This window comes from Flavobacterium tyrosinilyticum, from assembly GCF_023656565.1.
Taxonomy (GTDB): Bacteria; Bacteroidota; Bacteroidia; order Flavobacteriales; family Flavobacteriaceae; genus Flavobacterium; species Flavobacterium tyrosinilyticum.
The window spans coordinates 683,451-741,121 of the sequence record NZ_JAMOKG010000002.1 but is presented as its reverse complement, the minus strand read 5'-3'; the positions used below and the strand labels follow the sequence as shown (position 1 = coordinate 741,121).

At 33.3% G+C, this 57,671-nt stretch carries 50 protein-coding genes (2 of these 50 cut by a window edge); 34 read left to right on the top strand and 16 right to left on the bottom strand.

The features are described 5' to 3' along the window. Nucleotides 1-316, bottom strand: partial view of a hypothetical protein gene (locus tag NCC77_RS11030; protein WP_250835608.1) — the 5' end (the start) only. The gene continues 473 nt to the left of window position 1, outside the view; the window shows 316 of its 789 coding nt (coding positions 1-316); it begins with the start codon at nucleotides 314-316; its stop codon lies off the left edge, out of view. An 809-nt stretch (nucleotides 317-1,125) separates the two neighbouring features. Here NCC77_RS11030 and NCC77_RS11025 point away from each other — a divergent pair. From NCC77_RS11025 to NCC77_RS11015, 3 genes are all read left to right on the top strand, one after another. Beyond that, nucleotides 1,126-1,356, top strand: a complete 231-nt coding sequence (locus NCC77_RS11025) for a DUF4287 domain-containing protein (protein ID WP_250835607.1) — start codon at nucleotides 1,126-1,128, stop codon at nucleotides 1,354-1,356. Between the two features lie 55 nt (nucleotides 1,357-1,411). Continuing rightward, nucleotides 1,412-2,152, top strand: a complete 741-nt coding sequence (locus NCC77_RS11020) for a DUF6882 domain-containing protein (RefSeq protein WP_250835606.1) — start codon at nucleotides 1,412-1,414, stop codon at nucleotides 2,150-2,152. Nucleotides 2,153-2,386: 234 nt separating this feature from the next. Continuing rightward, entirely contained in the window at nucleotides 2,387-2,788 is a 402-nt protein-coding gene (locus tag NCC77_RS11015; RefSeq protein WP_095930839.1) for a hypothetical protein, read from the top strand. Between the two features lie 95 nt (nucleotides 2,789-2,883). On the opposite strand, the gene NCC77_RS11010 is transcribed toward NCC77_RS11015, so the two are convergent. Then, nucleotides 2,884-3,522, bottom strand: coding sequence for an NUDIX hydrolase (locus NCC77_RS11010; protein WP_095930840.1), 639 nt, complete (start codon nucleotides 3,520-3,522; stop codon nucleotides 2,884-2,886). Between the two features lie 7 nt (nucleotides 3,523-3,529). On the opposite strand from NCC77_RS11010, the gene pyrE reads away from it, so the two are divergent. Both pyrE and NCC77_RS11000 read left to right on the top strand, forming a co-directional pair. Then, complete coding sequence (gene pyrE, locus NCC77_RS11005; RefSeq protein WP_095930841.1) at nucleotides 3,530-4,174, top strand: orotate phosphoribosyltransferase; 645 nt, start codon at nucleotides 3,530-3,532, stop codon at nucleotides 4,172-4,174. Between the two features lie 190 nt (nucleotides 4,175-4,364). Next, the gene (locus tag NCC77_RS11000) at nucleotides 4,365-4,757 is read left to right on the top strand and encodes an SRPBCC family protein (RefSeq protein WP_250835605.1); all 393 of its coding nucleotides are present in this window, start codon (nucleotides 4,365-4,367) and stop codon (nucleotides 4,755-4,757) included. Nucleotides 4,758-5,142: 385 nt separating this feature from the next. Here the strand turns inward: NCC77_RS11000 and NCC77_RS10995 are convergent, their stop codons facing one another. After that, nucleotides 5,143-5,871 carry a biotin--[acetyl-CoA-carboxylase] ligase gene (locus tag NCC77_RS10995; protein ID WP_250835604.1) on the bottom strand — a complete coding sequence of 243 codons (729 nt, stop codon included), beginning with the start codon at nucleotides 5,869-5,871 and terminating at the stop codon, nucleotides 5,143-5,145. Between the two features lie 92 nt (nucleotides 5,872-5,963). Here NCC77_RS10995 and rsfS point away from each other — a divergent pair, with 92 nt between their 5' ends. The 8 genes from rsfS to NCC77_RS10955 all read left to right on the top strand — a co-directional run bounded on the left by rsfS (nucleotide 5,964) and on the right by NCC77_RS10955 (nucleotide 12,713). Continuing rightward, entirely contained in the window at nucleotides 5,964-6,335 is a 372-nt protein-coding gene (gene rsfS, locus NCC77_RS10990) for a ribosome silencing factor (protein WP_095930844.1), read from the top strand. Between the two features lie 15 nt (nucleotides 6,336-6,350). Then, nucleotides 6,351-8,276, top strand: coding sequence for an ATP-dependent zinc metalloprotease FtsH (ftsH, locus tag NCC77_RS10985; protein WP_250835603.1), 1,926 nt, complete (start codon nucleotides 6,351-6,353; stop codon nucleotides 8,274-8,276). Nucleotides 8,277-8,392: 116 nt separating this feature from the next. Further along, entirely contained in the window at nucleotides 8,393-8,998 is a 606-nt protein-coding gene (locus tag NCC77_RS10980) for a lactate utilization protein B/C (protein ID WP_095930846.1), read from the top strand. Between the two features lies 1 nt (nucleotide 8,999). Beyond that, entirely contained in the window at nucleotides 9,000-9,890 is an 891-nt protein-coding gene (locus NCC77_RS10975; protein ID WP_250835602.1) for a phosphatidate cytidylyltransferase, read from the top strand. Further along, nucleotides 9,880-10,533 (top strand): phosphatidylserine decarboxylase family protein, encoded by a 654-nt coding sequence (locus NCC77_RS10970; protein WP_250835601.1) that lies wholly within the window; start codon nucleotides 9,880-9,882, stop codon nucleotides 10,531-10,533. Before NCC77_RS10975 ends, NCC77_RS10970 begins: the two co-directional genes overlap by 11 nt. Beyond that, nucleotides 10,534-10,803, top strand: a complete 270-nt coding sequence (locus tag NCC77_RS10965; RefSeq protein WP_248726295.1) for an acyl-CoA-binding protein — start codon at nucleotides 10,534-10,536, stop codon at nucleotides 10,801-10,803. Between the two features lie 6 nt (nucleotides 10,804-10,809). Further along, nucleotides 10,810-11,589, top strand: a complete 780-nt coding sequence (locus NCC77_RS10960; protein WP_250835600.1) for a superoxide dismutase — start codon at nucleotides 10,810-10,812, stop codon at nucleotides 11,587-11,589. Between the two features lie 65 nt (nucleotides 11,590-11,654). Next, nucleotides 11,655-12,713, top strand: coding sequence for a glycoside hydrolase family 130 protein (locus tag NCC77_RS10955; RefSeq protein WP_250835599.1), 1,059 nt, complete (start codon nucleotides 11,655-11,657; stop codon nucleotides 12,711-12,713). Nucleotides 12,714-12,886: 173 nt separating this feature from the next. On the opposite strand, the gene NCC77_RS10950 is transcribed toward NCC77_RS10955, so the two are convergent. Next, nucleotides 12,887-14,758, bottom strand: a complete 1,872-nt coding sequence (locus tag NCC77_RS10950) for an alpha-amylase family protein (RefSeq protein WP_250835598.1) — start codon at nucleotides 14,756-14,758, stop codon at nucleotides 12,887-12,889. A gap of 286 nt (nucleotides 14,759-15,044) precedes the next feature. Between NCC77_RS10950 and NCC77_RS10945 the strand changes: the two genes are divergently transcribed. From NCC77_RS10945 to NCC77_RS10915, 7 genes are all read left to right on the top strand, one after another. Continuing rightward, nucleotides 15,045-16,724: an OstA-like protein gene (locus tag NCC77_RS10945; RefSeq protein WP_432442321.1), complete on the top strand. Its 1,680-nt coding sequence runs from the start codon at nucleotides 15,045-15,047 to the stop codon at nucleotides 16,722-16,724. 174 nt (nucleotides 16,725-16,898) lie between these two features. Then, nucleotides 16,899-18,092: an aspartate aminotransferase family protein gene (locus tag NCC77_RS10940; RefSeq protein ID WP_250835597.1), complete on the top strand. Its 1,194-nt coding sequence runs from the start codon at nucleotides 16,899-16,901 to the stop codon at nucleotides 18,090-18,092. 264 nt (nucleotides 18,093-18,356) lie between these two features. Next, nucleotides 18,357-19,751, top strand: coding sequence for a tetratricopeptide repeat protein (locus tag NCC77_RS10935; RefSeq protein ID WP_250835596.1), 1,395 nt, complete (start codon nucleotides 18,357-18,359; stop codon nucleotides 19,749-19,751). Between the two features lie 2 nt (nucleotides 19,752-19,753). Beyond that, entirely contained in the window at nucleotides 19,754-20,506 is a 753-nt protein-coding gene (locus NCC77_RS10930; RefSeq protein WP_250835595.1) for a shikimate dehydrogenase family protein, read from the top strand. Between the two features lie 68 nt (nucleotides 20,507-20,574). Then, entirely contained in the window at nucleotides 20,575-21,321 is a 747-nt protein-coding gene (locus tag NCC77_RS10925) for a lipid A phosphoethanolamine transferase (protein ID WP_250835594.1), read from the top strand. 249 nt (nucleotides 21,322-21,570) lie between these two features. After that, a complete protein-coding gene (locus tag NCC77_RS10920) occupies nucleotides 21,571-23,550 on the top strand; it encodes a DUF349 domain-containing protein (RefSeq protein WP_250835593.1) in 1,980 nt (659 codons plus the stop codon). 369 nt (nucleotides 23,551-23,919) lie between these two features. Further along, complete coding sequence (locus tag NCC77_RS10915) at nucleotides 23,920-24,339, top strand: OsmC family protein (RefSeq protein ID WP_250835592.1); 420 nt, start codon at nucleotides 23,920-23,922, stop codon at nucleotides 24,337-24,339. A gap of 61 nt (nucleotides 24,340-24,400) precedes the next feature. Here the strand turns inward: NCC77_RS10915 and NCC77_RS10910 are convergent, their stop codons facing one another. Together NCC77_RS10910 and gyrA are read right to left on the bottom strand one after the other, a co-directional pair. Further along, nucleotides 24,401-25,669, bottom strand: a complete 1,269-nt coding sequence (locus NCC77_RS10910; protein ID WP_250835591.1) for a tetratricopeptide repeat protein — start codon at nucleotides 25,667-25,669, stop codon at nucleotides 24,401-24,403. Between the two features lie 39 nt (nucleotides 25,670-25,708). Then, nucleotides 25,709-28,348, bottom strand: a complete 2,640-nt coding sequence (gene gyrA / locus NCC77_RS10905) for a DNA gyrase subunit A (RefSeq protein ID WP_250835590.1) — start codon at nucleotides 28,346-28,348, stop codon at nucleotides 25,709-25,711. Between the two features lie 257 nt (nucleotides 28,349-28,605). Here gyrA and NCC77_RS10900 point away from each other — a divergent pair, with 257 nt between their 5' ends. The 3 genes from NCC77_RS10900 (at nucleotide 28,606) to NCC77_RS10890 (ending at nucleotide 33,279) form a co-directional block, all read left to right on the top strand. Continuing rightward, nucleotides 28,606-31,152 carry an ATP-dependent Clp protease ATP-binding subunit gene (locus NCC77_RS10900; RefSeq protein WP_095930861.1) on the top strand — a complete coding sequence of 849 codons (2,547 nt, stop codon included), beginning with the start codon at nucleotides 28,606-28,608 and terminating at the stop codon, nucleotides 31,150-31,152. Nucleotides 31,153-31,292: 140 nt separating this feature from the next. Beyond that, nucleotides 31,293-32,660, top strand: coding sequence for a 30S ribosomal protein S6--L-glutamate ligase (gene rimK, locus NCC77_RS10895; RefSeq protein ID WP_095930862.1), 1,368 nt, complete (start codon nucleotides 31,293-31,295; stop codon nucleotides 32,658-32,660). Nucleotides 32,661-32,760: 100 nt separating this feature from the next. Beyond that, on the top strand, nucleotides 32,761-33,279 hold the full coding sequence (locus tag NCC77_RS10890) for a DUF421 domain-containing protein (RefSeq protein ID WP_250835589.1): 519 nt from the start codon (nucleotides 32,761-32,763) through the stop codon (nucleotides 33,277-33,279). A 12-nt stretch (nucleotides 33,280-33,291) separates the two neighbouring features. On the opposite strand, the gene NCC77_RS10885 is transcribed toward NCC77_RS10890, so the two are convergent. The 7 genes from NCC77_RS10885 to hutH all read right to left on the bottom strand — a co-directional run bounded on the left by NCC77_RS10885 (nucleotide 33,292) and on the right by hutH (nucleotide 43,138). After that, entirely contained in the window at nucleotides 33,292-35,019 is a 1,728-nt protein-coding gene (locus NCC77_RS10885; RefSeq protein ID WP_250835588.1) for a WG repeat-containing protein, read from the bottom strand. A 199-nt stretch (nucleotides 35,020-35,218) separates the two neighbouring features. Beyond that, complete coding sequence (locus NCC77_RS10880) at nucleotides 35,219-35,845, bottom strand: hypothetical protein (protein ID WP_250835587.1); 627 nt, start codon at nucleotides 35,843-35,845, stop codon at nucleotides 35,219-35,221. Between the two features lie 195 nt (nucleotides 35,846-36,040). After that, complete coding sequence (locus tag NCC77_RS10875; protein ID WP_250835586.1) at nucleotides 36,041-38,926, bottom strand: ankyrin repeat domain-containing protein; 2,886 nt, start codon at nucleotides 38,924-38,926, stop codon at nucleotides 36,041-36,043. Nucleotides 38,927-39,115: 189 nt separating this feature from the next. Beyond that, nucleotides 39,116-39,367, bottom strand: coding sequence for a hypothetical protein (locus tag NCC77_RS10870; RefSeq protein ID WP_250835585.1), 252 nt, complete (start codon nucleotides 39,365-39,367; stop codon nucleotides 39,116-39,118). A 191-nt stretch (nucleotides 39,368-39,558) separates the two neighbouring features. Continuing rightward, nucleotides 39,559-40,899: an inorganic phosphate transporter gene (locus NCC77_RS10865; protein ID WP_250835584.1), complete on the bottom strand. Its 1,341-nt coding sequence runs from the start codon at nucleotides 40,897-40,899 to the stop codon at nucleotides 39,559-39,561. A gap of 30 nt (nucleotides 40,900-40,929) precedes the next feature. Next, nucleotides 40,930-41,574, bottom strand: a complete 645-nt coding sequence (locus tag NCC77_RS10860; RefSeq protein ID WP_008462731.1) for a DUF47 domain-containing protein — start codon at nucleotides 41,572-41,574, stop codon at nucleotides 40,930-40,932. A 49-nt stretch (nucleotides 41,575-41,623) separates the two neighbouring features. After that, nucleotides 41,624-43,138 carry a histidine ammonia-lyase gene (gene hutH, locus NCC77_RS10855; RefSeq protein ID WP_250835583.1) on the bottom strand — a complete coding sequence of 505 codons (1,515 nt, stop codon included), beginning with the start codon at nucleotides 43,136-43,138 and terminating at the stop codon, nucleotides 41,624-41,626. A gap of 644 nt (nucleotides 43,139-43,782) precedes the next feature. On the opposite strand from hutH, the gene thrA reads away from it, so the two are divergent. The 7 genes from thrA to NCC77_RS10820 all read left to right on the top strand — a co-directional run bounded on the left by thrA (nucleotide 43,783) and on the right by NCC77_RS10820 (nucleotide 51,936). After that, entirely contained in the window at nucleotides 43,783-46,230 is a 2,448-nt protein-coding gene (gene thrA / locus NCC77_RS10850; protein WP_250835582.1) for a bifunctional aspartate kinase/homoserine dehydrogenase I, read from the top strand. Between the two features lie 126 nt (nucleotides 46,231-46,356). Next, complete coding sequence (locus tag NCC77_RS10845; RefSeq protein WP_250835581.1) at nucleotides 46,357-47,280, top strand: homoserine kinase; 924 nt, start codon at nucleotides 46,357-46,359, stop codon at nucleotides 47,278-47,280. Between the two features lie 400 nt (nucleotides 47,281-47,680). Next, the gene (thrC, locus tag NCC77_RS10840; protein WP_250835580.1) at nucleotides 47,681-48,970 is read left to right on the top strand and encodes a threonine synthase; all 1,290 of its coding nucleotides are present in this window, start codon (nucleotides 47,681-47,683) and stop codon (nucleotides 48,968-48,970) included. A 237-nt stretch (nucleotides 48,971-49,207) separates the two neighbouring features. After that, on the top strand, nucleotides 49,208-49,879 hold the full coding sequence (locus NCC77_RS10835) for an HNH endonuclease signature motif containing protein (RefSeq protein ID WP_250835579.1): 672 nt from the start codon (nucleotides 49,208-49,210) through the stop codon (nucleotides 49,877-49,879). A 334-nt stretch (nucleotides 49,880-50,213) separates the two neighbouring features. Further along, nucleotides 50,214-50,972: a hypothetical protein gene (locus NCC77_RS10830; protein ID WP_250835578.1), complete on the top strand. Its 759-nt coding sequence runs from the start codon at nucleotides 50,214-50,216 to the stop codon at nucleotides 50,970-50,972. 57 nt (nucleotides 50,973-51,029) lie between these two features. Further along, nucleotides 51,030-51,425 (top strand): hypothetical protein, encoded by a 396-nt coding sequence (locus NCC77_RS10825; RefSeq protein WP_250835577.1) that lies wholly within the window; start codon nucleotides 51,030-51,032, stop codon nucleotides 51,423-51,425. A 79-nt stretch (nucleotides 51,426-51,504) separates the two neighbouring features. After that, nucleotides 51,505-51,936, top strand: a complete 432-nt coding sequence (locus NCC77_RS10820) for a hypothetical protein (protein WP_250835576.1) — start codon at nucleotides 51,505-51,507, stop codon at nucleotides 51,934-51,936. A gap of 92 nt (nucleotides 51,937-52,028) precedes the next feature. On the opposite strand, the gene NCC77_RS10815 is transcribed toward NCC77_RS10820, so the two are convergent. Further along, entirely contained in the window at nucleotides 52,029-52,421 is a 393-nt protein-coding gene (locus NCC77_RS10815; RefSeq protein ID WP_250835575.1) for a helix-turn-helix domain-containing protein, read from the bottom strand. A 213-nt stretch (nucleotides 52,422-52,634) separates the two neighbouring features. On the opposite strand from NCC77_RS10815, the gene NCC77_RS10810 reads away from it, so the two are divergent. The 3 genes from NCC77_RS10810 to NCC77_RS10800 all read left to right on the top strand — a co-directional run bounded on the left by NCC77_RS10810 (nucleotide 52,635) and on the right by NCC77_RS10800 (nucleotide 54,795). Then, nucleotides 52,635-53,411 (top strand): hypothetical protein, encoded by a 777-nt coding sequence (locus tag NCC77_RS10810; protein ID WP_250835574.1) that lies wholly within the window; start codon nucleotides 52,635-52,637, stop codon nucleotides 53,409-53,411. A 72-nt stretch (nucleotides 53,412-53,483) separates the two neighbouring features. Next, entirely contained in the window at nucleotides 53,484-53,990 is a 507-nt protein-coding gene (locus NCC77_RS10805) for a GNAT family N-acetyltransferase (protein ID WP_250835573.1), read from the top strand. Between the two features lie 256 nt (nucleotides 53,991-54,246). Next, entirely contained in the window at nucleotides 54,247-54,795 is a 549-nt protein-coding gene (locus tag NCC77_RS10800) for a HutD family protein (protein WP_250835572.1), read from the top strand. A 263-nt stretch (nucleotides 54,796-55,058) separates the two neighbouring features. On the opposite strand, the gene NCC77_RS10795 is transcribed toward NCC77_RS10800, so the two are convergent. Next, nucleotides 55,059-55,631, bottom strand: a complete 573-nt coding sequence (locus tag NCC77_RS10795) for a Crp/Fnr family transcriptional regulator (protein ID WP_250835571.1) — start codon at nucleotides 55,629-55,631, stop codon at nucleotides 55,059-55,061. 237 nt (nucleotides 55,632-55,868) lie between these two features. On the opposite strand from NCC77_RS10795, the gene NCC77_RS10790 reads away from it, so the two are divergent. Next, nucleotides 55,869-56,984: a pectate lyase family protein gene (locus NCC77_RS10790; RefSeq protein ID WP_250835570.1), complete on the top strand. Its 1,116-nt coding sequence runs from the start codon at nucleotides 55,869-55,871 to the stop codon at nucleotides 56,982-56,984. A gap of 351 nt (nucleotides 56,985-57,335) precedes the next feature. On the opposite strand, the gene NCC77_RS10785 is transcribed toward NCC77_RS10790, so the two are convergent. Continuing rightward, nucleotides 57,336-57,671 carry the 3' portion of a DUF3037 domain-containing protein gene (locus NCC77_RS10785; protein ID WP_250835569.1) on the bottom strand. Its footprint extends 48 nt past the window's final position, so only the last 336 of its 384 coding nucleotides appear in the window; the start codon falls outside the window, past its right edge; the stop codon is at nucleotides 57,336-57,338.

Below are 57,671 nucleotides of genomic sequence, written 5' to 3'. Positions count from 1 at the left end.
TTTGGTTATACTTTCCGTCAAAATAAAACTTTCTATTTTCAATATATTTTTTAATTGAAAGAACTTTTTTGGGTTTTAGATTTTTGGTTAAATTATCATCGCCAATAAAAAATATGTAGCCATTGTTTTTTGTCCGCTTCATATATTCATTTGTCGTTTTAATCCACTCTGGATACGTTTCGTTTTCTAAATCTGGATTAATGGTGGGGGAAATGGTGTAATATTTATCTATGCCAAAATAAAGTGTGTCTTTTTTCTGAGAGAATATCTTACTCACAAAAAAGAAATAAAATATAGATAGAATATATATTTTCATATTAAATGTTTTTTGAGCTCTCTTTGCTAGCGAAGCATCTCTCTCTCGTGCCAACAAAGATTCACATCAAAACGCTCATGCTAGCAAAAAAATTAAGACACTTTGATATACGGTTTTTGTTTTTTCACTATCGTTATGACGTAAACTGATGATATTAAAAATAAGGCTAAAGGGAGTAAAAAAGCAATATTTATTCTGTGATAATTATTCATTAGTCCTGAAACGTAAACCTGATAAATCAATAACACTACAAAACAGCCCAACAGAACTTTATAATTCCTACTGATTAAAAACAAAATAAGCACAAAAAATACAGGAATAATTGATAACCCTTCCCAAAATATTCTAAACGCCATGCTACTAAAAAGATCGTGCAAAAATTGATAGAAATAAATCATCAGCAGAGCAATAGTTGGAATCCCATTCTCTTGAAGCCCGAAGATTATTAGAAAAGAAAACATTGCGATGAATCTTGCAACTTTTAAATTTATTGACATGTTCAGTTTATTTTTCCGTAGCAAAATACATTAATAAATTAAAAAACAAAGAAAAAACTTATAAACATAAAAATTACGGGATTCCGTAGTGAAATTCAAAATTTCCGTATTTACTTTATAATTATTTATTTTTTTTAACGCAAAACAAAAATTTTAGATATTATGGATGTTAGTATAAAAGATTACGATTATTTGTTGATGGCTTGGCAATTTTTTTAGTAAAAAGTTTGAGCTAAAGAAATTTTAAAAAGCGAATACTAATCTTACTTTAATTTGTACATTCGTCTTGCTTAACTATTTAAATTCTATTTTATGTCATTTCAAGGATATTTAAAAACGATTAAAGAAAAAACAGGAAATGGTCCAGCTGAATTTAGAACTCTCGCTGAACAAAAAGGATTTACTGCAAACGGAGAATTAAAACCCGAAGTAAAAGCTGGAGATATTGTAAACTGGCTTAAAAATGATTTTGCTTTAGGACAAGGACATGCAATGGCTATTTATGCTCTCCTAAAAGGCATTAAAAATGAGGATAGTGAATAAAACTTAACTAGAAAATCAAGAATTTCAATTTTATAATTATACAAGCCACAAAAAAATGGGACTATTCAATAATCTTTTTAAAAAGAAAGAAGAAAATACAGAATCAAATACAAATCAGTTAAATGTTGCTAAACATTTTACCTCTGAAAATGATTTTTTAGAAAAATATGGAGCTTTAGCTTTAGAAAAGCAAAGAAATCTATATAATGTAACTGGTGAACTTTCTTGGAATGTTGACATGAACAAGGAAGAAATTACTTTTGGAGACGATCTTACTTTTCCAATGCAGGTTTTGGGCTCGTTTTCTCATTCGTCAGAAACTTGGCTATGGCTTTGGGAAAATAAAGCAGGTGGTTATGCAGAATCTGTTATGCAACAGGCACTTTTATTAAAGCAATATGGTGAAGAAAATAATATAGAATTATTAAGTGTTGGAAAATTTGATGCTGTACAAAACGATTTGCATTTAATAGGAATGATTGCAACTGAAATGTTTAATTTGAGCGGCTATTATCTTGGAAATTACGGTCAAGGAACAATGGTGGTTACGATAAAAGATGATGCAATTGACAACTCTGAAAGTGAGGAATTGTCTAGAATTCTGACTGTTTTCCCAGAGTTGATTTCGACATTTGAAATTCAGAATCACAGAAATGCCTTTACCAATTATCTTTCTCAAAAAGGTTTTGAATTGACTCCAAACGGAAATGAAGTTAAAGCAGAAAAAGACGGAAATATCATTAATGCCGTTTTTAACGAAAATAATCTTTTGACAAGCTTAAATGGTAATTCTTAAACTTCGAATAACTAAATAATCTTTAAGGCTGATTGCCCGCGTGAGGGATAGAGCCAAGCTACCGAAGTAGTGGCGAAAGCCCGACAGCAATAAAAGAAAAGACCCAATGAACGCAAAGTTTATTGGGTCTTTTCTTTTATTGGTGGCACGCCATAACATTAACAATTTTGCTTTCTAGACGCAACCTTTTACAATATATTTTACTGATAGTATAGAACTCTAAACAAAAGTAAAATGAAAAAATTATCTATAGTATTTGCCACAATTTTCATTGTTTCATGTTCGAATGATGAAAAAGATGAAGCAATCAGTAAATTTAGCACACCTTCTAACTTACAGGGAACTTACTGTTACATTTCTGGTAGTACAGTTTTTTTTGACAAGGACAATAATGCAAGTTGTATTGCAAAGCCAAAATCTACTTTGACTTTTAAATACAATAGCTCATTAAATGCTACAACCATTCAGTGGAGCATTGAAGCACAGCCAGCTGGAAGTATAATTGTAAACGGAAACACAAACCAAGAAACGATAAGTCTAACTTTTAAAGCTGATTTTGAGAAAGGATCGATTAATTCTATTGGTGAGAGCGAAAAAGGAATCTGCGGACCTACTTTATTTATTACAAACAGATAAAGTAAGTTCTTTTAGAATTCCTCTATCATTTTATGATATTAAAAAAGCCCAATAATTTATTACTGGGCTTTTTGATGTTATTTCAAAAATCTAAATTAAGATTCTAAATTTTCCTTTTTTGACTTTAGATCTACAGGAGCACTTTTATCTTCTTCAAATAACAATTTAATGTTTTCGTAGGAATTTTTTAGTGCTTCTTTGATTTGTTCTGGATTTAACCAGGCAACTTTTTCTATTCCTTCTTCGATTTGTCCGTGTGGAGTTCCTTCAAAATCAGACTGCATTTCGAACCAATGCGTGATTTTGAGTTTGTATTTTCCGTTGCGTTTAAAGATATGATAGGTTTTTTGAAGTTTATTCGTAATACGAAGCTGGTTTACTCCTGTCTCCTCCTCTACCTCACGCATAGCCGTCGCTTCAATGTCTTCCCCTTTCTCGATTCCGCCTTTTGGCAGATCCCATTTTCCGTTTCTAAAGATAAACAAGACTTCGCCTTTCTTATTGTAGACAAAGCCTCCGCCCGCTTTATTTACCGGAATCTTGGCTTTAAGGGTTTTCATGATCTCACTTTCGTCGGGATGATATAGAATGGCTTTTTGAATTTTATTTTGAAAAATTTTTATGATAAGCTGTTCGATATCAATACTCTCCAACAAGAACAATTGGAAATCTGTTTCGCGAGAGATTTCATTTGTCAAAAAAAGTGGTTTGTCGTTTACAAAAACTTTATACATTTGTACTATGATTTTTAATAAAGATACTGCCGAAAAAACAGCCGAATTGCTTTTGCAAATAAATGCAATTAAATTGAATCCCGAAAATCCTTTTACATGGGCTTCTGGTTGGAAATCTCCTATTTATTGCGATAATAGGTTAATTCTTTCATTTCCGAGCATCAGAAACTATGTTCGTGATGAGTTTGCTAAGAACATCGAAAAACAATTTGGAAAACCTGATGTGATTGCTGGTGTTGCTACTGGAGCCATTGGAGTGGGAATTTTGGTTGCCGAAAGTTTAGGTCTTCCGTTCGTATATGTGCGTCCGGAGCCAAAAAAACACGGTAGACAAAACCAAGTGGAAGGTTTTTTACAAAAAGGACAAAATGTTGTGGTTGTCGAAGATTTAATTAGTACCGGAAAAAGCAGTTTGATGGCTGTTGAAGCTTTAAGAAGCGAAGGTGCTAACATTAAAGGTATGGCAGCGGTCTTTACTTACGGTTTTGGCGTTGCCGAAGAAAACTTTAAAGAAGCTAATGTTGATTTATTTACTTTAAGCAACTACGAAAACCTATTAGATTTAGCAGTTCAAAAACAATATATCACAGAAGATCAACAATCTACTCTTCAAGAATGGAGCGTAAGCCCGTCTACTTGGGGACAAGAGTAAGATTTTAGATTTTAGATTTAAATTTTTAAAGTCGCTTTGCTCCTTTTGGAATTTGGAATTTAAAAAATTGGGATTTTATTTAAAATTTAAGCTTTGCGAACTTAAATAAAGCCAAAGTATATAAAAAGATCTTGCGCCCTTTGCGGTAAAAAAACATTTGCAGTAAAAAAACAAAAACAAAAAACACTATATGAACTTAGAAAGTCCAAAAGTTACAGTTCAGAAATCAGCTCAAGATTTATTCGATCAATTGACTGATGTAAAGAATTTCGAAAAATTAATGCCAGACAATATCGCTAAATTTGAAGTGACTGGCGAAGACGCTTTTATTTTTGGATTGAAAGGGATGCCTGAAATCAAATTGAAAATGAAAGATAAAGTAGCTCCAAACAAAATTGTTTTGGGTGCTGCAAGTGATAAACTTCCGTTTACACTAACTTCAAACATTGATACTGTTTCTGATTCAGAAAGTGCTGTTCAGTTATTTTTTGAAGGCGAATTCAACACTATGATGGCAATGATGGTTAAAGGTCCTATTAGTAAGTTTATTGAAACTTTAGCAAATAATATGAACAAGCTTTAATAATGGTAAATTATTAATTGTGAATTATAAATGAAAGCCTGATTTAACGATCGGGCTTTTTCTTTGAATGCCACGAGGCACTAAGACACAAAGTTTTTTTCTCGCAGATTTTGCCGATTTGTTTCTCGCAAAGTCGCAAAGTCGCAGAGTTTCTCATTTTCACACTTTGTTTTCTGAATAAATCTGTAAAAAAAACTCTGCGACTTCGCGTCTTTGCGAGATTTCACCAATACGTTAGACGCACTGCAGTGCGTCTCTACAAAAAACTTCGTGAAAAAAAAACTTAGAATCTTAGCATCTCAGAACCTTAGCACCTTAGTTAGACGCTGCTGTGCATCTCTACGAAAAACCTTTGTCACTTTGTCCCTCAGTCACTTTGCAACTCTCAATAAAGCATTTTTACTTCTTTAATCTCAAACTCTGCAACAGAATCATCTTCTAATAAAACTTGCAGTTTTCCAAATGGAGAAACGCCTTGAATGATTCCCATAAAATCTTGGTTATCATTGTCTCTAAATGCAGTTGGAACTCCTTTTTTAAATAAAAAATTAAAATAATCCTCCCAAAAAATTGGTGCTGAGGTTTTCCAAGATTGAATTTTCTCTTTTAGTTTTTCAACGATTAAGATTGCCAATTCTTCCTTGTCAAAAGTTTTCCCTGAAATTACTGCCAACGAAGAAGCATTTGGCAATTCGTCAAAATCGGTTTGATTGACATTGATTCCGATTCCGACAACTGACACGATTCTGCCATCGCTTTTTAAGGTATTTTCGATTAATATGCCAACCAACTTCTTATTGTATGACAGAATGTCGTTTGGCCATTTAATGCATATATTAGGAATATTTAACGATTTTAAAACCTCTGCAACCGATAAAGAGACCAAGACGCTTAAATTAAAAACGTCGTCCTTATTAAACAGAAAATCTTTCACCAAGACACTCATAGTTAAGTTCTTACCAGCTTCAGTCTTCCATAAGCCTCCAACTTGTCCCTTCCCTTTTGTCTGATTTTCAGCTGTTACCGTTGTAAAATTCTCCAGTTCATCCTGACTTGACAAAGCTTTTAAGAAGTCATTTGTAGAATCTATGGCATCGAGTTTGATTAGTTTCATTAAATAATTTAAATATCTTAATTTAATATTTTGTTAAGGTTCAAAAATAATCACAAAATTTGGTAACTTTACAAATTCATATAAAATAATTCATGGCGAAAAAGACTATTAATAATGATGTTCTACTGGCGAACATAATCAAAGGGATTGAGGAAGTAAAAGGAAATGATATCGATATTCTTGACTTAAGAGAAATAGATACAGCTGTATGCGACTATTTTGTTATTTGCAACGGTAGCTCAAACACCCAAGTTAACGCCATCGTAAACTCAATTCAAAAAATTGTATCAAAAGACTTAAAAGATAAACCTTGGCACGTAGAAGGAACAGATAACGCAGAATGGGTTCTTATGGACTATGTACACATTGTAGTACACGTTTTCCAGAAGCACATTCGCGAATATTACAACATCGAAAGCCTTTGGGGCGATGCCAAAATAACTTCAATCGAGAACAAATACTAAAGAAACTTTCATTAAATGGCTAAAGATAATAATCCAAATCCGAATAAATTTAAAATAAGTCCTTGGTTAATATATACCGCAATACTTTTAGTTTTTTTATTCATAAGTTTTGCTACAGGAGGATCAAGCCTAAGCGAACCTGCTCAATTAACATCTTCTAAGTTCAATACGCTTTTGGAAAAAGGCCAGATTGAAAAAGTAATTGTTTACAATAAAGCAGAAGCTGAGGTATATTTAAATGCTGCGGCTCTTAAAGACCCGGCAAACAAAAAAGTAGCTGAAGATATTTTCAAACAACCAAACAAAGGCCCGCACTATACGCTGGAAATTGGTAATGATCAAATCTTTCAGACTAAATTAGAAAAAGCAGTTAATGAGGGAAAATTGAAAGATTTCAACTTCCTTCAAAAAAATAACTGGAGCGATATTTTAATCAGCTTACTTCCTATCATCATCATTGTTGGTGTATGGATCTTTATTATGCGTAAAATGTCTGGCGGAGGCGCTGGAGGTGGAGGACAGATTTTCAATATCGGAAAATCTAAAGCGAAACTTTTTGACGAAAAAACAGATATTAAAACTACGTTTAAAGATGTGGCTGGTTTAGAAGGTGCTAAGGAAGAAATTCAGGAAATTGTTGAGTTCCTTAAAAACCCAGAAAAATACACCAACCTTGGAGGTAAAATTCCAAAAGGAGCTTTACTTGTAGGGCCTCCTGGAACGGGTAAAACTTTATTAGCAAAAGCTGTTGCTGGTGAGGCACAGGTACCTTTCTTCTCTTTATCAGGTTCAGATTTCGTTGAGATGTTTGTTGGAGTTGGTGCTTCACGTGTACGTGACTTATTCAAACAAGCAAAAGAAAAATCTCCTGCTATTATCTTTATTGATGAGATTGATGCTGTTGGTAGAGCAAGAGGAAAAAGCAATATGTCTGGCGGAAACGACGAGAGAGAAAACACTTTGAACCAATTATTAACAGAAATGGATGGTTTTGGTACAAACTCTAATGTAATTGTTTTAGCCGCAACAAACAGAGCTGACGTTTTAGACAAAGCTTTAATGCGTGCTGGACGTTTTGACAGACAAATTTTTGTTGACTTACCAGACATTCGCGAAAGAGCAGAAATCTTCAAAGTACACTTAGCTCCTATTAAAAAAGTTGAAGGTCTTGATTTAGATTTCTTAGCAAAACAAACTCCAGGTTTCTCTGGTGCTGATATTGCTAATGTTTGTAACGAAGCCGCACTTATCGCTGCTCGTAACAACAAAGCCGCAGTTGACAGACAAGACTTCCTTGATGCTGTAGATAGAATTATTGGTGGTCTTGAAAAGAAAAATAAAATCATTACTCCAGACGAAAAGAGAGCAATCGCAATTCACGAAGCTGGTCACGCTACTGTAAGTTGGATGTTAGAGCATGCTGCGCCACTTATTAAAGTTACAATTGTTCCTCGTGGACAAAGTTTAGGAGCTGCATGGTATTTACCAGAAGAAAGACAAATCGTAAGAACAGATCAAATGTTAGACGAAATGTGTGCTACTATGGGTGGTAGAGCTGCTGAAAAAGTAACTTTCGACAGAATTTCGACTGGTGCTTTAAGTGACTTAGAAAAAGTAACACGTCAAGCTCGTGCAATGGTAACTATTTACGGATTGAACGATAAAATTGGAAACGTTACGTATTACGATTCAACTGGACAAAATGAATATAACTTCTCTAAGCCATATTCTGATGAAACAGCAAAAATTATTGACAAAGAAATTTCAGAGTTAATCGAAGGTCAATATCAAAGAGCGATTCAGATTTTAGAGGAAAACAAAGACAAGTTAAACCAACTTGCTGATATTCTGATTGAAAAAGAAGTAATCTTTAAAGATGACTTAGAAAACATATTCGGAAAACGTACTTTTGACAAAAATTTAGAAGAAGTAGTTTCATAAATAATTACGAAAAACGTAATAAATTTTTAAAATCTTAATTCAAAAGTCCCTTTTGAATTAAGATTTTTTTATCTTTGAACGTTTTCAATTAACATGTAAAGCATTTCATATAAAAAATGAATTTTTTCAAAAAAATATTTGGCTCTAGTGAAGCCGCTTCTGACGAAGAGAACGAAAGCGAATATGCAGGTTCATCTGCGCAGAACAGTCATTTATCTTTAGACGAGCAATTTATTTTCAACTTCAAAAAAAATGGAGGAAAGTTCTTGTATTGCGAAAACATGGGAGAAGTTGCTGAACAGTTTGAAAACATTTTAGAAGAAAACGACTGGTTCGAGAATGAAGTTTTATGCTATGAGCAAGGCTTATTTGGCTTACTGGAAGAAAATAAATTATTTTATATCGCTCCAACTAACCCAAAATTTTTATTGGCTAGCTGCGAAAACCTTATAGCCGATGAAGGTTCTATCTTATTTTCATCAAAACAAATTAGACAAAATAAACCAAACGAATTACCTGCAAATATTGTTATTATAGCAACCACAAGCCAAATCCTTCCAATGAAAAGCGACGGATTGAGCGCTATAAAACGAAAATACGAAAGAGACTATCCTACTAATATCACTACAATAAAATATTTCGAAAAAGCGAAAGACGAAGATTTTACACAATACGGAAGTGTTGCGAAAAACCTTTATTTACTGCTTTTAGAAGATCTTTAAGATGAACGAAACACTGAAGAGGGCCATTTCTGGTGCTGTTTATATCGCTTTATTACTAACTTCGATATTGTTTTCTACCGAAAGCTTCATTACTCTTTTTGGCGTTTTCTTAATTATCACGATATACGAGTTTTCTAATATCGTAAACTTAAACAAAGTGTTTTCTATCTTTTTTGGAACTTTGGTTTATGCTTCAATTGTTTTGGTAAGTCATTACAACAAACAGACAACCAAGTTTCTTAATGATACCTTTAACACTAATATTAGTTTAGAAACCAACATTAAACAGCTCGATTTAATTCTTCTAGCTATAACTATTGTTGTTTCAATAAAATGCATCATATTCTTATTTTACGATTCAGTTCAAAAAGTAAGCACTTCTTCAAAATATTTATATCTGCTTGGATATATTACGCTTCCCTTTGTATTTATCGTAAAAATCTCTTTTGGAACAAATGATTATAATCCGAAAATTATTATTGGTTTATTTGTTTTAATCTGGACCAATGATACCTTCGCCTATTTAGTTGGAAAATCAATGGGAAAACACAAATTATTTGAGCGAGTTTCTCCTAAAAAAACAATTGAAGGTTTTCTGGGTGGTGTTGTCTTTGCTGCTTTTGCTGGTTTTTTGATTTCTAAACTCTACATTCAGCCTAAACCTGAATTTAGCAACACATCGATCTTAATCTGGACTATTATTGCATTAATTGTGAGCATTTTTGGAACTATTGGAGACTTAATAGAATCCAAATTTAAACGAATTGCAGGTATAAAAGACAGCGGTTCGATAATGCCTGGTCACGGAGGTATTCTAGATCGATTAGATAGTGTTATATTTGTAGCACCAATTATATTTTTATTTTATCAAATTTTATATTATGTTTCATAAAGAGGGAGGCCCGTCCATTTTATTAGGTACTGTATTTACTGTAGCTGTACTTTTAATTGCTGATAAATTCATTGATATTGCTTGGCTGAGAATGCTTGTGCAATTTGCAGCGCTTGTAATTTTAATTATTATTTTACAATTCTTCAGAAATCCGAAAAGAATTGCAATTAGAAACAGTGATCATATTCTTGCTCCAGTAGATGGAAAAGTGGTGGTTATTGAAGAAGTTTATGAAGGAGAATATTTTAAAGATAAACGTTTACAGGTTTCTATTTTTATGTCGCCAATCAATGTGCACGTAACACGTTACGCAATGGATGGAATCATTAAATTTAGCAAATACCACCCTGGAAAATTCCTTGTTGCTTGGCATCCAAAAGCAAGTGAAGAAAACGAAAGAACTACAGTAGTAATCGAAAATGAAACTTTCGGCGCTATTTTATACAGACAAATTGCTGGTGCATTGGCTCGTAGAATTGTAAACTACGCTAAAGAAGGAATGCAGATTGTTCAAGGAACTGACGCTGGCTTCATTAAATTTGGATCAAGAGTCGATTTATTTTTACCTTTAGGTACACCAATCAATGTGGAATTAAACCAAAAAGCGATTGGAGGAAAAACAATTATTGCTACAAAAGCATAAATGGCTGATAAAGATTTAGATATTCGCTTCACTAAAGCCGTAGAAGCCGCAATGGCAATGACTCAGGCTTCACTGCCGCAAGATGTGCAGTTAAGACTTTATGCTTTTTACAAACAGGCTACTTTTGGAACGGCTGTTTACAATCAATCTGAGAATTTTGATTTGCGAAACGCTTTTAAGACCAATGCCTGGATGCAGATAAGCCATATGTCTGTAGACGAAGCCAAAGAAAATTATATCGAAATCATCAATTCATTAACATCAAAATAAAACATTATGAAGAAAAACGTTGTTATTTTAAGCACTTTAACTTCATTTTTACTATTATTTTCTTGTAAAGAAGATAAACTGACAGAAGTAGTTGAAGTTCCTCTTCCAACAAAAGAAGAAAAAATTACTATTGGTTCGCCAAATGATGTTAAAGCCGATCCAGGCTCTTTTGAAATGACGAAACTGCCATTTAATTATGACGCTCTTGCTCCTGATATTAGAACCTTAACTTTAGAAACACATTATTCTAAACATTACTTATCGTATACCAATGCTTTTAATAAAGAGATTGTCTCGACTGAGTTTGAAAACATGCCTCTTGAAGACATTTTAAAAAAAATGCCTCTTACGAATTTAAAACTCCGTCAAAATGCTGGAGGATATTATAATCATACGCTTTATTTTAATATTCTGACACCGAAAGAGCAGACCCCAAAAGATACGCTTGCAGGTTCTATCAATAAAGAATTTGGTTCTTTTAATAATCTGACCAATCAATTTAAAGCACAGTCTGAAAAGCAGTTTGGTTCTGGATGGGTTTGGCTGGTTGTAGACCGATATGGTAAATTGCAAATCACGACAACTGATAATCAAGATAATCCGTTAATGAAAAACGCCTTGATTCCAGGAACTCCAATTATGGGAATTGATCTTTGGGAACATGCTTACTATTTAGATTATCAAAACCGAAAAGGCAGTTATATTGATGCTTTTTACCAACATATCAATTGGGAAAAAGTGAACGAATATTACGTTGAAGCACTCAAAAAGGTTAAAAAAGTATAGAAAAAAAGCTGATGCAATTAAGTATCAGCTTTTTTTTATACCTTTTAGGTACTCAAACGAAGATCATGAAAGATATTGCCAATCGTTTTACCGAAAACCCCATATTATCTCCATCAGATATACCGCCTAGTAGAGAAGGTCTAGAAATTACCTGTCTATTGAATCCGGGCGTGTTTCGGTTTCAAAACAAAATCTGGCTAGCGGTGCGTGTTGCCGAAAGACCAAAACAAATTGAAAACACTATTTCTTTTCCGATATTAACAGAGGTTGGCACAATTCAGATTATTGAAATTTTAAAAGATCATCCTGAACTTATCGCAACAGATGCACGCGTAATTAACTATCAAGGCATTGATTACTTAACCACCTTATCTCACATTCGATTATTGTGCAGCGAAGACGGAAAACAGTTTTATGAGCCCGAAGATTATCCGCATTTGGTTGGCGAAGGGACACTAGAAACTTTTGGAATTGAAGATTATAGGGTTTCTCTCATTGAAGGAAAATATTACCTCACTTTTACATCAGTCTCTCCTAACGGCGTGGGCGTTGGCTTAAGAACTACAACCGATTGGAAGAATTTTGAAAAACATGGTCTGATATTTCCTCCCCACAATAAAGACTGTGCCATTTTTGAAGAAAAAATAAATGGCTTGTTTTATGCCTTGCATCGTCCTAGCAGTGTAGATATTGGCGGAAACTACATTTGGATTGCTTCTTCTCCAGATGGAATTCATTGGGGAAATCATAAATGCATTATCAAAACCAGAAAAGATAGTTGGGACAGCAAAAGAGTTGGCGCTGGAGCCGCACCGATAAAAACAGAATTAGGCTGGCTAGAAATTTATCATGGAGCCAACGAATTTCATCAATATTCTTTAGGTGCTTTTTTATTGGATTTACAAGATCCTACGAAAGTTATTTCGAGAACCGAAACTCCTATTATGTTTCCTAAAACAAGTTACGAATTAAGCGGTTTCTTTGGAAATGTCGTTTTCACAAACGGTCATATTCTTGATCCAGATGGCGATACATTAACCGTTTATTACGGTGCTTCTGATGAATTTGTCTGCGGCGCAACATTTTCTATTAAAGAGATTCTTTCATTGCTTAAAAAGGTTTAAAAACAAAAAAATATTTAACACATAGAAACATAGATTTTATACTAAAAAAAAGAATAGGAAAGAAACTAGTTTCCACACATAGACTATGTGCATTTAAACTAGTGAAACGCCTTTTTCAAGTTTTCTAAGCTATGTTTCTATGTGTTAAAAATCAACTCAAAAGATGAGCTAGCTTATTTTAATTCCAAAATCAAAGATTCTGAAGGCTGAATGGAAACTTTAGCCACTCCTTCTCCATTTTGCACTTTCAATACAAATGTTTTGTTTTGATACAGTTGCTCTTTCAATTGATATTCTCCATCTTTTAAATTCCATTTTGAAATAAGCGATGACGGAACTTTTAAATTGAATTCATTTCCTTTGTCAGAAGAAAAATTAGCAATTACGATCAGTTTTTGATTTTCCGACCAACGTGCGTAAGAATACAACAGCGCATCATAACCTTCATTATTTTGTCTATTTGCAGATTGAATCTCTTCAAAACTTCCCATCAAAGCACTACTTTTGATTGTAAAATTGAGCAAACGTTTATAAAAATCACGTAATTCTTTTTCTGAATCAGAAAGCTTCCCTCCATCAAATTTACCGTCATTCATCCAGCGCTGATGATTTGGAACTCCGATATAATCAAAAATCGAGGTTCTCGATCGTTTTCCAAAACCTGCATCTTCGTTCCCTGCCTCTCCTACTTCTTGTCCAAAATAAATCATTGTTGGCGAAGTACTGATTGTTGCTGAAACCACCATTAAAGGCTTTCCTCTTTCTGGAGTTCCTGCAAATTCTGGACTTGCTAAGCGCTGTTCGTCATGATTATCTAGAAAATGAAGCATATGATGTTCGATATCTGACATTCCGTTTTGAATTTTGGTTAATTCGTCTGGCGAAGATTTTCCGCGAATAACATCTTTCAACTTATCGTACGTTTCTACTTTATCATACAGATAATCCATTTTTCCTAAGCGAATATAATTTCGGTATTCATTCGGATTATAAACTTCAGCCAACAAAAATGCATTCGGATTTTTCATTTTAATCGAAGAGTTCATATAACTCCAGAATTCATACGGAACCATTTCGGCCATATCATAACGAAATCCGTCAACACCTTTTGCTGTCCAGTACAACGCAATATCTCTAAACTTTTTCCAAGAATCGGGAACCTCTTTGTCTTGCCAAAAAGCAAAATGTTCCTGATAGGATTTCTGATAAAAACCAGCAGGAAGTTCAGGAAAATCCTTAGTCCCATCTGGGCGTACTCCATAATTTACCTTTACCGTTTCGTACCAGTCGTTTTGATCTGGTTTAATTTTACGAGAACCATTACCTGTCCATTTTGCAGGATTTTCGTCAAAAAAACCATCAATCATTGGATTTTTCTCTCCGTTTAAAGGAATATCTCCGTCAGGAATTTCAAAATGCTGCTTTGGAATATAATAGAAATTGTTATCTCTTTTGTATTCAACCGTAACATCATCATCTGCTCCAAAATCCTTCACCCCTTCTGGATTCGATTTTCCTTCATATTTTCTCGCGATATGATTGGGAACAATATCAATTAATACTTTCAGATTTGCATTATGAGTACGTTTTATTAAAGCTTCAAATTCTTCTAATCGCTTTGCAGGATTTACGGCCAAATCTGGATTTACATTATAATAATCTTTCACGGCATAAGGAGAACCAGCACGACCTTTTACCACTTCTGGATCATCATTTGAGATTCCGTACGCTGTATAATCACGTACTAAAGCATGATGCGGAACTCCTGTATACCAAATGTAAGTTACCCCTAAATCTTTTATTTCATGAAGCGCTTTATCTGTAAAATCATTAAACTTTCCAACACCATTCTCCTCAATAGTTCCCCACGGTTTATTGGTTGTATTTTTATTTCCAAATAAGCGTGTAAATACTTGATAGACTACAACTTTTTTATCTGTTGTAGCATTTTCGTTTGAAGTACTCATTTTTAAATCTTTTGTTTTACAGGCTGAAAAAAGTACCGTTAATGTAATTCCGACTGCTATTATTTTTTTATTTATCATATTTTTTTGGGCTATTCTTCTGCTGTCTCTTTGGTTTCATCTCTAAAAATCATGAAAACAATTTTTTAAAAATAGCTCATTTTTTAAAACTTCGAAAACCATTTATCTAATTTACACCGTTTTCAGCTGAAAACACAACTACTACAACGTGAGAGTTTGCTATTTTGTTGAAAAATTAAATAACGCCCAAATTCAACTTTAGACTGTTAATGACTAATTATAAATTAATGCTAATAACCGCCACAGGTTCTATCCTTTTTTATAAATTTGACAAAAATTTAATCAGTTGAAGAAATCACTCTTTTTCATATTTACTTGTCTGTCTTTTTTAAGCGTTCAATTCACTTTCGCGCAAGCAAAAAAACCTGCTCAATCTCCGAAAACAATTGTCATCGAGAATGCCGACTTTTCTGACGTGGATCAAGTTAATGTACCTGATGCGCTTTTACTTACTGGAAATGTAAAAGTAAATCATGATGGCGTTGTGCTAACTTGCAACAAAGCTTACTTTTTTCAAAAAGAAAATTATTTAAAAGCATTCGGAAATGTACAATTAGTACAAGGAGATACTTTATTCTTGAATAGTAAATATGCGGAGTATAGCGGAAATGAAAAGAAAGCTTTTGCTACAGGAAATGCAGTTTTAACTTCTCCAGATGCCACTTTGCAAACTGATACTATTAATTTTGACAGAAATGTTCAAGAAGCATTTTATAATACAAAAGGTACGATCCTAAACAAAGACAATACTTTGGTGAGTAAATCTGGAAGGTATTATGTAAAAGAAAAGAAATTTCAGTTCTTGACTGAAGTTACGATTACGAATCCGAAATATGTGATTAAATCAAACCATTTGGATTATTACAGCAATTCTGGACATACGTATCTTCTTGGCCCTTCAACCATTACAAGTAAAGCCAATTATATTTATACCGAAAAAGGTTTTTACGATACAAAGAAAAATTTAGCCCATTTTCTACGAAGGTCCTACATTAAGTACGATGACCGACTTATAGAAGGCGATAGTTTGTATTATAATCGAAATATTGAATTTGCATCGGCAACACGAAACGTAAAAATTACCGATTCGATTAATAAAGGAATTGTAAAAGGACATTACGCAGAGCTTTACAAACTCAAAGACTCGATGTTTGTAACCAAAAGAGCTGTTGCCATCAATTTGGTTGAGAATGATTCGGTTTACATTCACGGAAAAAAATTAATGGTAACAGGTAAAGAAGGCGAAAGAATTCTGCGCGCTTTTAACAATGTCCGTTTTTACAAGACAGATATGAGCGGTAAGTGCGATTCTATACACTCAGATTCTAAAAGCGCTTTGACAAAACTTATAGGAAACCCGATTCTTTGGAATGGCGACAACCAAATTACAGGCGACGTAATGCACTTAATTGGCGACAATAAAACGAGGAAAATTGACTCTTTAAAAGTGCTAAATAATACTTTTGTCCTCTCCAAGGACACGCTCGGAACAGGTTTCAATCAGGTCAAGGGAATTAATTTGTTTGGAAAATTCCGGGATGGAAAATTGCATGATGTGGATGTCATTAAAAATACTGAAGTCATTTATTACATGAGAAATGATGCCAACGAATTAATTGGAATCAATAAAAATGTCAGCAGTAAAATCAATATGATATTGGAAAATAATGCGATCGAAACCATTACTTTCTTTAATAAAGTGGATGGCGATATTTTTCCTGAAGATGAACTTCCAGAAAACGCTCGAAAACTTCGAGGAATGAAATGGAGAGGCGATGAAAGAATCAAATCTAAAGAGGATATTTTTTCTGCCGAAGATAACGAACTCAATGAAAAACTGATTAAAGAAGGAAAAGATCAAGAGGAAAAAGGCAAAAACGTTCCACTGAAAATTAGGAAAGAAACCTTGAATTACGACAAGAAGAAACCAGCTGCCAAAGCGGAACCGAAGCCTAAAATTAAGTAGTTTTCAGTCTCAGTGACAGTTTAAACTTTTACGATAATTTAAAACACAAAGTTAACTGAAGCGTAAAGTTAAAAGACCTTTGCAACTTTGAACCTCTAAAAAAAAGTTAACCTAAGCGTAAAATAAAAAAAACTTAGAATCTTAGTATCTCAGTACCTTAGCAACTTAAAAAAAATGAATCCAGATTTTATAAAATACCAAGCGCAAACCTCCCCTTACCCACTCGGTATGGAAGTTTCGCATGCCATTGGCTCTTACATATACGACACAAACGATAAAAAATATTTAGATTTTGTTGCTGGAGTTTCGGCGTGTACTTTAGGACATCAGCATCCGCGAGTAAATCAGGCGATAAAAGATCAATTAGATAAATATTCGCATGTAATGGTTTACGGAGAATACTCTCAGAGTCCAGCCGTTCAATATTGCAAATTAATGGCTTCTCTCCTTCCAGAATCTTTAAATAAAACCTATTTGGTCAATTCTGGTACAGAAGCAATCGAAGGTTCGCTAAAATTAGCAAAACGAGTTACAGGACGCAGCCAGCTTATTTCATGTCATAATGCTTATCATGGAAACACCATGGGTTCGATGAGCGTTATGGGATTTGAAGAAAGAAAACAAGCTTTTAGACCTTTGCTTCCAGATGTTGATTTTATCACTTTCAATAACGAAGAAGATCTGCAAAAAATAACTACAAGAACGGCAGCCATTCTTTTAGAAACCATTCAAGGAGGCGCCGGTTTTATTCAGCCAGAAAATAATTTCCTTCAAAAAGTCCGTAAACGCTGTGATGAAGTTGGAGCTTTAATGATTGTTGACGAAATCCAGCCCGGTTTTGGAAGAACAGGAAAACTTTTTGGCTTTCAAAATTATGATGTTATTCCAGATATTGTGGTTATGGGTAAAGGAATGGGCGGCGGAATGCCAGTTGGTGCTTTTACTGCTTCTGCCGAAAAAATGGACCTTTTTACAGAAAATCCAAAACTAGGACATATTACCACTTTTGGAGGTCACCCTGTCATTGCGTCAGCTTGCTTGGCTACTTTGCAAGAATTAACTGAAACAAATTTAATGGCAGAAACGCTGGAGAAGGAAAAACTCTTCAGATCGCTTTTGGTACATCCTTTGATTAAAGAAGTTAGAGGAAAAGGATTAATGCTTGCCGCTATGACAGAATCGGCAGATATTACAAACGAAGTCATTTTAACCTGTCAAGACAGAGGACTTATTTTATTCTGGCTTTTATTTGAAGGATGCGCGATACGAATTACACCTCCTTTGACTATTTCTGAAGAAGAAATTAGAGAAGGTTGTGCCATTATTTTAGACGTGATGGACGAAATAATGAAGAAGAGCAATAACTAAAATACAAAACTATTTGGAGCGCTGTTTTAATAAAACTGACAGAAATTAAAGCTCCATTTCTATTTCAAAAAAGTCTTCCGATACCAATAAAAAAATGACAAAACCGAAGCTAATCCCTTTACAACAAAGGAGATTTCTTCCCAAAATAGAATAAAAAACGCCATATATTGTTAATTAAATTGTTCAAAACAATTAATTTCTTATCCTTACAGCGATTATATGGTTGCCTAAATTTATAACAGGCTAATTTCAAATATACGAAGTATGCAATTAAGCAACGAAGAAGAAGATTATAACCTATCCCTATCCAAATTTGAGTCGATGTTAAAAACTAACAAAGTGCTCTTTTTTGATTCTGAAGAATTCGAGGAAATCATTCTTCATTATTTAGACATAGGTAAGGCTAATTTAGCAAAAAAGGCCTTAAAACTTGCATTAGACCAGCACCCGAAATCTACAGGCTTAAAGTTAGTACAAGTAGAAATGCTGGTTTATGATGACAAACTCGACATTGCTGAAAAGCTTTTGAATGAGTTATACGCAATTGAACCCAACAACGAGGAAATCTATATCCAGAAAGCCAATATCTGCTCAAAAAGAGATCAGCACGAAAAAGCGGTTGAACTGTTAAAAATCGCACTTCAATACACTGATGATTATGCTGATGTGTACAATTTGATCGGAATGGAATATCTTTTTATGGATAATCTTGAACTTGCAAAGGAGAGTTTTATCAAATGTCTTGAAGAAGACTTAGAAGATCAATCTGCTCTTTATAACGTAGTATATTGCTTTGAGTTTTTAGACCAAAATCAAGAAGCTATTGTTTATCTAAACGATTATATCAACAGAAACCCATACAGCGAAATCGCTTGGCATCAGCTTGGACGCCTTCATTATGGCATAAAAGAATATGAAGCAGCAATTCGCGCATTTGATTATGCAACCCTGATTGATGATGAATTTTTAGGCGCTTTTATGGAAAAAGCAAAAGCTTACGAGCGTCTAAAAAAATACAATGAAGCAATTGAAAGTTATAACAGAACCATCGAATTGGACGATGCAACTTCGTATGCGCTTCTTCGAATTGGAAAATGTTATGAAAAACTTGGAAATTTAGCAAAAGCAATTCAATATTATAACCAAACTGTACATGAAGATCCGCTTTTAGACAAAGGTTGGATTGCGATTACAGATTTTCATCTTCGCCAGAAGAACTATCAAAAAGCATTATTTTTTGTGAATAAAGCTTTAGCGATTGATAATCAGAATCGTTTGTATTGGAAAAGATATGCTACAATCAACAAACAAATGAATTTCTTTGAAGAAGCCGAATTTGGTTTTAGAAAAGCGGTTGAATTTGGAGATTATGCATTAGACACTTGGTTGTACTGGGTTGATATTCTTCAGTTTTTAGGAGAATTTGAAACGGCTATTCAAACTTTATTGCAAGCTTCAGAATATTTCCCTGAAGAAAACGAAATCGAATATCGTTTGGCTGGATTGTATTTTATGATTCAAGATAATACAAAAGCTAAATTTCACTTAAGCAATGGCTTACGTCTAAATTTTGATAATTACATCTTAATTGAAGATTTATTCCCAGTTGTTTGGGCAAAAAAAACAGTAAAAAATTATATAGAAAAACATCGTAAATAAGAATGGTTGATATTTTATTAAGAAGACGTTTTGGATTATTAGGACGCAACATAAGCTACTCTTTTTCAAAAGGTTATTTTACAGAAAAATTTAACAATGAAGTTTTTGCTGGTAACAGCTATGAGAATTTTGACATTTCTGAAATTAATTACTTTACAGAATTAATTAAAAACAATCCTGATTTAAAGGGTTTAAATGTTACTATTCCGTACAAAGAACAAGTTATTCCATTCTTAGATAAATTATCAAAAAAAGCCACTCTAATTGGCGCTGTTAATACCATTAAATTTACCAAAAACGGTAAATTAAAAGGCTACAATACCGATTATTACGGATTCAAAAAGTCTCTTAAGCCGCTATTAGAGCCACATCATAAAAAAGCGCTTATTTTAGGAACAGGAGGCGCTTCTAAAGGTGTTGCTTTTGCTTTGGACGAATTGGATATTCCGTACACTTTTGTTTCTCGAGAAGCAAAAGAAAACATCATTGATTATGATTTGATTAATGCAACTACTTTTGACAATTTTCAAATTATAATTAACTGTACGCCAGTTGGAACAAGCCCGAATATTGAATCTTGTCCGAATTTGCCATACGAGTATTTCACAGAAAAACACATTGCTTACGATTTAATCTATAATCCAGCAGAAACCACTTTCTTACGAAAAGCAAAAGAAATGGGCGCTATCATTAAAAATGGTCACGATATGCTTATTTTTCAAGCTGAAAAAGCATGGAAAATCTGGAATAAATAAAATAAGTATCAAAAAATAAAATGTTAATGTATTTTTCGTACTTTTAATCCACTAACTAACAAGTGGTTATGAAGAAAATACAATTACTTAGCATTTTATTTTTTTTATTACACAACCTACTTTCAGCTCAAAACGCAGACACTATACAAAGTCCGTTATCTGAGCCTCGCTACCATTATTTTCTTAAAACAATTCTATTTTATAATGAGTATTTAGATACCGAAAAAGGATCTTTTAACACAACTCAAGTTCGTTTTTTACTGCCAATTGGCAATAAAGCTTGGAATTTACGTTTTGATCTTCCTTTGGTTTCTACTAATACGACTTCAACCAACAAGACAGCCATTGGCGATGTTGGAGGCGGAATCAGTTTTATTCCTTACTTAAGAAATAACAACGGTATTGCGGTAAGAACCCGAGTTTATTCTAACACAGCCGAAGATCCAAATTTTGGAACTGGAAAATGGGTTGTCATGCCCGCTATGGTTTATGGAAGATATTTCAATCAAAAAAAGTTTCTGCTACTGACTACAGTTGAATATCAGCAGAGTTTTGCCGGAAACAGTGATCGTTCCGACATTAGCACTGCACTTTTAGAAAATCTGTTAATGCATTTTTTTGGAAAAAACTGGATTTCTGGAGATATAGCACTTCGCTACAATACTGTTATTGAAGGCTTTCAAAATAATGCTTTTGTTGAATTTGGAAGGAAAATAACACCCTCAAATCTTGTTTACATACACCCTAGCGCTGGTTTCGGTCCTAACAGAACCTATAATTGGGGACTGGAAGCTGGAGTATTGATTCTTTTTTAATTTAAAAGAATAGCAAAATAAGTCCTAAAAAATTGGATTATTGAGAGTCTATTTTAGATACAATGCCAATTTTGAATTTATATATCCTTCAGCAATTCGCTAAAAACAGATTCAACATACTAGAAAACTTTAAGAAAGAATAGGAATTTCATCGTAAAATACCGTATAAACAAGTGATTTATTTTGTATTTAGAAACACCTTTACTATCTTTCGCATTGTTAAAAATAAAAACCTTATACATTTTAAAGATGTTAGAAGAAAAGAATGATAACCTGCATGAAGCAGACGGAAAATCTGGAATCGAAATAAATGATTCTGTAGCAAATGATGCAATCGAAACATCAGATTCTGAAAATTTGACCAAAGATTTGGTCTCAGAAACTGAAAATGAAGTAGAAAAACAAGAAAATGATCATCAAGAAGCATTAGATGTCATTACAAGTTCAAATGCTGCTGAAAGTGAGGACGAAACTTTAAAAGATCGTCATGACATTCCTATGCAGGATTACAACACTTTCTCACTTGACGCTCTTGTTGATGAACTTAAAAAATTGGTTAATATAGACAAAGTAATGTCTGTAAAAGATCATATTGAAGAAATCAAAAAAGCTTTTTTACTACAGTATCACCATCTTATAGAGGAGAAAAAAGAAGAATTTTTAGCTTCTAATCCAGATCCTAATGAAGAATTTGAATATCACCTTCCTTTAAAATCAAAATTTGACGAATATTATAATGTTTTTAGAGATAAAAGAAATGCTCATTTTAAACATTTACAAACCAATCTAAAAAGCAATTTAGAGAATCGTCTGGCTATTGTTGAAGAATTAAAGGAATTAATCAATCCGCAAGAAAACATCAAAGACACTCTTAAGCATTTTAATGAATTAAGAGAAAGATGGAAAAATGCTGGAGCAATTCCAAAAGACAAATACAATCACGTTTGGAACAATTACCATTTTCATGTAGAAAACTTCTACGATTATCTACACTTAGATCGTGAGGCTAGAGATTTAGATTTTAAACATAATTTAGAACTAAAACAAAAGATTATAGCGCGCGTTGAAGAATTGGTAAATGATACCGATGTAAGTAAATCTTTCCGCGAATTACAGGATTTGCACAGAATCTGGAAAGAAGAAATAGGACCCGTTTCTAAAGAGCACCGTGATGCCATCTGGAATCAATTTAGCGAATTGACTAAAAAAATACATGATAAAAGAGAACTTTTATTTGAAAGCCAAAGAGCAAACGAGCAAAAAAATCTTGAAACCAAAAAAGAAATTATTGCTAAAATTGAAGTCCTTGGAAGCGAAAAAGTAAATTCTCATTCGCAATGGCTTATTCAGATTCAGAAAGTAGAAGAGTTAAGAAACGAGTTCTTCACTGCTGGAAAAGTACCTTCTGAAGTAAATGAAGAAACTTGGGCAGCATTTAAAACTGCTGTTCGAAACTTCAACGCTTTCAAAAATTCTTTCTATAAGGATATCAAAAAAGACCAAAACGATAATTTAAATAAAAAACTGGCTCTTGTTGCAAAAGCTAAAGAATTACAGGAAAGCACTGATTTCTCAGCTACAACTCCTGTAATGAAACAGATCCAGGAAGAATGGAAACAAATTGGCCATGTTCCTAAAAAATATTCCGATAAAATCTGGAAAGAATTTAAGGATGCCTGCAACCATTATTTTGATAAATTAAAAGAACATAAATCTGAAGAAAACAGTGAAGAAGTTGCTGCTTTTGACAACAAAAAAACATACCTAGACACTTTAAGATCTTTCCAATTAACTGGAGATCACAAAACAGATTTAGATGCCATAAAAGCTCATATTGAAACTTGGAAAGGATTTGGAAAAGTTCCTTTTTCAAGAAGACATATCGAAGGAAAGTTCAATAAAATCTTAGATGCTCTTTTTGAGAAACTAAGCTTAAGCAAAAAAGAATCTGAAATGATGCGTTTTGCAAACCGCATTGATTCTTTATCTGACAGCAATGATACGCGCAAATTAGACAATGAAAAAATCTTTATTATGCGTAAAATTGAGGAAGTTCAAAATGAAATCTTTCAGTTAGAAAATAACATTCAGTTCTTTACCAATACTAAAAATGCTAAAAAAGAGAATTCAATAGTTACAGAAGTTCGTAAAAATATTGCCATTCACAAAGAAAGCCTTGAAGTTTGGAAAGATAAATTGAAACAATTAAGAAACTTGGGACAAGAATAAATACTAGAAATTCCAATTTTTTAAATTCCAATTAACAACGCTTAATTGGAATTTGGAATTTTATTTTTTTATAATTTAAAAAGATGCAATGACAATCATTGTGTCTTTTTTTATGACGCAAAACTTTGTCAAAGTTTCAAACTTTGACAAAGATTATAAAACCTTGAACAAACTTAAAAACTTTGCGTGCTTTGCGTAAACCCTTGCGTACTTTGCGGTTAAAACTCACTACAACCTAAAACCCAAAACTTAACAATCTCATTAAATTTCATAAAACTATTCTGCAAAATATTGATTATATTTGAGTTACCACTATTAACTAATAATCAAGCAAATAACATTTAACACTAATTTTAAAATAAAGAGAATATGAAATTTACAAGAAAAGCACACGCCAACTGGCAAGGAACCGGTATGGAAGGAAAAGGAACAATAAGCACACAAAGCACCACTTTAGATAATGCACAACTGTCATTTAAAACAAGATTTGCTGATGGCGTTGGTACAAATCCAGAAGAATTGGTTGCAGCGGCGCATTCGGGCTGTTTTACCATGCAATTAAGTTTTTTATTGAACGAAGCAGGCTTTACAGCCGATGATTTAACTACAGAAGCGACAGTAACTTTTGAAGATGGATCTATCACTTTAATTCATTTAGATTTAAAAGGAAAAGTTCCTTCAATCTCTGCAGAAGAATTTACAGCAACTGCAAACAAAGCAAAAGAGATCTGTCCGATATCAAAACTATTAAATACCACCATTACTTTATCTGCTGAATTAATCAGCTAAAAGCATAAAAAAAACCATTCACCGCGGTGAATGGTTTTTTTATATTTTAAAAAGCTTGTAATTACATTTTTGCCTTCAAAGCTTTAGCTTCTGCAGTCATTTCAAGAGCATTGTAAACTCCTAATAATGTTTTAGAAACATCCTCGTTTTTAGGATCTAATTCGTTAGCTTTTTTAAGGTAAGGAATAACTCCTTTGAAAACAGCTTCTCTTTGTGCTTTTAAAACATCGTAACGTTTCATGTCTTTAGCAGAAGTACCTAATTTATTCATCTCGTCGATGATTGGTTTTTCAGCTTCTAATTTTAAAGCAGCAAGATTTAAATAAGCATTTGTATAGTCAGGATTGATTTCAATTGCTTTTAAGTAATATTTCTCTGCGTCAGCAGTGTTTTTAGCTCCAGAGCTAATTACTCCTAAATTGAATACTAAATCAGCATTTTTCGGGTCTTTTTCTAAAGCTTCACCAACTAATTTTTTGTACGTCTCGTAATCTTTACTTTCTAAGTATAAATTAGCTTCAGTTAGAATTAAAGAAGAATCTTCTGGGTTTGCTTTTCTAGCATCAGAGATTGCTTTTTTAGCATCTTCTGTACGTCCTTTTTGAACTAAAATTAAGGCTAAGTTTTTGTAGATTTCACCTCTTTTAGAAGGAATAGCTTCCGTTTTAGGTTTTTCGTGAGTTCCTAATTTAACAGCTAAATCTCTTTCTTTAGCGTTAGCAAAGTTATCTTCACTTCCGTTAGCTTTGTTTACAGCTAAGTACAAAGTTCCTTTTCCAGAAAAGTTTAATTTTTTCAACTCTTCATACATTGGCAAAGCAAGATCATAATCTTGTGAATTCACAGCTGTAGAAGCCGCATAATACAAGTTGATTGTATCTTTCCTGTCTAACTCGTATGCTTCAAACAATTTCTTTGCACCTTCAGCATGCTTGTTTACTTGCGTGTCAGCAATTGCAGAATTAATCAGCAATCCTTTAATGTTAGTAATTGACGCTGCTGCTTGTGTAGAATATTTTTGTTTTCCTGAAGTTTTTTCTACATCAATTAACTTTTTGTAGCTGTCCGCTGCTGCTAACAAGTTTTTACCTTCTTCAACCTTTTTGTTTGCAAGGTCAAGAAAAGCATTTCCTTGAACGAAATAATATTGCGCTTGTTCTGTATCTTTAGCATTTGCAATTAAGTTCTCTGCATCTTTCAATTGAGCAAGAGCACCTTGTGCATCTCCGCCTTTTAATGCCTTTTCAGCATTCTTAATTTGATCTTTCTGAGCAAACGTAGCTACAGAGATCAGTAATGCTGATGCAAGTATTACATATTTACTTTTCATAATGGTATTATTTGTTTGTATTTAATTTTCTGTTTTCACTTATTCTTCAGACTCTTCGTCTTCTGCTTCAGCATCGTCTTCCTCTTCTACTTCATCATCAGAGTCGTCTTCCTCTTCTACAGATCCATCATCTTCTAGAACCTCCAAATCTGGTTTAACTCTCTCAATTGCACCGATTACGTTTCCATCTTCATCTAATTCTACTTCTTCGGCATCATCTTTCATTACAGTTGTTACAGCTGCAATAGAATCTTTACCTTTAAGATTAATCAATCGAACACCTTGAGTTGCACGTCCCATAACACGTAAATCTTCGATTGCCATTCTAATCGTTAATCCAGATTTATTAATAATCATTAAGTCATCTGCATCAGTAACAGCGTTGATCGAGATCAATTTACCTGTTTTATCTGTGATATTAAGCGTTTTAACCCCTTTACCTCCACGGTTTGTAATTCTGTACACGTCTTCTCCGTCGTCGTCAACCAATTTAGTACGTTTTCCGTATCCGTTCTCCGTTACAACTAAGATTTGAGAAGTAGAAATATCGTTTTTATCTACAGTAACCATTCCGATTACCTCGTCAGTTTCATCTTTTAACGTAATTCCACGAACTCCAGAAGCTGTTCTTCCCATCGGACGTGTTTTAGTTTCTTCAAAACGAACTAATTTACCAGATTTAACCGCTAAGATAATTTGGCTTTCTCCGTTTGTCAACTGAGCTCCAATTAATTCATCTCCTTCTTTAATTGTAATGGCAGCAACTCCATTTGCTCTTGGCTTAGAATATTTCTCTAAAGAAGTTTTCTTCACCTGACCTTGTTTGGTTACCATTACAAGATTATGCGTATTGATATAATCTTTGTCTTTTAAATCTTGTGTACAAATGAAAGCTTTTACCTTATCATCACTTTCAATATTTACCAAGTTCTGAATTGCTCTACCTTTTGCTGTTTTACTTCCTTCTGGAATTTCGTAAACACGCATCCAGAAACATTTTCCTTTTTGGGTAAAGAACATCATATATTGGTGGTTTGTTGCCACGAACATGTGCTCTAAGAAATCTTGATCTCTTGTTCCAGCACTTTTCTGTCCAACTCCTCCTCTATTTTGCGTTTTGTATTCAGTAAGATTTGTACGTTTGATATAACCTGCGTGCGAAATTGTAATAACTACATTTTCGTCAGCAATTAAATCTTCTATACTCACATCTCCTCCAGAATACTCGATTTGAGAACGTCTTTCGTCACCGTATTTATCACGAATTTCTGTAAGCTCTTCTTTAATCAAATCTGTTCTCAAATTAACATCTGCTAATAAAGCTTTCAAATGCTCAATTAACTTCATTAATTCTTCAAACTCAGCTCTTAATTTATCTTGCTCCAGACCTGTTAACTGACGTAAACGCATCTCAACAATAGCACGAGCTTGAATATCTGATAATTTAAATCTTTCGATTAATTTCTCTCTAGCTTCATCTGTGTTTTTAGATCCTCTGATTAACGCAATTACTTCGTCGATATTGTCAGAAGCAATAATTAACCCTTCTAAGATATGAGCTCTCTCTTCTGCCTTACGTAATTCAAACTGTGTTCTTCTAACTACAACTTCGTGGCGGTGCTCAATAAAATAATGAATCATATCTTTCAGATTCAACATTTGCGGACGGCCTTTTACTAATGCAATATTATTTACACTAAAAGAAGATTGTAATGAAGTATATTTATATAAGGTATTTAAAACCACGTTTGGTGTAGCATCTCGTTTCAAGATATAAACGATACGCATACCATTTCTATCAGATTCGTCACGAATGTTCGCAATACCTTCAATTTTTTTCTCGTTAACCAAGTCAGCCGTACGTTTGATCATTTCGGCTTTGTTAACCTGATATGGAATTTCAGTAACAATGATACACTCTCTTCCGTCCACTTCTTCAAAACCAACTTTAGCACGCATTACAATACGTCCTCTACCTGTTTTAAAAGCTTCACGAACGCCTTCATAACCATATATTACACCTCCCGTTGGAAAATCAGGAGCTTTAATATGTGTGATTAATTCGTCAACCTCAATATCATTATTATCTAAGTATGCTAAAGTACCATTGATAACTTCAGTTAAATTGTGTGGTGGCATATTAGTCGCCATACCAACCGCAATACCAGTTGCTCCATTTACTAATAAAGTAGGAACTCTTGTCGGCATTACTTTTGGCTCATATAAAGTATCGTCAAAGTTCAGCTGAAAATCAACTGTTTCTTTTTCGATATCTGCCATAATATCTTCTGAGATTTTACGCATTCTGGCCTCAGTATAACGCATTGCTGCTGGACTATCTCCATCGACAGATCCAAAGTTACCTTGTCCGTCAACTAATAAATAACGCATACTCCATTCCTGCGCCATACGTACCATTGCATCATAAACAGAGGTATCACCGTGTGGGTGGTACTTACCCAGAACCTCCCCTACAATTCTTGCAGACTTTTTGTGGGCAGATCTTGACGTTACACCTAAATCATACATTCCATAAAGAACTCTTCGATGCACTGGTTTCAAGCCATCTCTAACATCAGGAAGTGCTCTCGATACAATTACTGACATCGAGTAATCGATGTAAGCTGACTTCATTTCATCCTCTATGTTAATAGGAATTAACTTTTCTCCTTCAGACATAAGTTGTTATATTAAATAATTATATTAGTTTTCAAAGCGTGCCAAGATACGTTTTTTTAAAATTTTTTCAGCCATTTCCTTACACTTATTTAAATGATTTATTAACAACTTTATTTCCGCTTTTAGTTAATAAATTAAGCGTTTTTTAACTCTTTTATTGTCTTTTTTTTCGTCTATTAGCTGACAGTAGTTCTTGAAGGTACGGTTTTTGTTTTTAAAACAGTAATTCACTAAATTTACAATACCAATTATATATTATGGATGATAATTTTTCACCAAGAGTAAAAGATGTAATTACGTACAGTAAGGAAGAAGCTCTTCGTTTAGGGCACGACTTTATTGGTACAGAACATCTTATGCTAGGTATTTTAAGAGATGGTAACGGAAAAGCTATTCATATACTTAATAACCTAGCTGTCGATTTAGATCATTTACGCAGAAAAGTAGAAGTACTTAGCCCTGCCAACTTGAGCGTTGAAGTAAATGCAGAAAAGAAAAACCTTCATCTTACCCGACAGGCAGAAAGAGCCCTGAAGACCACTTTTCTTGAAGCAAAAGTATTTCAAAGTTCATCGATAAGCACGGCACATTTGCTGTTATGTATCTTGAGAAACGAAAACGATCCAACAACCAAGCTATTGAATAAACTAAAAATAGATTATGACGTAGCTAAAGAACAGTATTTAAATATGACTCCAAACGAAGAAGAATTCTTAGAAAACTTGCCAAGAAACGAATCATATAATGATGATTCAGGACAAGATGACAGTCTTAAAGAAAGCAGTTTTAATAATCCCGCCAATAAGTCAAACAAAAAATCTAAGACTCCAGTTTTAGATAATTTTGGGAGAGATTTAACAGAAATGGCCGAAGAAGGAAAATTAGACCCTGTTGTAGGACGTGAAAAAGAAATTGAGCGTGTATCGCAAATTTTAAGCCGTAGAAAAAAGAACAATCCGCTTCTTATTGGAGAACCTGGAGTTGGTAAATCTGCTATTGCAGAAGGACTTGCTCTACGTATTATCCAAAAGAAAGTATCGCGTATCCTTTTCCACAAACGTGTTGTAACTCTTGATCTTGCAAGTTTAGTTGCAGGAACAAAATACAGAGGACAATTTGAGGAAAGAATGAAAGCCGTAATGAACGAGCTGGAGAAAAACGACGATATTATTCTTTTTATTGACGAAATCCACACTATTGTAGGCGCTGGTGGAGCAACAGGTTCTCTTGATGCTTCAAACATGTTCAAACCTGCTTTAGCTAGAGGAGAAATTCAATGTATTGGTGCTACCACTCTTGATGAGTACAGACAATATATTGAAAAAGATGGTGCTTTAGAAAGACGTTTTCAAAAAGTAATTGTGGAACCAACTTCTGTTGAAGAAACAATCGCAATTTTGAACAACGTAAAAGATAAATACGAAGATCACCACAACGTAACTTACACTCCAGAAGCTATTGAAGCGTGTGTTAAGCTAACAAACAGATATATGTCTGAGCGTTTCTTACCAGACAAAGCAATCGATGCAATGGACGAAGCTGGTTCACGTGTACACATCACTAACATCGATGTTCCAAAACAAATTTTGGATTTAGAACGTCAGTTAGAGGAAGTTCGCGAAATGAAAAATATGGTTGTTAAAAAACAAAAATATGAAGAAGCAGCCAAACTTCGCGATGATGAAAAACGTATAGAAAAAGATCTTGCTACAGCACAAGAACAATGGGAAGAAGATTCTAAAAACAACAGAATTGAAGTTACAGAAGATAACGTAGCCGATGTTGTTTCTATGATGACTGGAATTCCTGTTAACAGAATTGCTCAAACAGAAAGCAACAAATTGGCTCAATTGCCTGAATTGATTCAGAATAAAGTAATTGGTCAAAATGAAGCTGTTTTAAAAATCGCTCGTTCTATTCAGCGTAACAGAGCTGGACTTAAAGATCCGAACAAACCAATTGGTTCATTCATTTTCTTAGGTCAGACTGGTGTTGGTAAAACACAGTTGGCAAAAGTATTAGCAAAAGAATTATTTGATTCTGAAGATGCTTTAGTTCGTATTGACATGAGTGAATACATGGAGAAATTTGCGATTTCTCGTTTAGTTGGAGCGCCTCCAGGATACGTTGGATACGAAGAAGGTGGTCAATTGACTGAGAAAGTTCGTAGAAAACCTTACTGTGTAGTTCTTTTAGATGAGATCGAAAAAGCGCATCCAGATGTATTCAACATGATGCTTCAAGTTTTAGATGACGGATATTTAACCGATAGTTTAGGTCGTAAAATTGACTTTAAAAACACTATCATTATCATGACCTCTAACGTTGGTGCTCGTCAGTTGAAAGATTTCGGACAAGGTGTTGGATTTGGTACTGCCGCAAGAACAGCTCAAGCTGATGAAAACTCAAAAAGCATTATCGAAAACGCTTTGAAGAAAACTTTTGCTCCTGAATTCTTAAACAGAATAGATGACGTAATTGTATTTAATGCATTAGAGAAAGCTGATATTGATTTGATTATCGAAATCGAATTGAAAAAACTATACTCTCGCATTGCAGAGTTAGGCTACAAATTAAGCTTAACTGATAAAGCAAAAGCGTTTATCGCTGAAAAAGGTTTTGACAAACAATTTGGAGCAAGACCGCTGAAAAGAGCGATTCAGAAATACGTTGAAGATTTGCTGGCTGAAGAAATCATCACTTCAAAAATACATTCTGGTGATGAAATTATGATGGACTTAAAAGAAGATTCTCAAGAATTATCAGTTGAGATTCATAAAGCCGAAGAGCCAACGAATCAATAAATTAGTCAAAATTTACAACATTCATAATATGCCCGTTACGTTTTCATAACATAACGGGTATTTTTTTTATCAAAAATCACTATCTTTAGTAAAAGCAAATAGCTATTTTTGAATTTAAATTCTATAATAAAAAACAAAATATGCTTCAAAACAAAGTCATTTTAGGTAGCGAAGAATGGTGCTCATTTCCAGAACTTGGAATCCCGACAATTAAGGCTCGTGTCGATTCTGGTGCCAAAACTTCGGCAATGCACGCTTTAAACATAGCTCCTTTTATAAAAAATGATGCCAATTGGGTTAAATTCGACATTAATCCGATTCAGAATAATATCAAAACCATTATTCATTGTGAAGCGCCTTTGGTTGATAAACGAATTGTAAAAAGTTCGAGCGGATTTAGAGAACATCGTTATGTGATCCAAACCAACTTAAAAATTGGCGATGCCAAATGGCCTATCGAAATGACTTTGACCAATCGCGATTCTATGGGTTTTAGAATGCTTTTAGGACGCGAAGCTATGAGCGGCAGGGTTTTAGTCGATCCCGAGCAAAAATATCTTTTAGGACAGCCAACAGCAGAATCTTTAAAAGAATTATACCAAAACTCAGAAAAAGCAACTACAGGCCTACGAATTGGTCTTTTAGCTAGCAATCCAGAGCTTTACAGTAATAAAAGAATTATGGAAGCCGGGGAAATGCGCGGGCACGAAATGCATTTCTTAAATATCAAGGAATGCTACATGAAATTGGATGCAAAAAAACCTGAAATTCATTACCGAGGCGGAAAAATCCTAAACGAATTTGATGCTATTATTCCGAGAATTCGCCCAAGTATCACTTTTTATGGTTGTGCTTTGACACGTCAATTTGAAGCTTTAAAAGTCTTTGTATTAAATTCAGCTACAGCCATAACGCAATCTCGAGACAAACTATATTCTTTACAATTATTATTGAATAGCGGAATCGATATTCCAACTACTGGATTTGCCAATTCTCCGCTTGATACAGACAACTTAATCAAAATGGTTGGCGGTTCACCACTAATTGTTAAATTATTGGAAGGAACGCAAGGAAAAGGCGTTGTCTTGGCTGAAACTAAAAAAGCGGCAGAAAGTGTAATCAATGCTTTTAAAAGTTTAAATGCCAACATCTTGGTTCAAGAATTTATCAAGGAAGCCAACGGAAAAGACATTCGTTGTTTTGTAATTGACGGAAAAGTGGTTGCCGCAATCCAACGTGAAGCGATGCCTGGTGAGTTTAGAGCTAATATTCACCTTGGCGGAACTGCATCTGTTATCAAAGTAACTGCCGAAGAGAAAAAAATCGCCATTAAAGCCGCAAAAGCAATGGATTTGAAAGTGGCTGGAGTTGATATTATCCGTTCGTCTAAAGGTCCGCTATTGCTTGAAGTAAACTCTTCTCCAGGCCTTGAAGGAATTGAAGGCGCAACTAATAAAGATGTGGCAGGAGAAATGATTAGAGCTATTGAAAAGAATTTCAAACTATAATTAAGTTCATTTAAACTTAATTCCCTATAAATAATTTAGCAGCTTTGTCGAAGTTTAAAACTTTGGCAAAGCTTTTTTATTTAACTTTAAAATAAAAAACATGACTTTTCCTTATTTAGATATAATCATACGAAGTGTTGCCGTTTATTTTTTCATGACAATTGCTTTACGAATATTTGGCAAAAAAGAACTTTCACAATTAAACACCGCTGATATTATTCTTATTTTATTAATCAGTAACTCTGTCCAAAATGCAATGGTAGGTCCAGACACAAGTCTTTTAGGCGGTTTGGTGGCGGCTTTAGTTTTATTTGTAATCAACTTTGCTATTAAAAAACTGACACGCCGATATAAAACTCTTGGCAATATATTACTTGACAAACCTCAAATTTTAATTCACGATGGAAAACTGGATTTTAAAGCTTTGAGCAAATTAGATATTTCCGATGAAGAATTAAAAGAAGCCATGCGTGAACACGGAATCGAATTCTTCAAAAACGTAAAACTAGCCATGCTAGAAATTGACGGAACAATCAGTATTATTTCTGAAGACCAGAAAAACTTAAAGCAAACACATTATAAGCGCAAGCATAATCATAAGAATTTGCAGAAGTTTTGATGTGAAAGATCATTATCTTTTTACCAAATTTGATAATCCTAAAATGTCTAGAGGTTGATAAACCGGAAAACCATATTTATTAAAATTCTTTTTTACTACAGTCGCAAAATTATAGTTGAACCAATTAATTTCATCATATTTAATTGGAGATATCAGATTGCCATTTTTATCTATGACCCCCCATCTCCCATTATTAGACACAAATGCAACGTCAGCATCACATTTTGCAACTTTATCATATTTTAAAGTTTTTTGAATTCTACCTTTTTTATTAATTATGTACCAGTTGTTGCCAATACTTCCTATTGAAAATCCCCATGCAAAATCTGTCAAGGTATTATATTTTGGCGAAACTATTTCAACTCCCGTACTATCTATAGCTCCCCATTTGTTATTTTCTCTGTACACAAGAATACCTTCATTAAAATGAAAAAGCATTGCTGATAATGACATATCTATTTTTAATGGTATCGTTTCTTTGCCAATTTCATTTATATAACCGCTTTTTCCATTTAATGACACAAATGCTCCTCTCATATAAACAGACTCAACCTTATCATATTTTATTGGAGTTATAATCTTTCCTTTTCTATTTGCAAATCCATACTTATTATTTTGACATAACAGTAGTAAAGAACTTTCCTTTTGTACTATACCGCAAACATTACTTACAGATTCTTCATTTTCTTTGTAATCATTTATAATAGGAACAATAATTTTAAAATCTTCATCCATATAACCATATTTTCCATCTTTAAATACAACATAGCCAGTTCCTAATGATTCTATTGAGTCATAAATTAACGGTATTATAACTTTACCTTTTTCATTTACAACTCCTACTTTATTTTTTAATTTAACTTTTGCCAATCTTGCATGAAAAGGAAAAAAAGGCTCAAAATTACTATATAGATTTTCATATTTTAAAGAAACTACTACTTTTCCATTCCTCTCGTTAATTATCGCATATTTCTTAGAATCACCGCTTTCGTCATATTTTCCAACGTATGAAAAAGAATTACTAACTCTAATTAATTCGTCATAAATTAATGGAATAATTTCTTTTCCATTTTTATCAATTAAACCTTCTTTAAAGTCCAAGACTACTCTTGCTCTGCCATTTTTATAATCATCAGCATTATCGTATTTAGGCTTAGTTATCTCTTTTCCTTTTGAATTGATATAACCCCATTTTTCATTTAAGTAAACACATAAATTACCTTCACTAAAATTTCTATAGTAATTATTATATTTATCATATTTAATTGGCGTTATTGGTTTTATCTCGCTGTCAACTATGCCCCATTTATTATTTAATTCTACGACGTAAAAATCTTCCTCTACATAATCAATGTCATTGTATTTGAAATCTGACAACAACTTCCCGTTCTTATCAATAAATGCCCATAAATTATTAATACAAACCGCTCCTAATTTCCTACTATCAAATCTTTGAACCTTATCGTATTTCGCAGGTGCTATAATTTTGCCTGTAGAATCAATAATCCCTAATTTATCACTTTTTACAACAAGCGAATATCCTTTATAAATATCAATTATATTATCATATATAGGAGGAATAATTTCTTTGCCGTATTTGTCAATAGCACCGTATTTAGAATAAGCGGTTTTTGATAATTCTAGATTCCAATTTTTAGTAATAGGCTCATTATACTTTCTTTTACAAGAAAAAATAATTAGAATAATAATAACCAAACCTATAACAGATATATTTTTCATGAAAAGAGCAATATTAAAGATGATTATTCTCTTTATTCTGAATTATTTTTTTTCCCAGAACAAAATTTCTAACAAATAAATTATTTCTATTCATTACCAATTACCTTCAAAAGTTTTTAAACCCACATTTTAAGACATTTGTTTTTTCATTTTAACCCATAAAAAAAGCCGATTTCAAATATGAATCGGCTTCTCTAAATTATTTCACAGCACTAATCTTAATCGGAGGATTAGCCATTCTTTTAAACATCCACAGTAAACAGCAAACTGTCAAAACTAGCGTAATAATCAAAAACGGATAGAAACCTACCACTTCAGCTACTTTTTCGAAAATATAAACATACCATTTTATAATCCTTGTACGGGTTATAACTCGCGTCTCCAAATACTTGGCATACCAAGTAAAAATCCCTCCCATCACGGCAACAAAAGCTGCGACAGATCCAGGAACAACAGCAGCGCTAAGAGCCGATATTTGCTTTTCTTCTCGTTTAAATCCTAATTGTTTAAATTTTTCACTAATCGATCTTTCTGCTTTTTTTGTAGTTTCACAATCTTTAAAATCAATAGTTTTATAAGTTACTGAATTTGCATTTCTAACTTCAAACATAATATGAGAATCATTGTCAACCTCAAATTCATATTCAAAAATCTCATTAACATTTATGATCGATTCAAATTCAGAAGAATTAAAAACGTTCTTATCTATTCTTTCAATACTTAAATCAGCATTTTCTTTTGTAATATTTCCAATTATATGCTCTCCATAAATTAGAACTACATTTCCTTCTTCACCTTCAAGAATTATCGGTTTATCAAAAATCATTGCCATTCGCTTTTAAATTAATTAGTAAAATCCTCAATAAATAATTTTGCAAAGGTCTTTACATGGAAATACATCAATAACTCTTAAAAGTTTTTATACTATCATTTTAAGACAAATATTTGCTAATTATTTATTCCAACAAAAAAGCCGATTTCAATTTGAAATCGGCTTTTTTGTTGGAATAATATTAATTATTTAGAGTAACTGTCTTCTTTTTTGAATTATACCAATAAGTTCAACAAGTTCTTTTTGATTATTTTCCGATGCTATGTCAATACAAGATTTGCCCGCTCCTGTTTTAACTTCAAAATCAGCACCTTTTTCAAGTAAAAATTTAAAAATATCTTTAAAACCAAAATAAGCAGCTAAATGTAAAGATGCTAAACCATTATTGTTTAACGAATTAATATCACTTCCCAAATCAACAAGCAACGATATCATATCTTTAAAACCTTTCATTACAGCAATATGAATTGCTTCATCTCCATCTAAATCTCTTGATCTAATATTTGCACCTTTCATAATTAGCATTTTAACCATCTCTTTTTGATTCAAATTTGCACATATTATTAATGGCGCAATACCGTCAGCATCTAAAATATTGGGGTTCATACCTTCATCGAGCAAAACCCTAACACATTCTCTACTACGAGTATAGCAAGCCATATGTAATAATGATTCTCCTTCATTAGTCATAATATTGACATTAGCTCCTTTCTGAAGTAATACTTCTAGCATATCATGTTGACCATTATTAGCTATAAAATGGATTGGTAATAAGCCTTTAGAATCTGCAATATTTAAATCTGCACCATTGTTAACAAGAAACTTAAACATTTCTTTTTGAAAATGTGATGCTGCAAAATGAAGTGCTGTTTGATTATGTTTATCTGTATAATTTACATCTACACCTTTTTCAACGACAAACTTTGCTAAAGCAATCATACCCATTTTTGCAATATAATGCAATGGAGTTCTCCCAGCATCATCTACATATGTAATATCCACATCACCACTTCTAACCAGCAATTCTGCAACACCACGACTTCCATTTTTACATGCGCGCATAAATGCAGCATCTAAATCATCATCGTCCATTGCAATACTAACGTTTGCTTTTTCTATAATCGAAAGTACACTTCTTTTATTAGATGTTAAGGCAATTTTATATGAGCTATTTCCTTTATCATCTTCAATATTACAATCTGCACCGTTATTAATTAAGAAACGGACTAGTTCAATATCTTCATACTTAACAGCATAATGCAAAGGTGTAGAATCTGTATAATCCTGAACATTTACACTTGCTCCTAATGAAATTAAATGTTTTAAAATTGGAATGTTTTTACAAACAAATTGAGAATCAAACTTACAACTGCTACTGAAAAAAGGAGTTCTCAAATTATTATTAAGTAGCGATATATCGGCACCTTTCTCAACAAGCAAATTAATACTATTGATTGTATTTTTTGTATTATTACAACTTAATATATGTAGTGCGGTATTACCATCTTTATCCATTGCATTAACATTTACACCAATTTTTATCAAATATTCAATTAATTCAAAATCTTGCTTTTGACTTGCAATATGCAATAAAGTATTTCCATCATCATCTGCAATATTGAAATCGGCTCCAAATTCAAAAAGAACTTCTAACACCTCTATATTTGAGTTTTCACAAGCAACCATTACTAATGGCAGACTTGTTTCTCCGCATAAAACTTCTAAATCCGCTCCTTTTTGTAAAAGATTACGAACTACTCTGGCCGTAGTATTTTCACAAGCATAATATAAAGGCGAATTGTCAGAATAATCAAATTTGTTTATGTCAATTACATCACAATTTAATAAAGCATCTATAAAAATATCATCCTTATTTAACTCAGCAGAAATAAATATATCTTTTCGACCTGATTCAAAACTATTTCTAAAGTCATCTAAAGCATCATGCAATAATGTTCTACCTGTATAAATTTCAATTTCATTTATGTCAGAACATTTTTCTAGAATCATGTCATAGTATAATCTTTGGTACTGATTTAAATTAAACCTTTTTAATGAACTAATTTCTTTATAATCAAAAACAATGCTTTCTTTAAAAAAAATAGGCAACAACTCCATCAAATCATCATGCAAATTATTAAAGCAATAAATTTCCAAAAATTTATAAATATAAAAATAGGCTTGTATCTCTTTTTGACTATTTTCAAGTTTAAAACCTTCTTCAAGTAATATTTTAATTATTTTCGACTGTTTCGAAGAAATAACTCTTGTAAGGTAATCAAATCTATAGTCATACCTATAATTTTTATCTTCGTAAATAAATTTTTCATTTATATCGACACCTTCATCAATTAATAATTTAATCAAATCAATGTTTTTATCATTTATTGCTTCAATAAATTGACTACTTAATGGCTCATTTTCATTTATTGAAACTAAATTATTTACTTCTGTAAAAGAATTCTCTTCTTCGGTTTCAATCACTCTTTTTCCATCAGTTAATTCAATTTCAGCTTTTTCTAGTAGTGAAGCAATATCAAGTCGACGATTCTGTATTGCATAATTTAATGGAGTAACATTATATTTATCAGGTTTATTAAAAAGAGCATTTTTGTCAAGAAGTTTTTTAACAACGTTTAAAAGACCATTTTGTACAGCAAAATGCATTGCTGTTTTTCCTATATCATCTGCTGAATTAAGTGTGGCACCATTTTCTATCAAAAATAATGCTATCTCTTCTTTTTTTTCTGAAATAACTTCTGACAAAATGGACCTTAAATTGTTATTAACAGCATTTATATTTGCATTGGCATCTAATAGTATTTTGACAGTTGATAAATGCCCCATCATTGAACTTCTTGCAAGTGGCGTTCTATTGTATGAATCACAAGATTCAATTAATGCACCAATTTCTATAAGCCACTTCACAACATCATCATGCCCTTTACTGGCTGCCATTGAAAGTGCTGTTCTACCTCCACCATCTACGAATTCTAAACTAATATCATTGTTAAATAATAATTTTGCTTCTTGAAGATTATTATTAGAACATAATTTAAAAAACTCCATGCTCATAACTTTTCCTATTTTATAATTACTAAAAATCTCTACTAAATATTTTTGTAAAGATCTCTTCAATAGAATACACAAATAGCTCCTAAAAGTTTTTAAACCCACATTTTAAGACATTTATTTTTTCATTTTCACCCAATAAAAAAGCCGATTTCAAATATGAAATCGGCTTTATAATATATTATAATGTCATTATCTTATATAGGGCCAGATAAATCCATCTGCACTTCCTGTTTTTGACCAGACAGTTCTCCAATTTGAAAAGATCCATTTTCCGTCTATTATAATAAAGCAAATAGTATCACCAGAACTCTTCTCTGAACTTATAAGATATACAATTGCACTATCATTTGAATATTCTAAAACCTTTTTTGATGATACTCCACCTATCATTGAACTAACTTCTTTAGGAATCAAAAATTCTGATCCATGTTTCCAAGTCAAGTACTCACATTTTGCAAAAGAATAAAACCAAAAAAAAATAACACCAAAAAAAATAATTTTGAATGACTGTTTAATTATTTTCATCTACAACTCTAAAAAAAATAAATTTTATCTTACAAAGATATTATTTAAAATAAAAAAAAGGATAACCTATTAAGAGATTATCCTTTTTTATTTTTATCAATATTTTACTAAATAAATACACTTAGAATAAAGTAAACCAAACCAGCTAACAAAGCCGAAATTGGAATAGTCAAGATCCAAGCCCAGATTAAACTTACGGTAACTCCCCATCTTACAGCAGATACACGTTTTGTTAATCCAACACCAATAATAGATCCTGTAATAGTGTGCGTTGTACTTACTGGAATTTTTAAGTGTTCTGTAAAGTAAAGTGTCAAAGCTCCTGCAGTTTCTGCTGCAACTCCTTCAAATGAACTTACTTTAGTGATCTTAGACCCCATTGTTTTCACAATTTTCCATCCACCACTTAAAGTTCCTGCTGCAATGGCAGAATAACAAGCAAGAGGAATCCAGCTTGGCATTACACCTTTAATACCTGCATCATCGTTTGGAAGCACAACATCTAACCAAGCATCCATATGAACACCAGGATTTGTATTGATATAAACCGCTACCGCAGCAGCAATAATACCCATTACTTTTTGAGAATCATTTCCTCCGTGACCTAAACTAAATGCCGCAGAAGATAATAACTGCATTTTCTTTAAAGCAGCATCTGCCTGATGAAGATTCAAACTGCTGAATATTAAACAGAATGCACTTACTGTCAAGATAATGAAAGCAACTAAAAACCATTTAATATTATGAGAATCGAATACAACGCTCCAGAAATGAGATTCGAAACGAGGTTTTCCGTGCTCTAGAATCTCATCATAAGAAACCATTTGAACGTAAACAAACCAAATCGTTGCAAGCATTAAAGCTACAGTAAAGATTTTTGGTCCGATACTTTTACGTGAAGCATTTAACAGCCAAATCGAAATTAAGTAAGATGCAATAACTCCTAAAAGCGGTGCTAAGACAATAAAAGCAATAATAATGAGGACTCCCGAGGGCATTCCGCCATCTTTACCGGCCTTATACCAGCTTACAATTTCATACCAGTAGTGAGTTGCTCCGTCTTCTCCAACATAACCAGAGAAACCGTGAACGGCAATAGCGTGCGCTACAGCTGCTCCTGCGAAACCTCCAATTAAAGTATGCGAAGAACTTGAAGGAATTCCTAACCACCAAGTCAATAAATTCCAACAGATTGCTGCAATTACTCCGGCTAGGATAACAACAAGGTTAATTTCCATTGTGTGCGCTGTTTTGGCAACAGTATCTGCAACACCAAATCCAAAAACCCAATAAGCCAGAAAGTTAAAAAATGCTGCCCAGACAACCGCCTGAAAAGGTGTCAAAACCTTTGTTGCAACAACAGTCGCTATAGCATTTGCCGCATCATGAAAACCATTGATGTAATCAAAAATTAAGGCTAATACTATAATTAATATAAGTAGCGTCATAAAATTATAACTTCAGATTGAAAAATTGAATTAAGAATGTTTTACAGAAATAGATTCTAGTATGTTCGCAACACTCTTACATTTGTCTGTTGCTGATTCTAAAACAGATAACACTTCTTTATATTTAATGATATTTTTAGCGTCTGTTTCGTTTTCAAAAATTTCAAAAACTGCTTTGTTATATACGTTATCAGACTTGTTTTCTAGTTTGTTGATTCTAGCACAAGCATCTTTAATAACTTTAAAGTTTTGTAAGTTTCTCAACTCTTTTACCGCACTGTCAATGTTTTGACAAGCTTCAAGGTTGATTTCTGTCATCTTTCTGATAGATTTTGTAATCTTATCAACTTGATACAATCTCATACGGCTAGATGCACCATGAAGGTAATCGGCAACGTTGTCAATTGAAGTAATTAACGTGTGAATGTCTTCTCTATCAAATGGAGTAATAAAGTTTCTGCTTAACTCAAGGTTTGTCTGACGTGTAATGTCTTCTCCTTTTTGTTCTAATTCGTCAATCTTTTGAAAAAGAATTTCTCTTTCTTTTAATGGTAAATTTACAGCTTCGTGTAAGTTAGAAGCTAATTCAATTAAATTGCTTGAAGCTTCTTCAAAAAGTGGAAAGAATTTTTTGTCTTTCGGCACTAAAAATTGGAAAATACTGTTTATTGACATTGTTTTATTTTTGATAGCGCAAAATTACCTTCAATAACACGTTTCAGTGTTAAGCCATTGTTAACAAATCGTTTTCAATTTGAAAACTCTCAAGGAATAACACCGTGTTTTCTATGTCATTATGTAAGATCCTATCTTCTTTTACCAAAGGCACCACTTCTCTATAACTGTTTAAGAACATTTCGATAAAATCACTTGATTTTAAAGGCTCTCTATAAGCAATTGCTTGTGATGCATTCAACAATTCAATAGCCAAAATACGCTCTAGATTATCTAAAACACGTAAGGCTTTTGTAGCGCCGTTTGCTCCCATGCTTACGTGGTCTTCCTGACCGTTGCTAGAAACAATACTATCTATACTTGCAGGTGTCGCCAATTGTTTGTTCTGACTGGCAATACTGGCAGCCGTATATTGCGGAATCATGAAACCAGAATTCAATCCTGGGTTATCAACCAAAAATGCTGGAAGATTACGTAATCCTGAAATTAACTGATAAGTTCTTCTTTCAGAAATGCTTCCTAATTCGGCTAATGCAATTGCCATAAAGTCTAAAGCTAATGCTAAAGGCTGTCCGTGGAAATTTCCGCCAGAAATAATCTGATCAGCTTCAATAAAAATATTAGGGTTATCGGTAACCGAATTAATTTCTGTCTTGAATACTTTTCGAACATAATCAATCGCATCTTTTGAAGCGCCGTGAACCTGTGGCATACAACGGAAAGAATACGGATCTTGAACGTGTTTCTTTTCTTGAGTAATGATTTCGCTTCCGTCCAAGAATTCTGTGATTCTTTGTGCGGTTACGATTTGCCCTTTATGTGGACGTATATAATGTATCAATTCGTTGAATGGTTCGATTCTTCCATCAAAACCTTCTAGAGAAATGGTTCCGATTAAATCTGCCAAATACGAATATTTATATGCTTTAATTAAAATATGAGCTCCATAAGCACTCATAAACTGCGTTCCGTTCAGCAAAGCCAAACCTTCTTTGGATTGAAGTACAATTGGTTCCCAGTTGAAATGCTTTAAAACCTCGGCAGAAGCCATTTTTTTTCCTTCAAACAATACAATTCCTTCTCCAATTAAAGGCAAAGACAAATGTGCCAGTGGCGCTAAATCTCCAGAAGCTCCAAGCGAACCTTGCGTATAAATAATAGGCAGAATATCATTATTGTAAAAGTCAACCAAACGCTCTAAAGTTACTAGCTGAATTCCAGAATGTCCATAACTTAATGATTGGATTTTCAGCAAAAGCATCATTTTTACAATTTCCGCTGGAACTTCCTCCCCTGTTCCGCAGGCGTGCGATTTTACTAAATTCTCTTGAAGTTTAGATAAGTTTTCATTTGAGATTTTTACACTATATAAAGATCCAAAACCTGTATTGATTCCGTAAATTGGTGCCGTATGCGATGCCATTTTTTTATCTAAATAATCACGGCATTTCTGAACATTTACTTTAGCTTCTTCAGATAATTCAAGTTTTTTATTTTGGCTTAAAATTTCTTGTAATGTTTCTAAAGTAATGGTTTCTGAACTTATATAATGGATCTCTCTCATGATGATTTTAAATTTTAAACGCCAAAATTCAACAAATCAATATTAAAAAGCAACATTTTATCACAATAATTAAAATTTCTACCAGAACTCTTAACATACATTTAATTGCTTTTCAAATCAAAATATCCAGCTACATCCCGTTTTTAAGTTCTTTTTGGGCTAAACATCAATCTCTTGCGCGGATTAAATCTTAAAAAAATGCTGTCCTAAATATATTAAAACATCAATTTAACATCTGCAATTTTAACAAATACTCAATATTGATTTATAGAGATTTGAATTATTAAAATATTCGTAAAAAAGCCTTTTAAGTTTTTAACTCTTATAAAAAGCTGTACTTTTGAAAAATCAAAAATGAAAAGTAACAGCATAAAATATCAATCTACAATTATTACAGCTCAAACAGGAGTTGCAATTGCTGCTACGATTATTTCTACTACAACAACTACTACCCCTTAGGGGTATACATTTTTACATATCATCCTAGGTTACCTATACTTTTTTCTTGAAAGAAGAAAGTTATTGGATACATAAAAAACATTTACAAAAAAATAGTCGCAGTTTTCAGTTTCAGTTCACAGTTGATAACCTTTGAACCTTTGTTACTCAAAATCTTTGCACCTTATTAAAAAATATCAAACAAAATGAAAGTATTAAAATTTGGCGGAACTTCGGTTGCCAATGCTCAAAATATAAAACTCGTTCTCGAAATTGTTAACCAAAAAGCAAAGCAAGACCAATTAGTCGTTGTAGTTTCTGCCCTAAGTAAAGTGACTGATTTACTGCAATTGGCGGCGGCAAAAGCAGCGGCAAACGACGAAAGCTTTAGAGAAGTGGTTGCCGAAATAGAGAAAAAACACCTTGATACATTAAAAGAATTGATTCCGGTAAGCGAGCAAAGCAGTTTGTTGAGCCATGTAAAAAGAATCATCAACCATTTAGAAACTTTACTAGACGGATGTTTCTTATTGGGTGAATTGTCTCCAAGAACTGCCGATACTATTTTAAGTTTCGGAGAATTGCTTTCTTCATTTATCATTGCTCAGGCATTTCAGCAAACTGAAAAAGATGCGGTTTACAAAGACAGCCGTGAATTGATTAAAACGGATAGTAACTTCGGAAAAGCTGCGGTAAACTTTGAAGTTTCGAATCAGTTAATTCAGGAATATTTCGCTTCGAATAAATCAAAAATCAATATACTTCCAGGATTTATTGCGCAGACTTTGGACGGAATCACTTCGACTTTAGGACGTGGCGGATCTGATTATACTGCAGCCATTATCGCTGGTGCAATCGATGCTGAACAATTGGAAATCTGGACTGATGTAAACGGAATGTTTACTGCAAACCCAAAAATTGTAAAACAAGCACAGCCAATTGCTACTATTTCATACCAAGAAGCAATGGAATTGTCGCATTTTGGTGCAAAAGTGTTGTATCCGCCAACAATTCAACCTGTTTTAAGAAAAAATATTCCAATTTTAATCAAAAATACTTTTGAACCAGAAGCTGAGGGAACTTTAATTTCTAGTCAGGTTTCATCAAAAGATACGGTTGTAAAAGGAATTAGCCATATTGATCATATTTCGCTTTTAACTCTTGAAGGTCCAGGAATGATTGGAGTTGCAGGTTCGTCTAGAAGATTATTTGAAGTATTATCTCAAGAAAAAATCAACGTAATTTTTATTACTCAGGCTTCTTCTGAGCATTCAATTTGTATCGGAATCTTGAATTCGGATGCTGATAATGCTGAAATTGCGATTAACCGAGCTTTTGAAATCGAAATTTCGCAAAACAAAATCGATCCTTGTTATGTAGAAAAAGACCTTTGTATTATTGCTTTGGTGGGCGAAAACATGAAAAATCACCAAGGTTTGAGCGGAAGAATGTTTAGCACTTTAGGAAAAAACAACGTAAACATTCGTGCCATTGCGCAAGGTGCTTCTGAAAGAAACATTTCGACTGTAATTAATGAAAGAGACGTTAAAAAAGCATTGAACACTTTACATGAGAATTTCTTCGAAGAAAACACAAAACAGCTCAACTTATTTGTAATGGGAGTTGGAAATGTGGGAGAAAAATTCATCGAGCAGATTCACAACCAAAGAAAGTTCTTAAAAGATAATCTAAAGATCAACGTTCGCGTAATCGCTTTATCAAATTCAAGAAAAATGGTATTTGATGAAGATGGAATTTCTTTAAAAAATTGGGATGCCGCTTTAAGCGAAGGTCAACCAGCAAGTATTGAAGAATTCATCAAAAAAGCAAAAGACCTAAATTTACGTAACAGTATTTTTGTTGATATTACAGCAAATGAAACGGTTTCTGAAGCTTACGAGAAATTCTTAAAAGAAAGTATTGCGGTTGTAACTTGCAACAAAATTGCTTGTTCTTCTGCTTACGACAACTATAAAAAATTAAAAAGCTTATCTCGCCAATACAATGCTCCGTTTTTGTTTGAAACGAATGTTGGTGCGGGATTGCCAATTATTGATACCGTAAAAAATCTGATTGCTTCTGGAGATAAAGTGCATAAAATCCAAGCGGTTTTATCGGGAAGTTTGAACTTTATTTTCAACAATTTCGATGAGAAAAATTCTTTCCACGATGTGGTAAAAGAAGCTGGAGTTCAAGGTTTCACAGAACCAGATCCCAAAATCGACTTAAGCGGAATCGACGTAGCTCGTAAAATCCTGATCTTAATTCGTGAAAGCGGTTACGAAATGGATATTGATGCTATTGCAAACGAATCGTTCCTGCCGGCAGAATGTTTAGCAACAACAAACAACGAAGATTTCTTCGCATCGTTAATCAAACACGCTGCTCATTTTGAAGGTATTTATAAAGAAGCTTTAGCCAAAGATTCAAGATTGAAATACGTGGCGCAATTCGAAAACGGAAAAGCAAGCGTTGGTTTGCAATTCATTCCAAAAGATCATCCTTTCTATAATTTAGAAGGAAAAGACAATATCGTATTGTTCTACACAGATCGTTACGTAGATCAGCCTTTATTGATCAAAGGAGCCGGAGCTGGAGCAGCAGTAACAGCATCAGGAATTTTTGCCGACGTTATTCGTATTGGGAATGTTTAGCCGCTAAGGCACTAAGACGCTAAGTTTTTAAGTCTTTTTTGCGCTTAGCATCTTAGAAACTTAGCATCTTAAAAACTTAAAAAAAAACTTTGTGACTTTGTGCCTTCGTGGCAAAACCAACCAAAAATGAAAGAAATAAAACTATTTTGCCCAGCAACTATCGCCAATCTCTCATGCGGATTTGACGTACTCGGACTTTGCTTAGACAATGCGGGCGATGAAATGATTGTTCGAAAAGTCGATCAAAAAGGAGTTCGAATCACTAAAATTGTCGGTGCTGACTTGCCTTTGGAAACCGAGAAAAACGTTTCTGGAGTTGCGGCTTTGGCAATGCTAGAAACTTTGGACGAACTAGATTTTGGATTCGAAATCGAAATTTATAAAAACATAAAAGCCGGAAGCGGAATCGGAAGCAGTGCTGCAAGTTCTGCCGGAGCGGTTTTCGGAATTAATGAATTATTAGGAAAACCATATTCTCGTAAAGATTTGGTTCAGTTTGCCATGCAGGGCGAGAAATTAGCCAGCGGAAACGCGCACGCCGACAACGTTGCTCCTGCCCTTTTAGGCGGATTTACTTTGGTAAGAAGTTACGCTCCGCTTGATATTATCAGAATTGACAGCCCAGAAGAATTGTACGCAACGGTGGTTCACCCGCAAATTGAATTAAAAACTTCTGACGCACGTTCGGTTTTAAAACAAAACGTTTCCCTGAAAAGCGCCATCATGCAATGGGGAAATGTAGGCGGATTGGTTGCAGGTCTTTACACTAAAGATTACGAATTAATTGGACGTTCGCTTCATGACGAAATCGTTGAGCCTTTAAGAAGTGTTTTAATTCCAGGTTTCGATCAAATCAAACAAACGGCTTACGAAAACGGCGCTTTAGGTTCTGGAATTTCAGGTTCTGGCCCATCAATCTTCGCTTTAAGCAGAGGAAAAAACACCGCCGACCAAATCGCAAAAGCCATGAGCGACGTTTACGAAAAAATGAATTTACCGTATGAGATTCATGTTTCGAAGATTAATCCTGATGGTGTAAGAATTTTGTAGAAGAGTATTAAGTACTAAGAATTAAGAATTAAGTATTAAGACAAAGTTTGTCAGGCTGAGCGAAGTCGAAGCCCCGCAAAGTATGCACATAAAGTATAGCGCGTCCAGTTTGTCATTTCGACGTAAGGAGAAATCTCCACGAGAAACTCGACAAAGATTGGATTAACGTTGCGGAGTTACTTGCGAAGATTTCTCCTTACGTCGAAATGACAAACGTTGAGGATTTACTTTATGTGCATACTTTGCGGGGCTTCGACTCCGCTCAGCCTGACAAAAGCAACACACAATTGAAAACATAAAATATTGAAATAAAAAAATATTACCACAAAGCTTTGCGAACTCTGCGTTTTCAAAAGAAACCAATTCCTTGCGTGCTTTGCGGTTAAATAAAAAACAACCAATGAAATACTACAGTTTAAACCATAATGCTCCAAAAGTTTCTTTTCAAGAAGCTGTTATACAAGGATTAGCAACTGACAAAGGATTATATTTCCCAGAAAGCATCACACCGCTTGATCCTTCATTTTTTGATAAAATTGAAAGTTTAAGCCACGAAGAAATCGCTTTTGAAGCGATTAAACAATTTGTTGGTGACGAAATCCCAGCGGAAAAATTAAAAGAAATTATTGCCGAAACTTTAGTTTTTGATTTTCCGGTTGTGAAAGTCGAAGACGGAATTTATTCGTTAGAATTATTTCATGGCCCGACAATGGCGTTTAAAGATGTTGGAGCACGTTTTATGTCGCGTTGTTTGGGTTATTTCAATAAAGACAAAAAAGACGCTAAAAATACGGTTTTAGTAGCGACTTCTGGAGATACCGGCGGAGCCGTTGCAAGCGGATTTCTAGGCGTTGACGGTGTTGATGTTGTCATTTTATATCCGTCAGGAAAAGTGAGCGATATTCAGGAAAAACAATTGACTACTTTAGGGCAAAACATTAAAGCGCTTGAAGTTGACGGTGTTTTTGACGATTGTCAGGATATGGTAAAAAAAGCGTTTTTAGACGAAACTTTGGCGCACAAAAACCTGACTTCTGCAAATTCTATTAATATTGCGCGCTGGTTACCGCAAATGTTTTATTTCTTCTTTGCTTACAAAGCCTTGAAAAGCCAAAACAAACCTTTAGTTTTCTCTTGCCCAAGCGGAAACTTCGGGAATATCTGCGCCGGAATTATGGCTAAGAAATTAGGTTTGCCAATTGAACATTTCGTTGCTTCTACAAATGTAAACGACACGGTACCAAGATTCTTAGAAAACGGAAAATACGATCCAAAACCTTCTAAAGCAACAATCTCTAACGCCATGGACGTTGGAAACCCAAGTAACTTTATTAGAATTCAGGAATTGTACAATAATGACTTAAAAGCTTTCGAAAAAGACTTTTCTTCTTATAGTTATACAGACGAAGAAACGTTGGAAGCTTTAAAGAAAATCTACAACACAGACGGTTACATTGCAGAACCACACGGCGCTGTAGGTTATTTAGGTTTGAAAAAAGAACTTGAAAAACACCCCAACGCAATTGGTATTTTCTTAGAAACTGCGCATCCTATTAAATTCTTAGATGTGGTTGAACCTGCTTTAGGAATCACACTTCCTATTCCTGCTCAAATTGAGAGTGTTATTAATGAGGAGAAAGTTAGTGTGAAGATTGGAACTTATGAGCAGTTGAAAGCATTTTTGGGATAAAAAATTATGATAAATGATTAAAGCGAGTAAAAAATTTTTACTCGCTTTTTTATTGCGTTACAGTTAATCATTTTGAATAAATAAAAATTTAAAGTATGGAAATCCGTATAAATTGGCAAGAAAAAATACATATATTTGAGAACTAAAAAATTAAACATCTAATTTACAGTTTGTTTTGTTTCTTAACAATTTATGTGCAATTTTTAAAAGACAATTAACTGAATAAAATAATTACATATGAAGAAAATACTACTAGTTATTTCATTTTTTATCACATATCTATCTAATAGTCAAGAAACTTATACAATAGGTAAAACGGAATATTATTATAATCAATATTATTCTACAACAGGAAAGCCTGTAGTTAAAAGAAACGAAACAAATAAAAAAATATTCTTAAGATCTCTAGGATATAGTGAAACACCAAATGGATATCAAATCGATCATATTACACCCTTAAGTGAGGGAGGAACTGACGATCCTTCCAATATGCAATTATTAACGATTAGTCTACATAAATCTAAAACAGCTCGAGAAAGGGCTAATCGTAGTACTTCTACAATAACATCTTCAACAAATTCATATTATGAAAATTCGAATTATATTAATTCTTATGAAGAACCAATAACGACAGCCGATTATTCAAGAACAGAAAATGGAAGAATAATTTATAAAGGAACTTCTGGAGGAGAATACTATGTTAATAATAGTGGAAATAAAGTTTATGTAAAAAGCAATACATCAAATTCTACCTCTTCAAACTATTCAAGTACTTTAAATTCATCCTATTATTCCAGTTCCCCATATTCGACACCTTCCTCTTCTACTTCGAGAGATATACAAACGGGGTCAAGAGGAGGTCAATATTATATAAACTCGAATGGTAACAAAACATACGTTAAAAAGTAAAGTTGTATATAACAATTCCTATCTAGCAAAAAATCTTCTACGAAATAGTATTCAAAAACTCCGATAGCGGGGATTTGCAATCCGTGCCCGCAACAGTGAGAGACAAAACAAATCATTAAACAAAAATTACACAAATTAATGTTTTATAAAGAGAACTAGCCAATCTTTGTGGGCACGGATTGCAAATCCGCGCTATCGAGTTATCATTTTACCCCCGCTAGCGTGAGCATCCCGCTTGTGAACACAAAGAAATTCAAAAACCAATTGGAACGTCACTAAGGTGACACCTGCTCTAGCAGAGAATAACATAAAGCAATATTTCATAAATAGAACAATGAACGACAGAATAGGTAGAATTGAAAACGATGTACAGGACAGAAATTCTGATGCTTGGAAAAAGCTTTGCGAATATGTGGACAAAGTTGCCGATGAGAACAGAGAAGAATTTTCTCCATTAGATGAACTTGGACAAGAACTATTCTCTCAAATTCATACTTTACCAGAGAGCATATCAAAACTTAAAAAGGTGAAAAAAGTTTGGCTTTATGGAAGTAAAATAAAACGGATTCCGCCTGAAATTGGACAAATGGAATCGCTTGAATACTTTGACCCATATACTTCTTACAACTTACATTGGTTTCCTTATGAAATCAGTAAATGTATAAATCTAAAAGACAGCAGAGTAAGCACAAGAGCATTATTTGGAAACTATAAAAACCGAATGAGATTTCCTTTACTTACACATAATCCTGTTAGATATTTTGGCGAGACCTTGAAATGTAGTATTTGTGAGAAAGAAATCACTTATCAGCAAACAAATCAACTTTGGATAACTCTTCGTGTCGGGACAGATAATTTGCCTTTACTTGCAAATTTGTGCTCAAAAGAATGTGAAAATAAACTTCCAAAACCTGAAATTGGTTATGTAAATTTTGCTCATAAAGGTGGGGCTGACTTAAAACAACCATCAGATAAAGAGTGGGATGAACTTATGCGACAAAAGCATGAACAACAAAAACTAAAAATTCAAAATAAGAGTACACAAAACGAAGAACCAAAACTATTAAAACTAATAAGAAAAATATGGAATTGATCAGTTATCAATCCCCACAAGCGCCAGCACCTAAAAACTAAAAAAACAAAAATTATTATGAAGCTTTTCACATTATTTTTTTCAATATATCTACTTTGCACATTTCATGAAATTAGAGAAAAGAAAGAAGAAAATCTTATTCTAGGAAAATGGAAAGTTTCAGGAATGTTTTGCTCTGAAAAAGAAGAAGTTCCTAAAGGTTTTTTATTTACCTTTTTTAAAGATGGAAAAGGTTATTTAGAGCACGAAAAAGCAATAGAAAAAGAACCTTTCATTTGGCAGATAAATTCAGACACACTAAAACTGAAATTCGAACGTGAAAGCGAAATTAAAAACGTGCTCTTTAAAAAAAATGAATTTCTTTTTAGAAAGTTGCCTTATAATAAAAAACACATTGAGTTAAGATATTTAGACTTTAAGGAATGTGGTGTAGAACTAGAATTTATAGAATAAACATATGGGACGCTCGCACTAGCAAGGGGAATTAACTTGTAGCCAAAAAATAAAGAATAAACAAATGAATTCTCAAGTGATGAATAAATATATTTTACTTCTAATACTTCCAATCTTAATTAGTTGCAAATCTGAATCAATTTTGACTGGTAGAAAATACCAAACCGATTCCGTAAATGAAGGCATATATACATTTGATATGAAAAGTCATAATTATTCTGAGAAAAGGGTTAGTGGAACAATTGGAAAAGGAAAATTCAAAACTTTCGTGTTAAGCCCAGAAAAAACTTTAATTGTTTGCAACGATATAAATTGGGGAAAAACTAGTGGTGATATTAAAGAAATGAATAAAACTGGTGATTCGGTTGTTGCAGGCGTGTTTGATGGATATAAAAATCTAGGATCGACAATTTTTGAAATAACTTCAAAAGAAAAAAAACTATCATTTCGAAAAACGTATACAAACCAATTACAACAAACCGAAAGTGAAGGAGCTTTAATTAAAAAATAAATCCCTCGCTAGCACGAGAGTACTTTTCATTAGTACAAAAAAAGAGACCTCATCCAAAGGTCTCTTTTCAATTTAATATATCTTCAAAACGGTTATTTCCCGTTCAATAATTTCTCCAAATACTCCACTTTATCTTTTTCAGCTTGCACCAAACGTTCGTAAAGTTCAACAACTTTATCTAAAGCATTAAAAGTACAATTTGTTGCAAAAATACTGCCTGTTGTAACAACATTATCATGAAAGCTATTAAAGTAATTAATAACCCCTTCATCCGAAAAGTTTTTAATTGCTTCAACAGAAACTCCAAGAGCTTTTGCGATCTCAATTAGTTTTTGTTCGTCTACAGTTTCGCTGTTTTCAATAGCCGAAATCGTCTGCTGATTTGTTCCTATAGCCTGTGCCAGTGCTTCCTGTTTCATATCTTTAAGCTCTCTGATACGGCTTATATTTCTGCCGATATGTTTTGGTTTTATTGCTGTACTCATAATTCAAAGATATTTAAAATTCTTAAACGAAAATCAGTTTCTGTAAAAAACAAAGTTGTTTTTGTAAGATACTTTTTTCGCAGTTTGTACGAATTGACAAATTCAAATTTAGTCAAAAAACATAAAACATTAGGCTAAAGTTATTTTCTAATGTAATTTTGTTTCTTTTGCTAAAGCCGTATCATTTCACTAACATAAGTTATTATAAGCACGATGAAACAAAACATTTTAACGATACTATTTTTTATTTCAACATTTGGTTTAAAAGCTCAAGAATATAAATTTAGAGAAAACATTAGCAAAGACTCTTTATTTAATGTTTCTATCAAAATGCTTCCCGAAGAAATGAGAGAAGAATATATAAAAGCTTACAAAGAAGGAGATGAAAAATCTAAAGATTTTTTACTTCTTATGATTCCTATGCCTAGAAGTAGTAAAAAAGAGCTTATTGAAAATTATGAAAGCAAAAAAGAAGAAATAGTAAAACTTAAAAATAAATATCAAAAAATTGTGCCTAAAAACTATATTGTAGATATTGAATTTGAACCCGAAAGCAAAATATTTACTATTCCGCAACAAATTTCTATTAAGGTTTATAAAGTAGATAATCAAGAAAAAAATACTGACAAAAACAAAAGACAAAGTAACAACGGATTAAAAGCTGTTTCTCAAAATTGGAATTTAACCTCTGAGTCTAAAGAACTTCAAGAAGTCTTAAAATCAATTGGCTGGACAAACGAAGAATTAAATCAAATTAAGCAATTACTTTTAAATGCAAATTGTATTTCAATAGAAAACGGAAAAATGACAACTATCGGATTTGCCAGAAGTGGAATGGGAAAATATTTCTATAAGTTTTTTGAAGAACCATTAAATGAAATACAAAAACAAGAGTACAACAATGGTTGTCAATATATTTACTACAAAGAAAATGTTGTTCTTGAATATGGCGGTGGAGCAATTGGACCGCAATGTTTTGAAAAAGATTAAAGTATTTTGTCTTTAGCTAGCAAATTGTAATTTTACATTTCTCATCGCACATTTTTCATTTTACAATAATATATGATTACGAAAGCAATAATTGAAGACATTCCAGCATTAACAACCTTAATAAATTCAGCATACAGAGGCGAAACCTCAAAAAAAGGCTGGACAACCGAAGCGCATTTACTAGAAGGTAAAAGAACCGACGAACAAGAAATGACCGAAATATTTCTGGATCCAAAAAATACGATTCTGAAATTTACAGAGAATGACAAGATTATCGGTTCGGTTTTATTGGTTGAAAAAGGTCATCAATTGTATCTTGGAATGCTTACCGTTTCGCCAGAACTTCAAAACAGCGGCATCGGGAAAAAACTTTTGGTTGAAGCCGAAAATCATGCGAAAGTTTTAGGATTGTCAAGTATTATTATGACCGTGATTTCGGTTCGTGAGGAGCTTTTGGCGTGGTACAAACGTCATGGTTATGTGGATACTGGAAAACGTGAAGCTTTCCCTGAAAGTGAAATTCATACTACAGTTTCTGAAGTTCCTTTGGAGTTTATTTATTTGGAGAAAGTATTGTAGGGTTATATCACAAAGATTCGCAAAGAACTACGCAGAGATTCGCTGAGTTTTTTAATCTCGCAATCCCGATAGCTATCGGGAGCAGAGACGCAAAGTTTTTTTTATAAAGCTTCTATACGGTTTGTCTTCCTGAGCGAAGTCGAAGGATCGCTAAGCTATTTAGCAAAGTTTAATTTCTTTGTCGAGCTACTTATGATACTTCGACTTCGCTCAGGAGGACAAAAAATGAGAATAAAATCATTAAAATATTCAATAAATGAACATACAGCTTTTCTCTAAAAAAAACACTAAACCCTCTATTTGGAGTGGCGGATTGACGTATGAATATATGATCTATCCAAAAACCGCAAATTATGCCGATAGAGATTTTGGTTTTAGAATAAGCAGTGCTACAATAGAGGAAGTGCCTTCAGAGTTTACCAAATTTAAGGGCTATTATCGATATCTGGTTATGCTCGATAATGTCTTAAATGTTGAGGTAAACAAAGAAAAAAAAGTATACAAGAAATATGAAATCATGGAATTTAACTCCGATGATAATGTGACTTCTTTCACCAAAGGCACTGATTTTAATTGGATGGTTTCTGAAAAAATATCCCATCATAAATTGGAAGTAACTAATAGTAATCAGAATTGTAATGCTGAAGTAGTAATTGTATTTTCTTTAGATACAACCGATATTACAATCAATGAAAAGCCGTATCATTTAGAACCTTATGATGCATTGGTTATTGAAAATGAAGAAAAGGAAAATGTAATGCTTCATTTTTCTACTGAATGTCTTTTTGGGATATTGGATTTTTAATTTTTGCCACGAAGGCACAAAGGCGGGAAGTTTTTTTAATCTCGCAAAGTCGCAAAGACGCAAAGTTTTATTCTCTTTACCGTTTAAGTTATATAAGATAATTTAAGCTTTGCCTAAAATGAACTTATATAACTTATATGGTTTAATTACTTTGCGCCTCTGCGACTTTGCGAGATTTTTTTAAGCAACGTGAGACGCACAGCTGTGCGTCTCTACAGAAAAACTTTGTTACTTTGTTGCTCTGAACCTTTGAACCTCTACAATCAAGAAACTGTTCTTTTTATCTTCGAAAGAAACTCGTGCGAAACGCCCAAATACGACGAAAGATTCTTATTATTTATCGAACTTACCTTTTGCGGGTAACGCTCTTTAAAATCCAAATAACGTTGTTTGGAGGTTTTGTTGAGCACATCTAAAAGCCGTTGCTGAATGGCAACATTGGCTCGTTCGATCATCAGTACATGAAACTTAATAAGTTTCGGAATTACAGCAAACAAATAGGCTTTTTGCATTTTATTGATGACCACTATTTCACTGTCTTCAATGGCTTTAATGTTGTACGTTGTGGGCTTTTGGTGATAAAAACTTTCCAGATCACACATCCATTCGTTTTCGAAAGAAAAGAAAATAACCGTTTCTGTTCCGTTTTCGTTTAGAATGTAGGTTTTAAATGATCCTTTTAAAATGAATCCCTCATAACTATTATGAGAATTTTGAATTTGCAAAAACTGATTCTTTTTCAGCTTTATCAATTCGGCTTTAGAGACAATAATATCCCATTCTTCATCCGTGAGCGGAATTTTCCTTTCAATGTTTTTTCTTAGTAGGTTGTACATTTTTTTGTGGTTTTTGTTTAAGGAATAAATTTGTTTATCGATTCATCATTAATTAGGGGCTTAACCAATGTAATCGATTACGTAAAAATACGCTATTTGTGCATTTTTGTAAATTTACAAGTGTTAAAAAAACACATTTCGTAGATTTTTTTGTAAAAGTTTGAACTTGTTCAACTTTTTTCCTACAAATAATACTGAGTTTTGCGCTGTTAAACTTTTTTAAATAACCAAACGTATATGAACTTAAAATCAAAACTTTCAATGTTCGCTGCAACATTGATCTTCGGATTTACAGCATGTAATTCTGAAGAAATCGCTTCAAGCACTGAAGCAGGGATTCAAAGCAATGAAACGACTGTTGAAACAGCTGCAACCAACCCAACGGGTAAAATCGGAAACTGCGCTGAGGTTCCAGGATGGGCTTCTCAAAACGGAGGTACAACAGGTGGTGGATCTGCTGCTGAAACTACAGTTACCACTTACGCTCAATTGAAATCGGCTATTGAGAACGCTTCTGTAAAAGTGATTAAAGTCTCTGGAACGATCACAATTACAACAAGATTGTCTTTTCAAGATCAAACTGGAAAAACAATTTATGGAGCAAGTGGAGCAAAATTGGTTTCGACAAATCAAACCAAAGATGGCTCTGGAATCATCAACATTAAAAGATGTAAAAACATCATCATCAGAAACTTGATTTTTGAAGGTCCAGGCGCTTATGACACTGACGGATGGGATAATGCAATCCTTGACGAATGTACAAACGTTTGGGTAGATCACTGCGAATTTAGAGATGGTGTTGATGGAAACTTTGACATCAAAAACAAATCAGATTATATCTCGGTTACGTATTCTAAATTTCACTACCTAAAACCTCCAAAAGCAGGTGGTTCTGGAGGATCAGATGATCATAGATATTCAAATTTAATTGGTTCAAGTGATGGTGCAACTGGTGATCGCGGTAAATTAAGAATTACTTTTGCAAGATGCTGGTGGGCTCCAGGCTGTAAAGAAAGAATGCCAAGAGTTCGTTTTGGAAAAGTGCATATTGTAAACAGTTTCTTTAATAGTATAGTAAGCAACAAATGTGTTGCAGCAGGTTTTGAAGCTAATATTCGCGTAGAAAGCAATGTTTTTGAAGGTGTAAAAAATCCAATCGATTTAATGTCAGGCTATACTGCCGTTACTTCTACTGATAACGTATTTACAAATGTAACAGGAACTCAGGCTGGAAGCGGTACTGCTTTTACTCCGCCTTACTCTATCGTAAAATTGGCTAAAACTGCGGTTAAAGCTGATATTTCTGCAAATGCAGGACCTACTTTAGGTGGGAATGTTTGTGGCTCTTTTTAAATTGAATTAGAATAAAAAGTAAGTTAGTTTTTAGTTAGAACCACGGATTGCATTTATTGCAATTCGTGGTTTTTTATTTTTTTTCTTTTGCCACGAAGACACGAAGGCACAAAGTTTTTTTTAATCTCGTAATCCAGATAGTTATCGAGAGCTGAAGCGCAAAGATTTTCACGCAGATTTTGCAAATTCAAGCAGATTTAAAATTAGATTAATCAATTAAATCAAATCTGCATAAATCTGCGTAAATCTGCGAGAAACAAAAATCATTTTAATCCATTTAATCTGTGGCAAACAAATAGACGCACTGCAGTGCGTCTCTACAGAAAAAACTTTGTAACTTTGAACCTTTCCTTAAAGTACCAATTCCTCAAACAAACGCTGAATGGTTTTCTCCAAATCCTTACTCAAACCCGGATGAGGTCTTGAAGTTTGAATGGCCGAACTTCTAATTGCGGTTAACCATCTAAAACGCTCTGGAATCTCAAATTCAGCAATTGGACCGCCGTCTTTTGCTCCGTTGGCAATTTTTACTAACGAAGTCAGGTTACATTCTAATTGTTCGATGTCAAAATCAGAAGAAAGGGCTTGTATTTTTTCTTTATTTAAATGAAACAAAACCTTTATAAATTTGGCTTTTTTACAAAACAAAATGATTCCGATATTCAGGAATTCTTCGCGTTCTACCCT

Excerpts from the sequence above, each read along its gene's own strand:
- NCC77_RS11015 (WP_095930839.1), top strand. The coding sequence starts at position 2,387 with ATGAAAAAATTATCTATAGTATTTGCCACAATTTTCATTGTTTCATGT.
- thrC (WP_250835580.1), top strand. The coding sequence starts at position 47,681 with ATGAAATACTACAGTTTAAACCATAATGCTCCAAAAGTTTCTTTTCAA.
- gyrA (WP_250835590.1), bottom strand. The coding sequence starts at position 28,348 with ATGTCTGAAGGAGAAAAGTTAATTCCTATTAACATAGAGGATGAAATG.
- NCC77_RS11010 (WP_095930840.1), bottom strand. The coding sequence starts at position 3,522 with ATGTATAAAGTTTTTGTAAACGACAAACCACTTTTTTTGACAAATGAA.
- ftsH (WP_250835603.1), top strand. The coding sequence starts at position 6,351 with ATGGCTAAAGATAATAATCCAAATCCGAATAAATTTAAAATAAGTCCT.
- NCC77_RS10815 (WP_250835575.1), bottom strand. The coding sequence starts at position 52,421 with ATGAGTACAGCAATAAAACCAAAACATATCGGCAGAAATATAAGCCGT.
- NCC77_RS10825 (WP_250835577.1), top strand. The coding sequence starts at position 51,030 with ATGAAGCTTTTCACATTATTTTTTTCAATATATCTACTTTGCACATTT.
- NCC77_RS10920 (WP_250835593.1), top strand. The coding sequence starts at position 21,571 with ATGTTAGAAGAAAAGAATGATAACCTGCATGAAGCAGACGGAAAATCT.
- NCC77_RS10790 (WP_250835570.1), top strand. The coding sequence starts at position 55,869 with ATGAACTTAAAATCAAAACTTTCAATGTTCGCTGCAACATTGATCTTC.
- NCC77_RS10835 (WP_250835579.1), top strand. The coding sequence starts at position 49,208 with ATGAAGAAAATACTACTAGTTATTTCATTTTTTATCACATATCTATCT.
- NCC77_RS10930 (WP_250835595.1), top strand. The coding sequence starts at position 19,754 with ATGGTTGATATTTTATTAAGAAGACGTTTTGGATTATTAGGACGCAAC.
- NCC77_RS10965 (WP_248726295.1), top strand. The coding sequence starts at position 10,534 with ATGGCTGATAAAGATTTAGATATTCGCTTCACTAAAGCCGTAGAAGCC.
- NCC77_RS10830 (WP_250835578.1), top strand. The coding sequence starts at position 50,214 with ATGAACGACAGAATAGGTAGAATTGAAAACGATGTACAGGACAGAAAT.
- NCC77_RS10885 (WP_250835588.1), bottom strand. The coding sequence starts at position 35,019 with ATGAAAAATATATCTGTTATAGGTTTGGTTATTATTATTCTAATTATT.
- NCC77_RS10955 (WP_250835599.1), top strand. The coding sequence starts at position 11,655 with ATGAAAGATATTGCCAATCGTTTTACCGAAAACCCCATATTATCTCCA.
- hutH (WP_250835583.1), bottom strand. The coding sequence starts at position 43,138 with ATGAGAGAGATCCATTATATAAGTTCAGAAACCATTACTTTAGAAACA.
- NCC77_RS10900 (WP_095930861.1), top strand. The coding sequence starts at position 28,606 with ATGGATGATAATTTTTCACCAAGAGTAAAAGATGTAATTACGTACAGT.
- thrA (WP_250835582.1), top strand. The coding sequence starts at position 43,783 with ATGAAAGTATTAAAATTTGGCGGAACTTCGGTTGCCAATGCTCAAAAT.
- NCC77_RS10925 (WP_250835594.1), top strand. The coding sequence starts at position 20,575 with ATGAAGAAAATACAATTACTTAGCATTTTATTTTTTTTATTACACAAC.
- NCC77_RS10800 (WP_250835572.1), top strand. The coding sequence starts at position 54,247 with ATGAACATACAGCTTTTCTCTAAAAAAAACACTAAACCCTCTATTTGG.
- rimK (WP_095930862.1), top strand. The coding sequence starts at position 31,293 with ATGCTTCAAAACAAAGTCATTTTAGGTAGCGAAGAATGGTGCTCATTT.
- NCC77_RS10880 (WP_250835587.1), bottom strand. The coding sequence starts at position 35,845 with ATGATTTTTGATAAACCGATAATTCTTGAAGGTGAAGAAGGAAATGTA.
- NCC77_RS10795 (WP_250835571.1), bottom strand. The coding sequence starts at position 55,631 with ATGTACAACCTACTAAGAAAAAACATTGAAAGGAAAATTCCGCTCACG.
- NCC77_RS11025 (WP_250835607.1), top strand. The coding sequence starts at position 1,126 with ATGTCATTTCAAGGATATTTAAAAACGATTAAAGAAAAAACAGGAAAT.
- NCC77_RS10940 (WP_250835597.1), top strand. The coding sequence starts at position 16,899 with ATGAATCCAGATTTTATAAAATACCAAGCGCAAACCTCCCCTTACCCA.
- NCC77_RS10810 (WP_250835574.1), top strand. The coding sequence starts at position 52,635 with ATGAAACAAAACATTTTAACGATACTATTTTTTATTTCAACATTTGGT.
- NCC77_RS10980 (WP_095930846.1), top strand. The coding sequence starts at position 8,393 with ATGAATTTTTTCAAAAAAATATTTGGCTCTAGTGAAGCCGCTTCTGAC.
- NCC77_RS10970 (WP_250835601.1), top strand. The coding sequence starts at position 9,880 with ATGTTTCATAAAGAGGGAGGCCCGTCCATTTTATTAGGTACTGTATTT.
- pyrE (WP_095930841.1), top strand. The coding sequence starts at position 3,530 with ATGATTTTTAATAAAGATACTGCCGAAAAAACAGCCGAATTGCTTTTG.
- NCC77_RS10915 (WP_250835592.1), top strand. The coding sequence starts at position 23,920 with ATGAAATTTACAAGAAAAGCACACGCCAACTGGCAAGGAACCGGTATG.
- NCC77_RS10950 (WP_250835598.1), bottom strand. The coding sequence starts at position 14,758 with ATGATAAATAAAAAAATAATAGCAGTCGGAATTACATTAACGGTACTT.
- NCC77_RS10860 (WP_008462731.1), bottom strand. The coding sequence starts at position 41,574 with ATGTCAATAAACAGTATTTTCCAATTTTTAGTGCCGAAAGACAAAAAA.
- NCC77_RS10995 (WP_250835604.1), bottom strand. The coding sequence starts at position 5,871 with ATGAAACTAATCAAACTCGATGCCATAGATTCTACAAATGACTTCTTA.
- NCC77_RS10935 (WP_250835596.1), top strand. The coding sequence starts at position 18,357 with ATGCAATTAAGCAACGAAGAAGAAGATTATAACCTATCCCTATCCAAA.
- NCC77_RS10820 (WP_250835576.1), top strand. The coding sequence starts at position 51,505 with ATGAATAAATATATTTTACTTCTAATACTTCCAATCTTAATTAGTTGC.
- NCC77_RS10805 (WP_250835573.1), top strand. The coding sequence starts at position 53,484 with ATGATTACGAAAGCAATAATTGAAGACATTCCAGCATTAACAACCTTA.
- NCC77_RS10845 (WP_250835581.1), top strand. The coding sequence starts at position 46,357 with ATGAAAGAAATAAAACTATTTTGCCCAGCAACTATCGCCAATCTCTCA.
- NCC77_RS10910 (WP_250835591.1), bottom strand. The coding sequence starts at position 25,669 with ATGAAAAGTAAATATGTAATACTTGCATCAGCATTACTGATCTCTGTA.
- NCC77_RS10890 (WP_250835589.1), top strand. The coding sequence starts at position 32,761 with ATGACTTTTCCTTATTTAGATATAATCATACGAAGTGTTGCCGTTTAT.
- rsfS (WP_095930844.1), top strand. The coding sequence starts at position 5,964 with ATGGCGAAAAAGACTATTAATAATGATGTTCTACTGGCGAACATAATC.
- NCC77_RS10865 (WP_250835584.1), bottom strand. The coding sequence starts at position 40,899 with ATGACGCTACTTATATTAATTATAGTATTAGCCTTAATTTTTGATTAC.
- NCC77_RS11020 (WP_250835606.1), top strand. The coding sequence starts at position 1,412 with ATGGGACTATTCAATAATCTTTTTAAAAAGAAAGAAGAAAATACAGAA.
- NCC77_RS10960 (WP_250835600.1), top strand. The coding sequence starts at position 10,810 with ATGAAGAAAAACGTTGTTATTTTAAGCACTTTAACTTCATTTTTACTA.
- NCC77_RS10975 (WP_250835602.1), top strand. The coding sequence starts at position 9,000 with ATGAACGAAACACTGAAGAGGGCCATTTCTGGTGCTGTTTATATCGCT.
- NCC77_RS10875 (WP_250835586.1), bottom strand. The coding sequence starts at position 38,926 with ATGAGCATGGAGTTTTTTAAATTATGTTCTAATAATAATCTTCAAGAA.
- NCC77_RS11000 (WP_250835605.1), top strand. The coding sequence starts at position 4,365 with ATGAACTTAGAAAGTCCAAAAGTTACAGTTCAGAAATCAGCTCAAGAT.